The organism is Amycolatopsis sp. NPDC114503, from assembly GCF_055633655.1.
Genome location: NZ_JBVKDT010000006.1, coordinates 1 through 57,671, shown reverse-complemented (window position 1 = coordinate 57,671; position 57,671 = coordinate 1). Strand labels below are relative to the sequence as shown.

48 protein-coding genes, 1 tRNA gene and 1 rRNA gene (1 of these 50 running past the window's edge) are annotated in these 57,671 nt (G+C 69.2%); 26 read left to right on the top strand and 24 right to left on the bottom strand.

All coding sequences use genetic code 11. The annotated features are described in order from the left end of the window. Positions 1–707, top strand: the 3' portion of a protein-coding gene (locus tag ACZ7OI_RS25670; protein WP_470266729.1) for a GNAT family N-acetyltransferase. The gene continues 259 nt to the left of window position 1, outside the view; 707 of the gene's 966 nt are visible here — the last part of the coding sequence; the start codon falls outside the window, past its left edge; its stop codon occupies positions 705–707. A gap of 402 nt (positions 708–1,109) precedes the next feature. Here ACZ7OI_RS25670 and ACZ7OI_RS25665 read toward each other — a convergent pair whose 3' ends face one another. Continuing rightward, positions 1,110–1,466 carry a VOC family protein gene (locus ACZ7OI_RS25665; protein ID WP_470266728.1) on the bottom strand — a complete coding sequence of 119 codons (357 nt, stop codon included), beginning with the start codon at positions 1,464–1,466 and terminating at the stop codon, positions 1,110–1,112. 124 nt (positions 1,467–1,590) lie between these two features. Between ACZ7OI_RS25665 and ACZ7OI_RS25660 the strand changes: the two genes are divergently transcribed. Continuing rightward, the gene (locus tag ACZ7OI_RS25660) at positions 1,591–3,339 is read left to right on the top strand and encodes a proline--tRNA ligase (protein WP_470266727.1); all 1,749 of its coding nucleotides are present in this window, start codon (positions 1,591–1,593) and stop codon (positions 3,337–3,339) included. A gap of 5 nt (positions 3,340–3,344) precedes the next feature. Continuing rightward, a complete protein-coding gene (locus tag ACZ7OI_RS25655) occupies positions 3,345–4,355 on the top strand; it encodes a DUF8017 domain-containing protein (RefSeq protein WP_470266726.1) in 1,011 nt (336 codons plus the stop codon). Here the strand turns inward: ACZ7OI_RS25655 and ACZ7OI_RS25650 are convergent. From ACZ7OI_RS25650 to ACZ7OI_RS25615, 8 genes are all read right to left on the bottom strand, one after another. Next, positions 4,295–6,466 (bottom strand): bifunctional lysylphosphatidylglycerol flippase/synthetase MprF, encoded by a 2,172-nt coding sequence (locus tag ACZ7OI_RS25650; protein ID WP_470266725.1) that lies wholly within the window; start codon positions 6,464–6,466, stop codon positions 4,295–4,297. The genes ACZ7OI_RS25655 and ACZ7OI_RS25650 overlap by 61 nt on opposite strands. A gap of 233 nt (positions 6,467–6,699) precedes the next feature. Further along, positions 6,700–7,401 (bottom strand): haloacid dehalogenase-like hydrolase, encoded by a 702-nt coding sequence (locus ACZ7OI_RS25645; protein WP_470267151.1) that lies wholly within the window; start codon positions 7,399–7,401, stop codon positions 6,700–6,702. A 30-nt stretch (positions 7,402–7,431) separates the two neighbouring features. Next, positions 7,432–7,842, bottom strand: coding sequence for a YjbQ family protein (locus ACZ7OI_RS25640; RefSeq protein ID WP_470266724.1), 411 nt, complete (start codon positions 7,840–7,842; stop codon positions 7,432–7,434). A 16-nt stretch (positions 7,843–7,858) separates the two neighbouring features. Beyond that, on the bottom strand, positions 7,859–8,503 hold the full coding sequence (locus ACZ7OI_RS25635) for a response regulator transcription factor (protein ID WP_470266723.1): 645 nt from the start codon (positions 8,501–8,503) through the stop codon (positions 7,859–7,861). Positions 8,504–8,527: 24 nt separating this feature from the next. Next, a complete protein-coding gene (locus ACZ7OI_RS25630; protein ID WP_470266722.1) occupies positions 8,528–9,856 on the bottom strand; it encodes a sensor histidine kinase in 1,329 nt (442 codons plus the stop codon). A gap of 669 nt (positions 9,857–10,525) precedes the next feature. Continuing rightward, a complete protein-coding gene (locus tag ACZ7OI_RS25625; RefSeq protein ID WP_470266721.1) occupies positions 10,526–10,744 on the bottom strand; it encodes a hypothetical protein in 219 nt (72 codons plus the stop codon). An 8-nt stretch (positions 10,745–10,752) separates the two neighbouring features. Further along, positions 10,753–11,862, bottom strand: coding sequence for a fatty acid desaturase family protein (locus tag ACZ7OI_RS25620; RefSeq protein ID WP_470266720.1), 1,110 nt, complete (start codon positions 11,860–11,862; stop codon positions 10,753–10,755). Between the two features lie 17 nt (positions 11,863–11,879). Further along, on the bottom strand, positions 11,880–12,968 hold the full coding sequence (locus ACZ7OI_RS25615) for a ferredoxin reductase (RefSeq protein WP_470266719.1): 1,089 nt from the start codon (positions 12,966–12,968) through the stop codon (positions 11,880–11,882). A 92-nt stretch (positions 12,969–13,060) separates the two neighbouring features. Here ACZ7OI_RS25615 and ACZ7OI_RS25610 point away from each other — a divergent pair, with 92 nt between their 5' ends. From ACZ7OI_RS25610 to ACZ7OI_RS25600, 3 genes are read left to right on the top strand one after another with little or no spacing between them, the layout of a single operon-like run. Continuing rightward, a complete protein-coding gene (locus ACZ7OI_RS25610) occupies positions 13,061–13,738 on the top strand; it encodes a TetR family transcriptional regulator (RefSeq protein WP_470266718.1) in 678 nt (225 codons plus the stop codon). Positions 13,739–13,742: 4 nt separating this feature from the next. Continuing rightward, positions 13,743–14,144 (top strand): VOC family protein, encoded by a 402-nt coding sequence (locus ACZ7OI_RS25605; protein ID WP_470266717.1) that lies wholly within the window; start codon positions 13,743–13,745, stop codon positions 14,142–14,144. Positions 14,145–14,189: 45 nt separating this feature from the next. Next, the gene (locus ACZ7OI_RS25600) at positions 14,190–14,918 is read left to right on the top strand and encodes a lipoate--protein ligase family protein (protein ID WP_470266716.1); all 729 of its coding nucleotides are present in this window, start codon (positions 14,190–14,192) and stop codon (positions 14,916–14,918) included. 90 nt (positions 14,919–15,008) lie between these two features. Here ACZ7OI_RS25600 and ACZ7OI_RS25595 read toward each other — a convergent pair whose 3' ends face one another. Then, entirely contained in the window at positions 15,009–15,860 is an 852-nt protein-coding gene (locus ACZ7OI_RS25595; protein ID WP_470266715.1) for an Lsr2 dimerization domain-containing protein, read from the bottom strand. A gap of 146 nt (positions 15,861–16,006) precedes the next feature. Here ACZ7OI_RS25595 and ACZ7OI_RS25590 point away from each other — a divergent pair, with 146 nt between their 5' ends. Continuing rightward, positions 16,007–17,401: a dihydrolipoyl dehydrogenase family protein gene (locus tag ACZ7OI_RS25590; protein WP_470266714.1), complete on the top strand. Its 1,395-nt coding sequence runs from the start codon at positions 16,007–16,009 to the stop codon at positions 17,399–17,401. Positions 17,402–17,456: 55 nt separating this feature from the next. Continuing rightward, positions 17,457–18,026: a TetR/AcrR family transcriptional regulator gene (locus ACZ7OI_RS25585; protein WP_470266713.1), complete on the top strand. Its 570-nt coding sequence runs from the start codon at positions 17,457–17,459 to the stop codon at positions 18,024–18,026. An 87-nt stretch (positions 18,027–18,113) separates the two neighbouring features. Here ACZ7OI_RS25585 and ACZ7OI_RS25580 read toward each other — a convergent pair whose 3' ends face one another. Further along, complete coding sequence (locus ACZ7OI_RS25580) at positions 18,114–20,657, bottom strand: hypothetical protein (RefSeq protein ID WP_470266712.1); 2,544 nt, start codon at positions 20,655–20,657, stop codon at positions 18,114–18,116. Between the two features lie 268 nt (positions 20,658–20,925). On the opposite strand from ACZ7OI_RS25580, the gene ACZ7OI_RS25575 reads away from it, so the two are divergent. Continuing rightward, a complete protein-coding gene (locus ACZ7OI_RS25575; RefSeq protein ID WP_093576929.1) occupies positions 20,926–21,429 on the top strand; it encodes a DUF3145 domain-containing protein in 504 nt (167 codons plus the stop codon). 23 nt (positions 21,430–21,452) lie between these two features. After that, positions 21,453–22,052: a hypothetical protein gene (locus ACZ7OI_RS25570; protein ID WP_470266711.1), complete on the top strand. Its 600-nt coding sequence runs from the start codon at positions 21,453–21,455 to the stop codon at positions 22,050–22,052. A 63-nt stretch (positions 22,053–22,115) separates the two neighbouring features. Here ACZ7OI_RS25570 and ACZ7OI_RS25565 read toward each other — a convergent pair whose 3' ends face one another. From ACZ7OI_RS25565 to ACZ7OI_RS25545, 5 genes are all read right to left on the bottom strand, one after another. After that, positions 22,116–23,366, bottom strand: coding sequence for a beta-ketoacyl-[acyl-carrier-protein] synthase family protein (locus ACZ7OI_RS25565; protein WP_470266710.1), 1,251 nt, complete (start codon positions 23,364–23,366; stop codon positions 22,116–22,118). A gap of 52 nt (positions 23,367–23,418) precedes the next feature. Beyond that, the gene (locus ACZ7OI_RS25560; protein ID WP_037820481.1) at positions 23,419–23,664 is read right to left on the bottom strand and encodes an acyl carrier protein; all 246 of its coding nucleotides are present in this window, start codon (positions 23,662–23,664) and stop codon (positions 23,419–23,421) included. A 70-nt stretch (positions 23,665–23,734) separates the two neighbouring features. Continuing rightward, entirely contained in the window at positions 23,735–24,700 is a 966-nt protein-coding gene (locus ACZ7OI_RS25555; protein ID WP_470267150.1) for a beta-ketoacyl-ACP synthase III, read from the bottom strand. 14 nt (positions 24,701–24,714) lie between these two features. Next, positions 24,715–25,626: an ACP S-malonyltransferase gene (locus tag ACZ7OI_RS25550; RefSeq protein ID WP_470266709.1), complete on the bottom strand. Its 912-nt coding sequence runs from the start codon at positions 25,624–25,626 to the stop codon at positions 24,715–24,717. 437 nt (positions 25,627–26,063) lie between these two features. Next, entirely contained in the window at positions 26,064–27,275 is a 1,212-nt protein-coding gene (locus ACZ7OI_RS25545) for a PucR family transcriptional regulator (protein ID WP_470266708.1), read from the bottom strand. 156 nt (positions 27,276–27,431) lie between these two features. On the opposite strand from ACZ7OI_RS25545, the gene ACZ7OI_RS25540 reads away from it, so the two are divergent. The 4 genes from ACZ7OI_RS25540 to ACZ7OI_RS25525 all read left to right on the top strand — a co-directional run bounded on the left by ACZ7OI_RS25540 (position 27,432) and on the right by ACZ7OI_RS25525 (position 32,092). Next, complete coding sequence (locus ACZ7OI_RS25540) at positions 27,432–28,349, top strand: ABC transporter ATP-binding protein (RefSeq protein WP_470266707.1); 918 nt, start codon at positions 27,432–27,434, stop codon at positions 28,347–28,349. After that, positions 28,346–29,560, top strand: coding sequence for an ABC transporter permease (locus ACZ7OI_RS25535; protein ID WP_470266706.1), 1,215 nt, complete (start codon positions 28,346–28,348; stop codon positions 29,558–29,560). The genes ACZ7OI_RS25540 and ACZ7OI_RS25535 overlap by 4 nt, the downstream gene beginning before the upstream one ends. Before the next feature lie 745 nt (positions 29,561–30,305). After that, a complete protein-coding gene (locus ACZ7OI_RS25530; protein WP_470266705.1) occupies positions 30,306–31,175 on the top strand; it encodes a mechanosensitive ion channel family protein in 870 nt (289 codons plus the stop codon). 278 nt (positions 31,176–31,453) lie between these two features. Beyond that, entirely contained in the window at positions 31,454–32,092 is a 639-nt protein-coding gene (locus tag ACZ7OI_RS25525) for a nicotinamide mononucleotide transporter family protein (RefSeq protein WP_470266704.1), read from the top strand. Between the two features lie 2 nt (positions 32,093–32,094). Here the strand turns inward: ACZ7OI_RS25525 and ACZ7OI_RS25520 are convergent, their stop codons facing one another. From ACZ7OI_RS25520 to aceE, 3 genes are all read right to left on the bottom strand, one after another. Then, on the bottom strand, positions 32,095–32,340 hold the full coding sequence (locus ACZ7OI_RS25520) for a hypothetical protein (RefSeq protein WP_470266703.1): 246 nt from the start codon (positions 32,338–32,340) through the stop codon (positions 32,095–32,097). Between the two features lie 133 nt (positions 32,341–32,473). Beyond that, the gene (locus tag ACZ7OI_RS25515; protein WP_470266702.1) at positions 32,474–33,685 is read right to left on the bottom strand and encodes an alpha-hydroxy acid oxidase; all 1,212 of its coding nucleotides are present in this window, start codon (positions 33,683–33,685) and stop codon (positions 32,474–32,476) included. Between the two features lie 206 nt (positions 33,686–33,891). After that, the gene (gene aceE / locus ACZ7OI_RS25510; RefSeq protein ID WP_470266701.1) at positions 33,892–36,687 is read right to left on the bottom strand and encodes a pyruvate dehydrogenase (acetyl-transferring), homodimeric type; all 2,796 of its coding nucleotides are present in this window, start codon (positions 36,685–36,687) and stop codon (positions 33,892–33,894) included. Positions 36,688–37,086: 399 nt separating this feature from the next. Here aceE and ACZ7OI_RS25505 point away from each other — a divergent pair, with 399 nt between their 5' ends. The 5 genes from ACZ7OI_RS25505 (at position 37,087) to ACZ7OI_RS25485 (ending at position 40,712) form a co-directional block, all read left to right on the top strand. Continuing rightward, positions 37,087–37,521 (top strand): DUF3052 domain-containing protein, encoded by a 435-nt coding sequence (locus ACZ7OI_RS25505; RefSeq protein WP_067591158.1) that lies wholly within the window; start codon positions 37,087–37,089, stop codon positions 37,519–37,521. A gap of 55 nt (positions 37,522–37,576) precedes the next feature. Next, the gene (locus ACZ7OI_RS25500; RefSeq protein ID WP_020657595.1) at positions 37,577–38,041 is read left to right on the top strand and encodes a peroxiredoxin; all 465 of its coding nucleotides are present in this window, start codon (positions 37,577–37,579) and stop codon (positions 38,039–38,041) included. A 47-nt stretch (positions 38,042–38,088) separates the two neighbouring features. After that, positions 38,089–38,160: transfer RNA gene (locus ACZ7OI_RS25495), tRNA-Val, on the top strand. Positions 38,161–38,536: 376 nt separating this feature from the next. Then, on the top strand, positions 38,537–40,423 hold the full coding sequence (locus tag ACZ7OI_RS25490; RefSeq protein ID WP_470266700.1) for a hypothetical protein: 1,887 nt from the start codon (positions 38,537–38,539) through the stop codon (positions 40,421–40,423). Beyond that, a complete protein-coding gene (locus tag ACZ7OI_RS25485; protein ID WP_470266699.1) occupies positions 40,416–40,712 on the top strand; it encodes a hypothetical protein in 297 nt (98 codons plus the stop codon). The genes ACZ7OI_RS25490 and ACZ7OI_RS25485 overlap by 8 nt, the downstream gene beginning before the upstream one ends. A 311-nt stretch (positions 40,713–41,023) precedes the next feature. Here ACZ7OI_RS25485 and ACZ7OI_RS25480 read toward each other — a convergent pair whose 3' ends face one another. Further along, the gene (locus tag ACZ7OI_RS25480; RefSeq protein WP_470266698.1) at positions 41,024–42,208 is read right to left on the bottom strand and encodes an aminotransferase class V-fold PLP-dependent enzyme; all 1,185 of its coding nucleotides are present in this window, start codon (positions 42,206–42,208) and stop codon (positions 41,024–41,026) included. A 45-nt stretch (positions 42,209–42,253) separates the two neighbouring features. On the opposite strand from ACZ7OI_RS25480, the gene ACZ7OI_RS25475 reads away from it, so the two are divergent. Both ACZ7OI_RS25475 and ACZ7OI_RS25470 read left to right on the top strand, forming a co-directional pair. Continuing rightward, entirely contained in the window at positions 42,254–42,868 is a 615-nt protein-coding gene (locus tag ACZ7OI_RS25475; protein WP_470266697.1) for a GntR family transcriptional regulator, read from the top strand. A gap of 4 nt (positions 42,869–42,872) precedes the next feature. Next, the gene (locus tag ACZ7OI_RS25470; protein WP_470266696.1) at positions 42,873–43,634 is read left to right on the top strand and encodes a metallophosphoesterase; all 762 of its coding nucleotides are present in this window, start codon (positions 42,873–42,875) and stop codon (positions 43,632–43,634) included. Positions 43,635–43,637: 3 nt separating this feature from the next. Here ACZ7OI_RS25470 and ACZ7OI_RS25465 read toward each other — a convergent pair whose 3' ends face one another. The 4 genes from ACZ7OI_RS25465 to ACZ7OI_RS25450 form a co-directional block, all read right to left on the bottom strand. Next, positions 43,638–45,263, bottom strand: coding sequence for a CocE/NonD family hydrolase (locus ACZ7OI_RS25465; protein WP_470266695.1), 1,626 nt, complete (start codon positions 45,261–45,263; stop codon positions 43,638–43,640). Positions 45,264–45,478: 215 nt separating this feature from the next. Then, positions 45,479–46,423 (bottom strand): asparaginase, encoded by a 945-nt coding sequence (locus ACZ7OI_RS25460; RefSeq protein WP_470266694.1) that lies wholly within the window; start codon positions 46,421–46,423, stop codon positions 45,479–45,481. Beyond that, positions 46,420–47,856 carry an amino acid permease gene (locus ACZ7OI_RS25455; RefSeq protein ID WP_470266693.1) on the bottom strand — a complete coding sequence of 479 codons (1,437 nt, stop codon included), beginning with the start codon at positions 47,854–47,856 and terminating at the stop codon, positions 46,420–46,422. The genes ACZ7OI_RS25460 and ACZ7OI_RS25455 overlap by 4 nt, the downstream gene beginning before the upstream one ends. Then, positions 47,853–48,530 carry a FadR/GntR family transcriptional regulator gene (locus ACZ7OI_RS25450; protein WP_470267149.1) on the bottom strand — a complete coding sequence of 226 codons (678 nt, stop codon included), beginning with the start codon at positions 48,528–48,530 and terminating at the stop codon, positions 47,853–47,855. Before ACZ7OI_RS25450 ends, ACZ7OI_RS25455 begins: the two co-directional genes overlap by 4 nt. A 412-nt stretch (positions 48,531–48,942) precedes the next feature. On the opposite strand from ACZ7OI_RS25450, the gene dnaE reads away from it, so the two are divergent. From dnaE to ACZ7OI_RS25425, 5 genes are all read left to right on the top strand, one after another. Then, on the top strand, positions 48,943–52,533 hold the full coding sequence (dnaE, locus tag ACZ7OI_RS25445) for a DNA polymerase III subunit alpha (RefSeq protein ID WP_470266692.1): 3,591 nt from the start codon (positions 48,943–48,945) through the stop codon (positions 52,531–52,533). Then, positions 52,533–54,002 carry an MFS transporter gene (locus ACZ7OI_RS25440; RefSeq protein WP_470266691.1) on the top strand — a complete coding sequence of 490 codons (1,470 nt, stop codon included), beginning with the start codon at positions 52,533–52,535 and terminating at the stop codon, positions 54,000–54,002. Before dnaE ends, ACZ7OI_RS25440 begins: the two co-directional genes overlap by 1 nt. An 848-nt stretch (positions 54,003–54,850) precedes the next feature. Further along, a complete protein-coding gene (locus ACZ7OI_RS25435) occupies positions 54,851–55,660 on the top strand; it encodes a MerR family transcriptional regulator (RefSeq protein ID WP_470266690.1) in 810 nt (269 codons plus the stop codon). 102 nt (positions 55,661–55,762) lie between these two features. Continuing rightward, complete coding sequence (locus ACZ7OI_RS25430; protein WP_470266689.1) at positions 55,763–56,953, top strand: low temperature requirement protein A; 1,191 nt, start codon at positions 55,763–55,765, stop codon at positions 56,951–56,953. A 428-nt stretch (positions 56,954–57,381) separates the two neighbouring features. Further along, positions 57,382–57,671: ribosomal RNA gene (locus tag ACZ7OI_RS25425) — 16S ribosomal RNA — on the top strand; the annotation flags it as partial.

The following is a 57,671-nucleotide window of genomic DNA, read 5'->3' as shown; positions in this document are numbered from 1 at the left end:
ACCCGGAGTATCGGACCGACGAGGTCGCGTCGGTGTTGACGGAATGGCTTGTGCGCACGGCCCGGAGCGTCCACGCGCAGCACTTCCCGGACGCGAAGCTGGAACTTCACGCCGGCGCGCACGAGAACGAGCATTGGTACGTGTCGCTGCTGGAGCGCGGCGGGTTCAAGCAGGAACGGACTTTCGTCGAGATGCGCGCGGACCTGACCGCGCTGCCCCCGGCCCCGCCGCTTCCCGACGATCTCCCGCTGGTCGCCTGCGAGGAGCGCTACGACGCCCTGGCGCTCGACGCGCGCAACGCCGCATTCGCCGGTCACTGGGGCAGCACGTGGCTCTCCGCGGACGAGTGGCGACACCGGTTCCGCGGCAACAAGGACTTCCAGCCTGACCTCTCGTTCCTCCTCCTTTCCCCGGACCGCGACCGGGCCGTGGCATTCGTGATGTCGTCGTTCTACGAGGCGGACGCGGTGGCGACCGGCGTGCGGGAACTGCACGTCAACTACGTCGGCACCCTGGCGGAGGCCCGCGGGCGAGGCCTGGCGTCGGCACTGCTGGCCCACACCCTCGAAGCCGGCCGCGCGGCCGGCTTCGAGAGGTCGTCGCTGTCGGTGGACGTGGACAACACCCACCGCGCGCTCGCGGTGTACGAGCGGTGCGGGTATCGGACGGCTGAGCGGAATTACGGGTACGTTTTGCCGCTCAGCTGACAGTTCGGGTGCGGCTGCTGCGCCAGGCGACCGGGTTGGCTCAGCGAGTTGCTCGCCCTGCGGACCGGGCTCGGCGAGCAGGCTGACGCCGATGCCGGTTGGCCTGTCGCCCGCGCGCGCCGGTGGACGCGCTTGCCCGTGGGTACGTCAGAGCGTGGGCATGTCAGAGACTGCGTGCGGTGCACGTAATCGCGTCCACGACTAGCCTCGCTCGACTGCAGGTGGGCTTGGACGCGACTGCGGTGGGGTCGTGCAACCAACCAACCAACCAGCCAGCCTCGCCGCTGCGTGCTTTGAGCTGCGTGCTTTGGCCGGTGGCGGCACTCGCCCTAGTCGCCGCCAGCCCGCGTCATCCGGTCCCCAACTCCAGCGAGCTCAACCCCATCCGCCCTCACCTCATCCTCAATGCGCCCCCTTCGCAGACACGCAAAACACATTCCCCTCCGGATCCTCCAGCACCGTCCACTCCAACCCGGGCGCCTGATGCCGCCCCAGCTCCACCGCTCCCAGCCCCACCAGCCGCCGGACCTCGGCCTCCCGGTCGTCCGCGCCGAAGTCCACGTGCACGCGGTTCTTCCCGCTCCGCGGCTCCGGCACCCGCTGCAATCCCAGCCGGGGCCCGCCCGAAGCAGGACCCTCCAGCATCACGAACTCGCCGTAGTCCGCCGCCACCACTACGCCCAGCGCCGCCGTCCAGAACTCCGCCAGGCGCTGCGGCTGCGCGCAGTCGACGGTGATCATGCCCATCTCCAAACCCATGCCCGCACGCTAACCGCGACCACCGACAAAAACGGCGTCCGCCGATAACCCGCATGCGTCGAGGCCCGGGGGTTGACTACTCTGTGCGAAACGTCTAAGGCCCGCTCAGCGCAGGGAGTTCCCAGTGATCACCAGGATGTCGTCGTTGTTCCTCCGCACGCTGCGCGAGGATCCGGCGGACGCCGAAGTGCCCAGCCACCGGCTGCTGGTGCGCGCCGGCTACGTCCGCCGGGTCGCCCCGGGTGGTTACTCGTGGCTGCCGCTCGGGCTGCGCGTGCTGCGCCGGGTCGAGGAGACCGTGCGCGAGGAGATGAACGCGATCGGCGCGCAGGAGATCCAGTTCCCCGCGCTGCTGCCCCGCGAACCCTACGAGGCCACCAACCGCTGGACCGAGTACGGCGACAACCTCTTCCGCCTCAAGGACCGCAAGGGGGCCGACTACCTCCTCGGCCCGACCCACGAGGAGCTGTTCGCGCTCACCGTGAAGGGCGAGTACAGCTCCTACAAGGACTTCCCGGTCACGCTGTACCAAATCCAGACCAAGTACCGCGACGAGGCGCGCCCCCGCGCGGGCATCCTGCGCGGCCGCGAGTTCGTCATGAAGGACTCCTACTCCTTCGACCTCGACGACGAAGGCCTGGAGAACTCCTACCAGGCGCACCGCGACGCCTACATCAAGCTGTTCGACCGCCTGGGCCTCGAGTACGTCATCGTGGCCGCCACGTCCGGCGCGATGGGCGGCTCGGCGTCCGAGGAGTTCCTCGCGGTCGCGGAGAACGGCGAGGACACTTTCGTCCGCAGCACCGAATCCGGCTACGCGGCGAACGTCGAGGCCGTGGTCACGCCCGTGCCGTCCGCCCGGCCGCTCGAAGGCCTGCCCGAGGCTCAGGTCCACCACACTCCGGACACGCCGACCATCGAGACCCTCGTCGCGTTCTTCAACGCCGCCGGGCTCGGCCGCGAGTTCACCGCGGCGGACACGCTGAAGAACGTCCTGGTCAAGACGCGCCAGCCGGGCGCGAAGGAGTGGGAGCTGCTCGGCATCGGCGTCCCGGGCGACCGCGAGGTGGACTTCAAGCGCCTCGAAGCGGCGCTCGAACCCGCCGAGGTGGAGCTGCTTGAGGAAGCCGACTTCGCGAAGAACCCGTTCCTCGTCAAGGGTTACATCGGCCCGAAGGGGCTGCAGGAGAACGGCGTCCGCTACCTCGTCGACCCGCGCGTGGTCGAGGGCACGGCCTGGCTGACCGGCGCCGACAAGCGCGACCACCACGTGCTCGACCTGGTCGTCGGCCGCGACTTCACGCCGGACGGCACCATCGAGGCGGCCGAGGTCCGCGAGGGCGACGCGTCGCCGGACGGACAGGGCACGCTCGTCGCCGCGCGCGGCATCGAGATCGGGCACATCTTCCAGCTCGGCCGCAAGTACACCGACGCTTTCGAGGTCGACGCGCTCGGCCCGGACTCCAAGCCGGTCCGGATCACCATGGGCTCCTACGGCGTCGGCGTCTCGCGCCTGGTCGGCGTGCTCGCCGAGCAGAACCACGACGAGCAGGGCCTCGTGTGGCCGCGCGAGGTGGCGCCGTTCGACGTGCACGTGGTCATCGCGGGCAAGGACGAGACGGTGCGCGAGGGCGCGGAGAAGATCGCCGCCGAACTCGACGCCGCCGGTCTCGAAATCATCCTCGACGACCGCAAGGCCACCCCGGGCGTGAAGTTCGCCGACGCGGAACTGGTCGGCGTCCCGACGATCCTCGTCGTCGGCCGCGGCCTCGCGAACGGCCTGGTCGAGGTCAAGGACCGGCGCACCGGCGAACGCGAGGAGATCGCCGTCGACTCGGTCGTCGACCACCTCGCGAAGCTCGTCCGCGGCTGAAGCCCGTGGGCTGGTTCGGACGCAAACGCCGCGACGACGGCGGGTACCAGGACAACGCCGCGTTGAGCGGCTTCGGCGGGTACCAGCCGTCTGACGCGCCGAAGTTCCCGAGCGCCGGGTACGAGAAAACGGCGCCGCGGCCGTCCGAACCAGCCCCGCAGCCGTCCGAACCAGCCCCGCAGCCGCGGGACACTCCGCCGCAGGACCCCCTGCGGCAGACCCTCACCCCGGCACAGCTCCGCCGATCCACGCCCCGCACAACCAACCTCCGCCTGGTGAAGGCGGTCCCGATCCTCATCATGATCGGGGTGTTCGGCTACAACGTTTTCTCCTCCAAGAGTCACCATTCCGCCAGCACGGACGACACTCCGCGCGCCCCGCGCACCTACCAGCCCGACCCCAGGGTCGTCGTGCCGCCGGTGGTCGCGGGATGGCAGTCAGTGGCGGGCAAAGACGGCAGCTACGCCTACGACGTGCCGCCGTCCTGGGAACCGGCGCCGACCACGCTGCACGGCTGGGACCCGGTCGCCGGATCGTCCGGGATCAACCTGACCACCAGCGCGTTCCTCGGCAAGGGGAGCTGCAAGGAAGACGCCGTGGGCCAGGTCGGCGGCGCGGGCTTCACCACCGAGAAGACCGGTGACGCCGCCGAAGCCGCCCGCAAAGCCGTCACTGATCTGGGCATCAGCGCGTACACCGGCGAAGGCGCTCCGGCCGCGAAGGTGACGCCTGGTGCGCCGGAGAAGACTGAAGTCAAGATCGAGAACGAAAGCCGCGAAGGCACGCTCGTAGTCGCCGAGGTGACTCCGAGCAACGCGCCGTGCCAGCCGCCGAGCGTGCTGGCCGGGGCGCTCGCGCTCAAAGCCGGCGACAAGTCGGCCGTGCTGGTCGCGTACTCCGAACAAGGCCGCCCGGGTTCCGCGACCCGGGACGACCTCGTCCGGATTCTGCACAGTTACCGCGGCGTCGCGGCCGCGGACCGGTCGACGACCACGCCGCCGCCGACCACGCGCTGACGTCGCAGCGCCAGCTTCGCGAAGTCCATCAGCCCGGCGTTCGGCAGATACGCGCGGCTCAGCGCGATCCCGATCCGCGGCAGATCGGCCTCGTCGCGGTAAGCGAGGTACAGCGGCTCGTGCCGCGGCTGGAACTTCGCCTTGAACGCGTGCAGGGAACGGAATCCGTAGTACGGCTCCATCATCGAGCCCAGTGCGTCCAGCATCCGGTCGACCATCTGCCGCGGCGTGCTGTCGTTGCTGCGGACCAGCGGCGCGCCCGAGAGCGACACGAACTTCGCGCCCTCCTCGCGGAACGCCAGGCAGGTCGAGGCGATCAGGAACTCCATCACCGGCCGGAATCCGCCCGCGCGGCGGCGCATCACGTCGAGCGTCCAGCCGCCGACCTCGCCGTCGCCGGTGTGCACCGGCAGCCACGACGTCACGCCGTGCACCGTGCCGTCTGCGTCGACCGCGAGGCCGACCCGCGTCGCGGGGTCCATCGCCTGGTCGACGCCGCCGAGCGTGAAGCCCATCTCCGGAAGGCCCTTGTCGCAGATCCATTCCTCGGACAGCGCCCGCACCTGTTCGCGGATCGACCACGGCTGTTCGGCCAGCCGCACCAGCCGGAACTCGATCCCGTCCTTCTTCGCGCGGTTCAGCGCGGTCCGCACGTCCTGCCAGGCCTTGCCGCGGAATTCGAGATTTTCCAAGTCCACCAAGGTGTCCTCGGCGACCTGGACCTGCTGCCAGCCCAGTTTCGCGGTCTGCGCGACGGTTCCCGTGGTCGCCGAGAACACGCACGGGACGAGCCCGGTGTTCTCGCACATCGCGGAGAACTCCCGCAGCGTGCGGTCGCTCGTCCCGTCCGGCGCGACCGGGTCGCCGAGCGCCACCGCCACGCCGGCGTGCCGCTGATACGCCAGGTACGACGTGCCGTCGGAGGCGACGAAGTAGGTGTTCTGCGGCCAGGTCGTCATCCACGAGATGGTGCTGCCGCCGTTGCGGCCCAGCAGAAGCCGGGCGAAGGCCGGGTCCGGCCCGCCGCGGAACAGCTTGCGCCGCCTGCGCCGCGAGGGCACGCGGAACGCGCGCCGCGCCGAGATCAGCAACACCAGCTCGACTGTCCACAAGAGATTGTCCACGATGAACAGCGGCGGGCTGCTGAGGTCGTAGTCCTCGCGGATCAGCTGCGTGATCGCGACGAGGCCGGCCAGCACCGCCATCTGCGACGCGGCGAGCACGCACAGCGCGATCGCGCACCGCCAGGCGAACCGCGAACCGCGGCGAAGCCCGTTGAGGATCGGCACCGCGACGATGCACAGCGGGAGAAGTTCGTTGCCGGACAAGGAGATCGAGTCGGACGAGCCGAACGGGCCGTCGCCGGGGACCAGCCACATCACCACTTCGGCGACGACCAGGAGCACCAATCCGGCCGACGCGAGCAGCCGCCATTCGCGCAGCGACGGCTTGTTGGCGTTGCGGGCGGCGGGCCCGGCGAGCCGCCGGCCCAGCGGCAGCGCGAGCACGAGCGCGAAGAAATGCACGAGATCGGCGAGCGTGCCGACATAGACGATCGCTACTCCGGCGTACACGCAGAGCCCGGCTCGCAGCCGCAGCCGCCACGGGGTGCGCAGGGTCGCACTGGTGATGGCGATCGCGGCGAGCGCACCGCCGGAGAAGCCGACGTCGAGCGTGCCGGAGATCCGGTCGGCCCAGGCCCAGCCGGAGTTGCGGGAGAGTTCGAGGAACTGCACCGCGACGACCGTCGACACCAGTTGCCCGCCGATGGTCACCGCCATCGCGCGCCGGGTGCCCAGGTGCCATTCGGCGAACCCGGCCATCAGTGCGAAACTTCCCGCCATCGGAAGGTAGAACCACGGGCGCAGGGCGTAGAACGGTCCGGTGAACAGCGTCCACCAGCGGCCGTGCTCAAGCGACGGGAGGCCGTAGGCGTAGTAGTGGAAAGCGTGCTGGTGCTCGGCGGCGTGCCAGAGCGAGCCAGTCGCGACCCCGACGATCATGATCGCGAGCACGACGGTCGTCGTGAACGGAATCCGGTTCCACAGCACCGCTAGCCGTCCGCGTGCCTCTCCGGCCACGAGGCCGGTTCCCCCCTGTGCGATCGTCATGGGAGAAGTCTGGCGCGGCGATCTTAAGCGGTCATCGGCCGTCGGACCTACTTCTCCCCCTAAGGGACTGCTACCCCAGGGGGACCCGACCCTGGTCCCAAGACTGACCTTCGGCCTAGAGCAACGCGCTGATCAGGGAAAATAGGCTGGCATTCGGCCAATGAGAGGCGTAGCCGGCCCAGAACAGGGGTTGACGGCAAAGTCGTCCGAACGAGTGATCCCGGTCGCTTGCCTCAGGGCAGTCCGAGCACCGCCGCGCGGACCGCGGACAGATCGGCGAGGTCCGGCAAAACCAGATGCGCGCCGGCTTCGGCCAGCTGTCCGGCGGAAAACCGGCCAGTGGCAACGCCGATCGCCATCGCGCCGTAATCGAGCGCTGCCTCGATGTCATTCGGAGTATCGCCGAGAATCACCACGGATTCAGCGGGAAATTCCCTGCCGTGCTTCGCTTCCGCGGCTTTGACGGCGTGCGGGACGAGGTCCGCGCGGTTCGGCGACAGCGAGCCGTAGCCGCCGATCTCCAGATCGAGGTGCTCGTCGAGACCGAGCGCGGCGAGCTTGTGCCGCGAGATCTCCGGCAGGTTTCCGGTGACGAGGGTCTGCACGACCCCGTCGGTCCCGGCGAGATCGGCGAGCACGGCCGCCGCGCCCTCGAGAGCCCGGCCTTCCTCGGGCAGCGTTTCGCGGGCGCGTTCGACGGCCGCGGTCAGCTCCCGCCACATCCGCTGGATGGTTTCCTCGTCCGGTTCGATCCCGTGCATCCTCAGCACGTCGGCGGTGATCGCGCGTTCGGTCCGGCCGCCGAAATCCGGGTAGGCACGGAACTCCGCGCCGGTCGCCGCGGCCAGCGCCGAGCCGTACCAGCCGATGCCGAGCCCGGTGTAGTCGACGAGCGTGTGGTCGATGTCCCAGAGCACCAGCCGGTGCGCGCGAATGGCTGTCACGTCCGCGATGCTACGGCGGGATCAGCCGGTGAGGTAGCTGAAGCGGACCCGGCGGACGGGGTTGTCGACGTTGGTGTCCACCAGGCAGACCGACTGCCAGGTGCCGAGCAGCAGCACGCCGCCGAGCACCGGCACGGTCGCGTACGGCGGGAGGAACGCCGGGAGCACGTGGTCGCGGCCGTGTCCGCCGGTGCCGTGCTGGTGGCGCCAGCGGTTGTCGCGGGGGAGCAGGTCGTCGAGCGCGGAGAGGAGGTCGTCGTCGCTGCCCGCGCCGGTTTCCAGCACCGCGAGCCCGGCCGTCGCGTGCGGCACCCACACGTGCAGCAGGCCGTCGGTGGCGTCGGCGTCGCGCAGGAACCTCTCGGCCTCCCGGGTCAGGTTGTGCACGACGGCGGTGTTGCCGGTGTGCACCTCGATCTCGGTGGAGTACATGCCGTCAGGGTAGGCGTCAGGAATCGAGATAGCGGAGCACGGCGAGGACGCGCCGGTTGTGCCCGTCCGACGGCGGCAGGCCGAGTTTGCCGAAGATGCTCGTCACGTACTTCTCGACCGAGCCCGCCGACAGGAACGCCTCGGCCGCGATCGCGGAGTTCGACCGGCCTTGCGCCATCAGCCCGAGGATCTCGCGTTCGCGGGGCGTCAGCTCGGCGAGCGGACCGGATTGGCCGGTGGTCGCGAACAGCTGGCGGACGACTTCCGGATCGAGCACCGTCTCTCCGTCGGCGACACGTTCCAGCGCGGTGAGGAAGTCCGACACCTCGGCGACTCGGTCCTTCAGCAGGTAGCCGACCGCGCCTGCTTCTCCGGCGAGGAGCTGCTTGGCGTAGTTGGTTTCGACGTACTGCGAGAACACGAGGATCGCGCAGCCGGGCCGTTCGGCGCGGAGGTCTATCGCCGCGCGCAGGCCTTCGTCGGTGTGGGTCGGCGGCATCCGTATGTCCACAATGGACACATCGGGCCGGTGCTCGCGGACGGCTGTCCGGAGGTCGTCGGCGTTCTTCACCGCCGCGACTACCTCGTGGCCGCGCAAGCCCAGGAGTTCGGCCAGGCCCTGGCGCAGGATTGCCGAGTCCTCCGCGATCACGATCCGCACGATTTCCCCCTCATTTCACCGAGCTTAGCGGGGCAGCGGGAGCGTCGCGGTGACTACGGTCGGGCCGCCGTCCGGGCTCGACACGGTCAGCTCGCCGTCGACAGGCCGGAGTCGTTCGGCGATTCCGGACAGGCCGCCTCCGGGGATGATCGCGGCACCGCCGGGGCCGTGGTCGCTGACAGTCAGCCGGAGTACGTCTTCGTGGTCTTCGACCAAGACGGTGCATCGTCCGGTGCCGTGTTTTGACGCGTTGGTCATGAGTTCGGCGGCGGCGAAGTAGACGATTGTCTCCAGCGAAGGGGGCGGGCGGCGGCTCAGTTCCACTGAGACTGTCGCGGAAAAGTCGGCTGAGCTGGCCAATGTGGACAGTGCGAGGCTCAGGCCTTTGTCCAGCGCTGCGGGGTGGATGCCGCGGGCCAGGTCGCGGAGTTCGATGAGGGCTTGTTTGGCGTTGCTGTGGGCGGTGTCGACCAGGGTGCGGATCTGGTCGAGGTTGACGGTGTCGGCGGCTAGTTCTTCTTTTGCCAGACCGAGTTTCATCGCCATGGCGACCAGCTGGGCTTGGGCGCCGTCGTGGAGATCGCGTTCGATGCGGCGGAGTTGTTCCGCTGCTTCGTCCAGGGCGGTGGCGCGGGTTTCTTCGAGGAAGCGGACTCGTTCGAGGAGGCCTGGGTCGCCTGCCAGGGTGCGGAGGAGGAGGCGGTCGACTTCGGTGAGGACGTGGACGACGGCGGGCCAGACGGTCAGGACGGCGATGCCGAGGAGGCACCAGCCGAGGGAGCCCAGCCATTCGAAGCTCTGGATGTTGAAGACCGGCAGGCCGTGGCCGCGGCCGGGGCTGGTCGCGAGGAGCCAGGTGAGCGGGTAGGTGAAGGAGGCCAGGCCGAAGAAGCCGAGTGCTCCGGCGCCGATCAGGGCCAGGAGGCCGAAGGGGAGGCGGACCAGGAGGTAGGCGACGGATCGCCAGGCTGTCCGGTCGCCGAGGCGGGCGGTGAGCCAGTTCCAGAGGCCGGGGTCGAGGTCGGTTCTGGGCGGGGGTGGGAGGGGGAGGTTCAGGAATCTCGCGGCGAGTCTTTTGTGCAGGCTGCCGAGGAGTCTCGCGGTGCGGAGGACGCCGGTGAGGATGAGGAGTCCGGCTAGGACGGGGGTGAGGGCGATGCCTATCGCTGTTCCGGCGAGGAGGAGGACTACGGAGAGCAGGGGGAGAGGGCCGGTGATGGCCAGCCAGGCGGCTTCGGAGAGGCCTTGGCGGGTGGTGGCGGGCCATAGGCGGCGGAGGAGGGTGGGGGTTAGGCGGGTGACCTGGGGGGTGGGGCCGCTGAGGGGGTGGCGGCGGTGTGGCTGGGGGGTCACTTGGTTGAGTTTGCCGGGGTTGGGGGCGCGGGGCTACGGGGGTGGCCTGTGGGGTGGGGCGGGGGGTAGCCCTACCTCGTCGCCTGGCGGCGACATTGCGCGTGGGTGGGCTGGGGCACCCCGAAGCTCATTGTGATGACGGACGGCGGGTGCTTGTCAAGGCGGGAAAGATGCCTTGACAAGCACCCGCCGTCCGCATTTTTGGCTTCGTATCGGGGTGCGGGGGTGGTGTGGGTGCGTTGGTGGGTTTGTGTGCGCGGGTTGCGGTTGGGCAGGTGGGGGCGCGGGCTCTGGTGGGTTGGTGAGCTGGGTGCGCGGGCTGCGGTTGGGCAAGTGGGGGCGCGGGGCTGGGTGCCCTGGTGAGTTGGGTGCGCGGGCTGCGGTTGGGCAGGTGGGTGCGCGGGGGTCTGGTGGGGTGGCGAGTTGGGTGCGCGAGGTGCGGTTGGGTGGTGGGGGCGTGGCTTGGGTGCCTGGGTCGCGGCGGGTTTGCGGTGGCGGCTGGCATCCGATGTGGCGATGGCGCAGGTCGTGAAGGGGGCCTGACAAAAACAAAGTCCCTCAGGGTTCCCCTCACGGACTTGCGTTGGTCGTGAGGGGAACCCTGAGGGACTCAGCGTCTGTGAGGGTGGCCCTCACAGATCGCCCGGTCAGGGCAAGACGAGGCGTGGGTCAGTCTGCCTCGGGGGTCTTGTCCAGACGGGCTTCGTCTTCCTTCGCGCGTTGGGCCGCTTCGCGCATTTCGATTACGTCCGTGAACCAGTCGCCCGTTTCGCGGGCTATGTCGCGGACCGCGCCGGTGATGATCGTGGCGATTTTGCCGATGTGGTTGGCTGCGGACTCCGTCAGCTCCTGCACGGTGTCCTTGCCACTTTCGAATGGGCCGACCATGGGCTTCCTCAGGCTGCTCGGAGTTGCCGTTCGGGGTCCACGGTAGCGGCCGGGCCCGGTTTTCCGGGAAGGGCCAGCCGTGCGATTTTCTTCGCTACCGACCACAGCTGCTTGTGCAGGGGGCCGGTGTTGTAGGGCAGGCCGTAGCGTTCGCAGATTTCGCGCACTTCTCCGGCGATCTGCGGGTAGCGGCGCGCGGGCAGGTCCGGGAACAGGTGGTGCTCGATCTGGTGCGACAGGTTGCCCGAGAGAATGTGGAACAGCGGGCCGCCGGTGATGTTCGCGGAGCCCAGGATTTGGCGCAGGTACCACTGGCCGCGCGTTTCGTTCTCGGTCTCTTCCTCGGTGAAGCTCTCGACGTCCGCCGGGAAGTGGCCGCAGAAGATGATCGAGAACGCCCACAGGTTGCGGACCAGGTTGGCGCTCGCGTTGCCCAGCAGCGTCAGCGGCGCGAGCGGGCCGGTGAGCAGCGGGAACAGGACGTAGTCCTTGCCGATCTGGCGCGAGGCCTTGCGGACGATCCGGCGCAGCACCGGCACGTTCTCCGCCCAGGTTCGCTCGCCCTTCACGACCCGCTCGACCTCCAGGTCGTGCAGCATGACGCCCCACTGGAACAGCAGCGCGAGCAGCGTCGCGTACACCGGGTTGCCCAGGTAGTACGGATGCCACTTCTGCGCCGGGTCCATTCGCAGGATTCCGTAGCCGACGTCGCGGTCCTTGTCGACGATGTTCGTGTACGTGTGGTGGATGTAGTTGTGCGAATGCCGCCAGTTCTCCGCCGGCGCGACGGTGTCCCATTCGAAACGCTGCGAGCTCAGCTCCGGGATGCGCGTCCAGTCGTACTGGCCGTGCATCACGTTGTGGCCGATCTCCATGTTGTCGAGGATTTTCGCCGCCGACAGCGCCGCGACGCCCGCCAGCCACGCGGGCGGCAGGAAGCCGGCGAACAGCAGGCCGCGGCCGGTCACCTCCAGCGCGCGCTGGGTTTTGATGATCTTGCGGATGTACTCGACGTCTTCCTCGCCGAGATCGTCGACGATCCGCTGGCGCAGTGCGTCGAGTTCGCGGCCGAATTCCTCGACCTGGGCGGGGGTGAGGCGGTCCTGCAGACCCGTCATGATGCTTCCTCCGGTGGTCAGGCGTCGATTTCGACGTCCCCGACGGGGACGCTGACGCAGAGCTGGATTTCTTCGTTCTCCTCGCCGGAGACCTCGCCGGTGCGGGCGTTGCGGACGCGTCCGGCGGTTTTGAGCTGGGTGCAGGAGAAGCAGATGCCCATCCGGCACCCGTGTTCCGGCGTCAGGCCCGCGTCCTCGGCCTGTTCGAGCAGCGGCTTGCCGGAGTTGTCGCACTCCCGGCCGCTGCGGGCGAAGCGCACCCGGCCCTCGGCGGCCGAGGTGTCGAAGGTCAACGGCGCTGCCGTGAACTCTTCGGTGTGCAGTTGTGCACTCAATCCCTCGTTCTCGAAGAGTTCACGTGCGGCCGCCATCAGCGGAGCCGGGCCGCAGAGGAACGTCTCGGCCTCGCGGAACCACGGTGCGGCCTTCTCCAGGTGGGTGACGGAGAACAGACCGTGCAGGTCGCCGCCGCGGCGGGCGTGGGTGTGTGCGTTGACCACTCGGAACGCCGGGTGCCGGGCGGCGAGTTCGGCCAGTTCGGCGCGGTAAAGGGCGTCCGCGGGGGTGTTCGAGTAGTGCAGGAACACGATCTCGCCGGGGTGGCCCTCGGCGACGAGCGTGCGGGCCATCGCGAGCACCGGCGTGATCCCGCTGCCGCCGCTCATCAGCACGATCCGGTCCGGGCGCGGCGACGGCAGGGTGAATTCGCCATCCGCAGGCGAAAGCCCGACCACCGCGCCGACGGCGGTGTCCTGCAGATGCCGCGACACCAGCCCGTTCGGGTCGGCCTTCACGGTGAACTCCAGGTCGTCGCTGCCCTGCGTGCCGCACGGCGAGTAGCAGCGGGTCCGGCGGACGCCGTCGATCTCCACCTGCATCCGCACGTACTGCCCGGCGCGGAAGCCCTGCCACGCCCGGCTCGGCCGCACCGTGAAGGTGACGGTGTCCGGCGTCTGATGCCGCACGGCGGTGACGCGGCCGCGGATCTCGCGGCGCACCAGCATCGGGTCGACCAGTTCGAGGTACCGGTCCGCGCCGTGCGGGGTGAGCAGCGCCTCGGCGAGCGAGACGAGTCCGCGCACGCGGCGCGGGAGCAGTGCGGTCATCACCCCTCCAGAAGTTGAGTGCACAGTCGTACACTGACTAGTGTGGGGGCAAGGCCGGGGGGCCTGTCAACGCGGAAGCGAGGTGATGTGACGTGGGCCATGCGGCGATCGCCAGTACGCTGCTCGACGTGTCAGCAGCCGAGGAGCCGGCCGGCCCGGTGAGCCGGCAGGAGCGCAAACAGCGCACCCGTCAGGCGCTGCTCGACGCGGCGCTCGACCTGCTTGCCGACCGGAGTTTCGCCAGCCTTTCGCTGCGCGAGGTCGCGAAGGGCGCGGGCATCGTGCCGACGGCGTTCTACCGGCATTTCTCGTCGATGGAGGAGCTGGGCGTCGCGCTCGTCGAGGAGACCACGCGCACGCTGCGCGGCATGCTTCGCGGCGCGCGCACCGAGCAGCGCGGTTACGGCGGCATGATCCGGGCTTCGGTTCACACGCTGCACCGGCACGTCCGCGAGCACGAGGACCACTTCCGGTTCGTCACGCGCGAGCGCTACGCCGGCGCCGGCGCGGTGTCCCGGGCGATCGCGGTCGAGATGCGGATGTTCTCCAGCGACCTGGCTCTGGACCTGGTGCGTTTCGATCCTCTGCGCACCTGGCCCACCGAGGACCTGCACCTGCTGGCCGACCTCATCGTCACCGCGATGCTCGGCACGGTCGCGGAGCTGCTGGACATCCGCCCCGGCGACACCGCCGCCGACGAGCGGACCTTGGTCGCGGCGGAAAAACGGCTCCGGATGATCCTGCTCGGCGTGCCGCACTGGCAGCCTTAGCGGCATGGCCTTCCTGCAGCTGACCGCGATCATCGTCGACGACTACGACGAGGCAATCGACTTCTTCACCCGCGCCCTCGGCTTCGACCTCGCCGAGGATTCGCCGTCGCTCACCAACGACGGCCGCCCCAAGCGATGGGTCGTCGTCCGCCCGCCCGGCGGCGAGACCGGCATCCTGCTCGCCAAGGCCGACGGCGACCGGCAGTCCCGCGCGGTCGGCGACCAGCACGCCGGCCGCGTCGGGTTTTTCCTGCGCGCGGACGACTTCCTGGCCAGCTACCAGCGGATGCGCGACGCCGGGGTCGAGTTCCTCGGCGAACCGCGGACCGAGCCGTACGGCCAGGTCGTCGTGTTTCGCGACATCGCGGGCAACCGCTGGGACCTGCTCGGCCCGGCCGCGTCCTGAGCCTGCTCTACGATCCCGAAGTCCAGCAGATCGTGGAGGAACGCTATGCCGAGCGGGTCGGAAGTCCGAGCCGAATTCACCGACCCAGCCGAAAACCTGGCGTTCGACGAGGCACTGCTGCGCGAGGGTCCGGCGGGGCCGGTGGTGTGGCTGTGGCGGAACCCGGTGTGCGTCGTGGTCGGCCGCGGTCAGCGGATCGCCCGCGAAGTCCGCGTCGACGAATGCGCTCGCGACGGCGTCCCGGTGCTGCGACGAGCCAGCGGCGGCGGCACGGTGTTCCACGACCCGGGCAATCTCAACGTGACGCTCGTGCTTCCCGGCCCCGCGCCCCGTCCGCTGGAAATGCTCGGCCTGGTGATGTCCGCCGCGGTGGAGAAACTCGGTCTCCCGGCCCGAATCGGCGACCGCGGGATCTTCGTCGGCGACGCGAAGCTGTGCGGCTTCGCGGTGTTCCGGACCAAAGACGTGCTGCTGGCGCATTCGACGCTGCTGGTCGACACCGACGCCGCCCGCGTCGGCGCGTACCTCACCGGTCCGCCGCCGGATCCGAAGCCGCTGGATTCGCACCGGAGCAAGGTCGCGTCCCTGGCCGACCACGGCGTGCGGCTGCCGCTGCCGGAAGTGGAAGACACCGTCCGCGCGGCCGCGGCGGGACTGCTCGGCCCGCTTCCGCCGCGCGAACCGACGGCGGGGGAGCTGGAGCGGCAGCGGTCATTGCTGTGGAGCCGCTACGAATTCCCGGACTGGCATGCCGAGGGACGCCAGCGTTCGTAATCGCCTTGCGCGGCAGCCAGTTCTGGGCCGGATGCCGTGAAGGGCTCCTTGAGGGAATCAGATTCCCTCAAGGAGCCCTTCACGGACGGATCAGTTGGCGGAGGAGGAGAACAGCACCGGCGGCACTTCGCTGGCCGTACGGCGGCGCGGCTTGGCGGCTGCCTTGACCGGTGCCGGAGCGGCGGTCTTTGCCGGGGCTGCCTTCGCGGGTGCCGGAGCGGCGGTCTTTGCCGGGGTCGCCTTCGCGGGCGCGGTTGTCTTGACCGTCGCGGACTTGGCCGGGGCGGCGGTTTTCGCCGGGGCTGCCTGCGCGGGCGCCGTCTTCGCGGGTGCGGATGCCTTGACCGTCGCGGTCTTCGCCGTCTTGCTGGCCGGGGCCTTGACCGCAGTGGCCTTCGTCGTCTTGGCAGCGGACGTCTTGGCCGCGGCAGGCTTCGCGGTCTTGGCAGCGGGCGTCTTGACTGCGGCAGCCTTCGCGGTCTTGGCAGGCGTCTTGGCTGCGGCGGCCTCAGCCGACTTGGTCGCGGCGGCCTTCGTCGGCTTGGCCGCCGCGGCCTTGGCCGGAGCCTTGCGCGCGGTCCGGCTTACCGTCCCGGTCGCGCCACCCGTTCGGGCAGTCTTCGCCGTGGTCTTCGCGGCACCGGCGGCCGCGGTCTTCTTGCCAGCAACGGCTTTCGGACCCTTGCCCGCCGCGGCGGTCTTCTCCGCCACCGGCTTCGCTCCAGCCTTCGCCGCCTCCGCGATCAGCCGCGGCCGAAGCTTCCGTCCGCCCGTGCGGCGACCGGCCTTCGCGTACTTCTCCAGCAATCGCCGCAGCGCGGCCGCGTTGCGGGTGCCGAGGTCGATGTCGTATTCGGTGCCGTCCAGTGCGAACGCGACGGTTTCCGCCGCGCGTCCGCCGGTCAGGTCGTCCAGAGTGCGGACAGCGGTGTTCCTCGCCATGGGAGCCTCCCGTGCTCGATCGTGGTCGTGCGTGCAACCGGCACGGCGACGACCCAGAATTCCGCGGTGCCGCCGGTTTCTTGCAGCTCTCTCACGAGAATACCGGCAGGCTTGCGCGAACCTGCGCGGTGGTGTGCGCTGTGCGCATGGCAGCAGAGACTTTCGACGTCGTGGTCATCGGGGCGGGTCCGGTCGGGGAAGTGGCCGCCGAACGGGCCGCCATGTGCGGGCTGAAGGTGGCGCTCGTCGAACACGAACGGTTCGGCGGGGAGTGTTCGTACTGGGCGTGCATCCCGAGCAAGGCGTTGCTGCGCCCGGGAAATCTGCTCGCCGCGGCCAAACGGATGCCCGGCGTGCCGATCGGCGGCGCGCTGGATCCGGAGAAGGTGCTCGCGCGCCGCGACTGGTTCACCGGCAAGGGCGACGACTCCGGCCAGGTCGAATGGGCGCGCGGCGCGGGCATCGAACCCGTGCGCGGCTACGGCCGGATCACCGGTGAGCGCGAAGTCACTCTCGACGACGGCCGTGTTTTCTCCGCCCGGCACGCGGTGATCGTGTGCACCGGCAGCGTCCCGCGCACGCCGCGGATTCTGGGACTGGACACCATCAAACCGTGGGGTTCGCGGGAAGCGACGTCGGCGACCGAGGTGCCCGGACGGCTCGGCGTGCTCGGCGGCGGCGTGGTCGGCGTCGAGATGGCGCAGGCGTGGGCCCGGCTCGGCGCGCAGGTCGACCTCGTGATCACTGGCGACCGCCCGTTGCCGCGGCTGCCGGAGTTCGCCGGCGACCTCGTGCTGGACGGGTTGCGCGAGGCAGGCGTCCGCGTGCACCAGAACTCCGGGCTGAGCGAAGTGTCCGTTGTGGACGGTGGGACGCGGCTGAAACTGGCTGGCGGCGACGAGATCGTGGTCGACGAACTGCTGGTCGCCACCGGTCGTGCGCCCGCGACCAGCACCATCGGTCTGGACGTGCTCGGCCTGCCCGCTAACGGTCCGCTCCAGGTCGACGAAAGCGGCCGGGTGTCCGCTGTGGAGGGTGGCTGGCTGTACGCCGCGGGCGACGTCACCGGCCGCGCTTTGCTGACCCACCAGGGGAAATACGCCGCCCGCGTCGTCGGCGACTCAGTCGCCGCCCGTGCTCGCGGCGAGGAGATCTCGACCGAACCGTGGAGCCGCTACAGCGCGACCGCCGACCATCACGCGGTGCCGCAGGTGGTGTTCACCGATCCGGAGGTGACGTCGGTCGGCCTCACCGAGGCGCGCGACGGATCCGCGGACCGGGTCGTGGACATCGACATCGCGGTCGCCGGTTCCTCCCTGCACGCCGATGGGTACCAGGGCAAAGCGCGGATGGTCGTGGACACCGAACGCGGCGTCGTGCTGGGTGTCACGTTCGTCGGCCAGGACGTGGCGGAACTGCTGCACTCGGCGACGATCGCCGTCGTAGGCGAGGTGCCGCTGGACCGTCTGTGGCACGCCGTCCCCGCGTTCCCGACGATCAGCGAGGTGTGGCTGCGGCTGCTGGAGGCTTACGGGCTCTGATTCGGGCGGTGTCGTGTCGCTTAAGCGGTTGCGGCGCTTCGGGTAGCGTCGGGGCATGACCAGTGCCCCCGTTCCCGGCCGTCGTGAACGCAAGAAGGCGGCGACCCGCCAGGCGCTGGCCGACGCCGCCCTGCGGATGTTCCTGGAGCGCGGCTACGACCAGGTGACCGTTCGCGAGATCGCCGACGCCGCCGACGTGTCCACCACCACACTGATGAAGCATTTCCCGACCAAGGAAGCTCTTGTCTTCGACCGGGAGCCGGAGATCGACGAGGCGCTGGTCTCGGCGGTGCGGGACCGCCCGGAGGGCATGTCGGTGCTGGAGGCGCTCCGTGCGCACATGCACGTCCGGGCGACCTCCGGCATCCGCGCGGAGGCCGAACCGCTGCTGCGGATGGTGCGGGAGACGCCCGCGCTCGCCGAGTACTGGCACAAGATGTGGATGGGCCACGAGCACACGCTGAGCCGGGTGATCGCGACGGAAACCGGTGCGCCGGAGGGGGATCCGCGGTGTGCGGTGCTGGCGCATTTCGCGCTGGAGACGGCTTCGCTGGCCGACCGGTCGGACGACCCGCCCCAGGTGGTGGATGTGGCGTTCGACCTGTTGGAGAACGGGTGGCAGTGAGGGTTTCGGGGGACGGCGGTTGTCGCTGGGTCGTGCGTGGCGAATGGCGGGCCTGGCTGACGGAGGGCTAGTCGCGGAGCCGTCTGCTCAGGACGGCAGCTGCAAGTCGAGCGCACCCTTCGCGGCGCGGGCCAGGCCGGGATCGTCCGCAGTGGACGGTCCCGGTTGCCAGACCGCCTGCACGATCCGCACGCCGTTCCCGTCGACCTTGCTGGCGTAGGCGGCACCGTCGAACTGCGGCGGGCCTGACGGCCATTTGCCGGTCTCCGTGGCGACGTCCAGGATTCCGCCGCCGCCCGGGTTGTCGGCGATCTGCTTGAGGTGATTGGCCTGTCCGGCATCGGGGAACTCGACCACCGCGACCGTGACCGCGGCCGGACGCCCGTCCACGAGCGCGGTGTAGCTCGCGCGGCGGACCGCGGAGCAGCTGGTCTGCTGAAGACTCGCCTGGACGTCCCCGAAAGCGTGCGAGGCGCACTTCTGGTCGGCGCTGTTCGCCCGGGGCTCGAAGGTGAGAGTCGGCGCCGGCGGGGCGCTCGGCTTGGCGCTGCTCGGCACCGGGCTCGGCGCGCTGCTGGGCGGCGCACTGCTGGCAGGCGGTGCGGCGGCAGTGTCGTCGCCGCCGCTGGTCGCCACGACGATCGCCGACACCACCAGTGCGACCAGCAAGACGATCGCCGCGATGGGCACCCACTTGACGGTCCGGGAGCCCGGTTTTCCCGGCGCGGGCGGGGTGTTCGGCCCGGCTCCAGAGGCCGCGCCCGCACCTGCTGCGGTGGGAACCTCTGCCCCAGCTCCGACTGCAGCCCCGGCTGTCCCCGTTGCTCCGACGGCTGGAGCCGGTCGCACAGGTTGAGGCGCACCTCGCGGCGGACTCTCCGGCACGACCGGCGGAACGGCCCCGAGCGGACGCCCGGCACCCTGCGGCTTAGCCGGAGACGGCATCTTCTCGGTCGGAGCCTCGGGCGGGTCAGTCGATTCGGTGGGCGCCTCGGACAGCGATGCCAGCTCGATCGACGGAATCTCCGGCCGGGGCGGCCGCACCGCGATGATCTTCGGCCGCAGCACCGGGGGAGGGCCGGATTTCGGTGCGGCGGAAGGGTTGCTGGGGGAAGCAGCACCCTTCGACGGCATGGAGTCAGCGGATCCCGAAGCGGCGCCGGGGAAGACGGGAAGCCCCTGGGCGTTCCCCGGGCTTTGCGGTCCCGGACTGGTCGCGGGGGCTGCACCCGCGGCGGTTTTTCCAGCCGCGGCCTTGGAGTCAACAGCGTTGGATCCAGCCACGCCGAGACCGGCGGCGCTCGATCCGGCCGGACCGGATTCGGAGGTGTCTGGCGGGGTTGCAGTGGGAGTGACGGTGCCGGACTCCGCTCCGCCCGACCCGACAGAGTCGGCTTGGGTCGCGTCGGAGCTGGCGGGGGCCGGTTGAACGGTGCGGGTTTGGGTCGCACCGGAGCTAGCGGCGGAACCGGCCACCGGTTTGACAGTACGGGTTTGAGTCGCGCCGGAGCTGGCGGCGGAACCGGCCACCGGTTCGACGGTGCGGGTTTGGGCCGTAGTGGAGCTGGCGGCGGAATCGGCGGCCGATTGAACGGTGCCGGTTGGGGCCGCGTCGGAGCTGGCGGTGCCAGAGTCGGCAGTGCTGGCCCGGACCGAGCCAGGAACGGCGTTGCCCGAACCCGGTGCGCCGGAACCGGCGGCGACGGACCCAGCCGGATCGGGCACAGCGGCCGCACCGGACATCGCCGCGCCTGCCGCACCAGCGCCGAGCCCGGCAGCCGCGGTCCCCGCGGAGATCCCAGTCGGGCTGTTCGACGCCCCCATCGCGGCACTCGAGCCAGCCTTGGCTCCAGCGCCTGCGGGAACAGCAGGGCTTGCCGTGCTTGGCGAGGCAACGGAGTTCGTCGCGGCAGCGCCGGGCGAGGAGACGCTCGGTGCCCCAGACCCGGAGTTCGCAGCAACCCCGCCGCCAGCAGCAGCGGGACCGCCGAAGCCCGCCGGAGATCGAGGTCCAGGAGGAACCGGAACATCATCCGCGAACCGAACGAACCCTTCCCCCCGCAAAACCTCGTCCGAAAGCTCCGGCGCGTCCGGTGCCAGCGCCGAGATCAACGCCCGGGCCTGGTCCACCGAGCGCGGATGCCGGGCCGTGGCCAGGGAGACTGTTGCCGCCAGCATGGTCGTCGGCGTCGGGTGCAGGACCCGGACCGGGCCCGCGAGGTCGCCCGGCGGCTGGTCGACCGTCTCGACATACGGGCCGACTGCCACGATCGTGCCGACCGGGCCTCCGCCGAGTTCCGCTATGCGGCGTTCGCATTCCTGGGAAAGGTCGAGTGCCTCGGTCGCGGGGTTGACGTCGTCGCCGTGGACGAGGGGCCAGCCGTCCGCTTTCCACGGTCCGCTCAGCGGGGCTTCGAGGCGCAGGGCCGGGTCGGGCAGGTCCACGCCGATCACCACGAGCACGCCCGCGGGAAGCACCACGACCGCCTCGACCGGACGGTCCCCGGTCGGGCGGGCCCCGACGAGCGCGACGCCGCCGATCACCGTGCTCCCCCGGCCGAGGGAGGCCAGTGCGGCCCGCACGTCTTCCGCGACGCGCGAGGGCTGTTGCCCGAGACGGACCAGTCGCACCGAAACTCTCCTGTCGAATCCGCAGCGTTTCCGGTGCACCACGCTAGCGTGCCGGGCCGCCGGAACCGTGCTCCGCGCCCTCGCGTCGGCGTGGCTCACCACAATGGGTCGTCCGCTGCGACTTGTGGTGTTCGTGTGGCCAAACGGCACGGTTGGGGTGCAGAATGTGCTACACAGGTCGGGAGTTGCCGTGGAGGCTACGCAACCTGCGCAGGGTTCGAGAGGTCGTAGGGGAAGACGTCCCTCGTCGAACAAGCGGAGGTCAGCAGTGAGCACCCGTGGCAGCACCCGAGGCGTGGTGTACGTCCACTCGTCGCCGTCTGCGGTATGTCCGCACGTCGAGTGGGCTATTTCGGGCACCCTTGGTGCCCGGGTCGAGCTGAAGTGGACGGCCCAGCCGGCCAGTCCGGGTCAGCTCCGGGCCGAATGCAGCTGGAGCGCGCCCGCGGGCACCGCGGGCAAACTCGCCGGCGCGCTCAAGGCGTGGCCGATGGTGCGCTTCGAGATCACCGAGGAGCCCAGCGCGGGCGTCGACGGCGAGCGGTTCTGCTTCGCGCCCGGCCTCGGGCTCTGGCACGGCCGCACCAGCGCCAACGGCGACATCGTCGTGGGCGAGGACCAGCTGCGCGCGCTCGTCAGCATGACCCGCGGCGGCGAAACCCTCGCGCACAAACTGGACGAGCTCCTCGCCGCGGCCTGGGACGAGGCGCTCGAGCCGTACCGGCACGCGGGCGACGGCGCCCCGGTCACCTGGCTGCACCAGGTCGGGTGACCGAACGCGGTACCCTCACCCGGGTGAGCGTTCCTTCGGCCCCGCCCTCCCGTCAGCGGTGGTTGATCCCCGTGCTCGTGGTGGTGCTGTCCATCACCGTCGCCGGGGGTCTGCTCGCCCGCGAGCTGTACCGCCGCCCCGATTCCCCTCGTGCGACCGACGGTCAGGTCATGATGCCGTCCGCCACGACCAGCGGCGGTCCGGCCGACAAGTCCGGCTCGGTCCAGGTCGCGGTCACGCCGGACGCCGAGAACCACCCGCAGGACGACGCCGTCCGCACCGTGCTGCAGGCCTACTTCACCGCGCTCAACAAAAAAGACTACGACGCCTGGACCGAGACGGTCAGCGACGCGCGCCGCAGCAAGACCCCGGAAGTCGACTGGCACCGCAACTTCCAGTCGACGAAGGACGTCAACATCCTGTTGTACCGCATCGAACCGGGCGCGCAGGGCACGCTGCGGGCGCTGGTCGGGTTCACCAGCACGCAGTCGCTCAACGAGGCCCCGGTCGACTTCCCGCACGAGTGCATCAACTGGCGGCTGGTGCTGCCGATGAAGTTCGAGCACGGCTCGTACCGGATCGATACGGTCGACGGCACCGCCACCGAACACGACCAGTGCTGACCGCCGGAAAACGGTGAAGGGCCCCCGCGGGAATTCCGCGGGGGCCCTTCACCGTAAAGGGACTCAGTTCGCCGGCGTGAACAGCAGCGCGGTGTTGTGCCCGCCGAAACCGAACGAGTTGGACAGCGCCGCGGCGAGTTCGACCTTGCGGTTCTCCCCGGACACGACGTCGAGCTGCACCTTCGGGTCCTGCTCGGTGAGGTTCAGCGTCGCGGGCACGATGCCCTCGTACAGCGCGAGAATCGTCGCGATGCCCTCGACCGCGCCCGCCCCGCCGACGAGGTGGCCGAGCGCGCCCTTCGGCGCGGTGACCACCGGGTGCTCGCCGACCGCCGACCGGATCGCCGCCGCCTCGCCGATGTCTCCGACCACAGTGGACGTCGCGTGCGCGTTCACGTGGCCGATGTCCGAAGGGGACAGTCCGGCCATCGCCATCGCCGCGCGCATCGCCGCGATCTGCCCGATGCCCTCCGGGTGGTTGCCCGTGATGTGGTAGGCGTCGGACGTCAGGCCGTAGCCGGCCAGCTTCGCGTAGATCCGCGCGCCGCGGGCCTTCGCGCGGTCGGCCCGCTCGAGCACGACGACGCCGGAGCCCTCGCCGAGCACGAAGCCGTCGCGGCTCACGTCGAACGGACGCGACGCCGCGGCCGGGTCGTCGTTGCGCGTCGACACCGTGCGCGCCTGGGCGAACCCGGCGACGGTGATCGGGTGGATGCACGCCTCGGAACCGCCCGCGACCACGACATCGGCCCGTCCGGACCGGATCATCTCGTAGCCGTTCGCGATGCCCTCGGCCCCGGACGCGCACGCCGACGCGGGCGAATGCACCCCCGCGCGGGCTTTCAGGTCGATGCCCACGTGCGCGGCCGGGCCGTTCGGCATCAGCATCGGCACGGTCAGCGGCGACACCTTGCGAAGACCCTGCTTGTGCAACAGATCGTTCTGGGTCAGCAGGGTCACCGGCCCGCCGACCCCGGTGCCGATCGAAACGCCGAGGCGTTCCGGTTCGACATCGGTGTGCTCGTCGGTCTGCTCGGCGAACCCCGCGTCGGCCCAGGCCTGGCGGGCGGCGATGATCGCCACCTGCTCGCACCGGTCGAGCCGCCGGGCCTGCACCCGGGGCAGGATGTCGGTCGGCTCGACGGCGAGCTGCGCCGCGATCCGCACCGGCAAGTCCAGCTCCTCCGCCCAGTCCGCCGCGATCGTGCTGATCCCGCTGCGGCCGGCCAGCAGACCGTCCCAGGTGGACGCGACGTCCCCGCCCAGCGGCGTCGTCGCGCCCATGCCGGTGATCACGACGTCGATGTTGCTCATGGGAGTCTCCCCAAGGGTCGGCTCCGGACCGGGGCCCGGGTACGAAGAGGACTTACTTCGAGTTGGCGGACACGTAGTTCACCGCGTCGCCGACGGTCTTCAGGTTGGCCAGCTCGTCGTCCGGGATCTTGACGCCGAACTTGTCCTCTGCCTGCACGGCGATCTCGACCATCGACAGCGAGTCGATGTCCAGGTCGTCCACGAACGACTTCTCGGCGGTGACGTCGTCCTGAGCCACGCCGGCGACCTCTTCGACGATCTCGGCGAGGCCGGCGAGAATCTCAGTGTTGTCAGCCATCGGTGTTGTTCCCTTCTCGGTTCTTCTGCGGGTCCGCTCGCGGGCACGGCGCCCGCGGGGGAAGTATCGCTCAGGGCAGGACGAACGCCTGCGCGGCATAGGAAAGCCCGGCTCCGAAGCCGACCGCCAGCACCACGTCGCCGCTTTTCGCCGTTCCCGCCTTGCGCATGTGGTCCAGCGCCATCGGGATCGAGGCGGACGAGGTGTTGCCCGAGTACTTGATGTCGTCGGCCACCACGATGTCCTCGCGCGCCCCCTTGGCGCGCAGCTTCTTGGCGATCGACTCGACGATCCGGAGGTTCGCCTGGTGCGGGGCCAGCACGTCCACATCGGACGGTTGCAGCCCGGCGGCTTCCAGCGCGCGCAGGGCGATCGGCGCGATCTGCGTGGTCGCCCAGCGGAAGACCGACTGGCCCTCCTGGTAGATCCACTGGTGGTCGCGCATGTAGATCAGGTCGACGAGGTCGCCCGCGCTGCCCCACACCACCGGGCCGATGCCCGGTTCGTCGGACCCGCCGACCACCGCGGCTCCCGCGCCGTCGGCGAAGATGATCGCGTTCGCGCGGTCGGTCGGGTCCACCACGTCGGTGAGCTTCTCCGCGCCGATCACGAGGACCTTCTTCGCCGAGCCCGCGCGCACGAGGTCGGAGGCGACGCCGAGGCCGTAGCAGAATCCGGCGCACGCGGCGTTGAGGTCGAACGCGCCGGGGCTCGGCACGCCGATCCGCGCGGCGACCTGTGCGGCGGCGTTCGGGATCTGGGACGGCATGGTGCAGTTGGGCACGATGACCGTGTCCACTTCGGACGGATCGACGCCCGCGTCGGAGAGGGCGTCGGCCCCGGCGGCGACGGCGTAGTCGACCAGCACGTCGTCCTTCTCGCCGAACCGCCGCTCGATGATGCCGACGCGGTCGCGGATCCACTGGTCGTTGGTGTCCATGACCTGCGACAGATCGTCGTTCGTGACGATCCGGTCCGGCTGGTAGCTGCCGAATCCGAGGATGCGGGCGGCGGGCGCGCCGTGGGCCAGGCGCATGGTGGGACGGGCGGTCACTGGGCGTCCTCCTCGCGCAGCGCCGCCAGCTCGGCGGGCGACTTCAGCGCGGTGGTAGTGGTGACGACGCCCTTGAGCTGCCGCTTGACCAGTCCGGTCAGGGTGCCCGCGGGCGCCAGTTCGACGGTGCGGTCCACGCCGAGCGAGACGAGCCCGTCCATGGTGAGGTCCCAGCGGACCGGGCGGGTCACCTGGGCGACGAGCCTGCGCAGGTATTCCGCGCCGCTCGTGACGACCTGGCCGTCGGCGTTGGACAGCAGCGGGCGCGTCGGATCGGCCGGGGAGAGACCGGCGGCGTGCTCGCGCAGGGCGTCTTCCGCGGAGGCCATGTAGGGCGTGTGGAAGGCGCCGGCGACCTTGAGCGCACGGATCTTCGTGCCCTCCATCGGCTCGGCGACGATCTTCTCGATCGCGGCGGCGGACCCGGACGCGACGATCTGCCCGGCCCCGTTGCGGTTCGCGGCGGCGAGGCCCTGGCTTTCCAGCCACGCGGCGACTTCCTCGGGGTCGCCGAGCATCACCGCGGCCATCGACGTCGGTTCGAGCGCGCACGCCTTGGCCATCTCCGCGCCGCGGACCGCGGCCAGCGCGACCGCGTCGGCGGGGGTGAGCACGCCGGCGATCGCGGCCGCGGCCAATTCGCCGACGGAGTGCCCGGCGACCGGAGCGTCCGCCGGAACCGGCAGGTGCTCGAAGGACAGCAGGGACAGCGCGACGATCAGCGGCTGCGCGACAGCGGTGTCCTGGATCTCCTCGGCTCCGGCCTCGGTGCCGAGCCGGATCAGGTCGAGCCCGGACCGGGCGGACCACTCTTCGACGCGCGCGCGGGCGCCGTCGAGCTCGAGCCACGGGGCGAGCATGCCGGGGGCTTGGGAACCCTGGCCGGGGGAGAGGACTGCAACTGTCACGCTGTCTATGAGACCACGGGACGGGTCGGTGCTTCAGATGCGGGCGGTCACCAAGTCCGTGCGGCGTAATTGGAGGAAACCTCCAAAGACCCGCCGGAGAACCCCGCCCTTAACCCATCCGCCTTGTGGGATTCAACCAGCGCTTGCCGTGAAGTCTGTCACCCGACACGCCCCGGCGAGGAGGGTGCCGGGGGCCGGGGGTTCGCGGGGCTTCCGCCGATCGCGGGAAGAGCCGGGCGCGGACGGTGCCGATGCCGCATTCGACGCGCGATGGCCTCCAAGCGACATTGGGTGCGTTGCGGTGAACGCCGCGTTGAGGCTCCTCAGCAGCGCCGGGTGCGGCTCCTCGCTCCCGGCGAGTCCGTGAGGGCCACCCTGAGGGAATCAGATTCCCTCAGGGCGGCCCTCACGGACGTCGGCGTCGCGTATCGAACGGGTTACCAAAGCCCGCGGGCGCGGGCGAGCCTGCCGACGGTGAGCGCGACCCGCAGCACCAGCGCGTCGCGGGCGTCGGTCGGGTTGCGGCCGGTGAGTTCGGCGGCTTTGCGCAGCCGGTACCGGACCGTGTTCGGGTGCACGAACAGCGTTTGCGCGCAGCGTTCCAGCACCCCGCCAGTGTCCAGATAGGTCTCGACCGTGCGCTGCAGCGCCGCTCCGGCCTCCTCGAGCGGACGGGCCACCGAATCGACCAGCAGCCGCTCCGCCCCCGGGTCGCCGGACAACGCGCGTTCGGGCAGCAGATCGTCGGACCGCACCGGACGCGGCGCGCCGGGCCAGCCGACCACCGCGCGCAATCCGGACAGCGCCTCGGCCGCGCTGTGGTGTGCCTCGGCCAGCGTCGGCATGGTCGGGCCCGCCACGACCGGGCCGTCGGCGAACACCGTCGACATCCGGGCGAGGATCTCGCGTTCCTTCGGCCCGCCTTCGGTGGGGCCGCCGATCACGATCACCAGCCGCGAGCCCTGCACGGACAGCAGCACCGCGCGGCCGACGCGTGCGGCGCGGGCGCGGACGTCGAAAACCACTGTCGGCGGGTCGTCCGAGGGCGGATTTCCCACCATTACAGTCGCCGCCGCGGCCGGGTCCCAGCCGAGTGCCGCAGCACGCGACAGGACGGATTCCTCGGCGTCGCCGCGGACGATTCCGTCGACTACGAGAGCTTCGAGGCGCGCGTCCCACGCACCGCGCGCTTCCGCCGCGGCGGCATAGGAATTGGCCGCGGCGAAGGCGATTTCCCTGCCGTAGCGCAGAATTCCTTCGATCAGCGCGGCGCGTTCGGCTTCCGAGGCGGCGAATTCCGGGAGCTGTTCTTCGAAGACCTCGATCGCGAGCCGCACCATCGCGACGGCCTGGCGCAGGCTGATCCAGCGCGACACTTCGGTCGGCGCGTCGCGGAACGCTTCGGTGGTGAGCTTCAGCGCTTCCTTCGAATCGCGCAGCCACGCGACGAATCCGCTGGCTCCGGTCTGCGTGATCAGCAGCACGCTGGCGCGCTGGTCGGCGGGCAGCCGCGCGAACCAGACCAGCCGGCGTTCCATTTCCGCGACGCTCGCGCTCGCCAGCCGCCCGGAGGCGTGCTCCAGGCTGCGCAGGGTTTTGGCGGACAGCCCGTGGTGCTTGCGCGCGGGACGTCCCGTGGTGTCGGCCATGTCGGATCCGATCCTACGTGCCGCGCGCCGCCCGCAACTTCAGGCGGATGCGGCGGCGACCATGGGAGGTGGGCGGCGTCGTGCCGAAGTGCCTAGGATCCTCAAGCGGGGTGGTAGGGGATCACCCCGGGTGAAAAAAGAACAGGGGGACGGGCCATGCCAGAGCCCGGACTGGAGATCGACGGGATCTCCAAACGCTACGGCGCCGTGGTGGCGCTCGAGAAAATGACGTTCGACGTGCGGCCGGGGGAACTTTTCGGATTCGTCGGCAGCAACGGGGCGGGCAAAACGACCACGATGCGCATCGCGCTCGGCGTGCTGAGCGCCGACGCGGGCCAGGTGCGCTACGCGGGCGAGCCCGTCACGCACGAAACGCGTCGCCAGATCGGCTACATGCCCGAGGAACGCGGTCTTTACCCGAAAATGAAGGTCGGCGAACAGCTCACGTATCTGGCCCGGTTGCACGGAATGCCCGCGGCCGCGGCGAAGGCGTCGAGCGAGCGGTGGACCGAACGCCTCGGCGTTGCCGGACGCCGCGACGACGAGGTGCAGAAGCTCAGCCTCGGCAACCAGCAGCGCGTGCAGCTCGCCGCCGCGCTGGTGCACGAACCGCGGATTCTTGTGCTGGACGAACCGTTCTCCGGGCTCGACCCGGTGGCCGTCGACGTGATGAGCGACGTGCTGAAGGAGAAGGCGGCCGAGGGCGTTCCGGTCGTGTTTTCCAGTCACCAGCTGGATTTGGTGGAACGGCTGTGCGACCGGATCGGGATTGTCCGGAGTGGACGGATGGAAGCGTGCGGCACGGTGGCGGAACTGCGCGCGGGCGGGACGACCCGGCTGCTCGTGGACGCGCCTGAGGCTCCGGAAAACTGGGCGGCCGGGCTGTCCGGCGTGACGGTGATCGGCCGCAAGGGATCGGTGACCGAGCTGGAACTGGCCGACGGCGCGGACGACCAGGCCGTGCTGCGCGCCGCGCTGGCGACCGGCCCGGTGCGGGAATTCGCCCGGAAACTGCCGTCGCTGACCGAGTTGTTCCGTTCTGTCGTGTCCGAGCACCAGGAGGCCGCGGCATGACCGGGTCCGACGTCCAGATGAGCCCGCTCTCCGCGGTCGGCCTCGTGGCCGGGCGGGAGATCAGCACGCGGGTCAATTCCAAGGCCTATCGCGTCACCACGCTGGTGATGGTCCTGATCGTCGTCGGGCTGGCGCTGGTCTGCAAGCTCTTCAACGGCGGCGGGAGCGCCGACGCGACGGTCGGCTACGTCCCGGCCGCCTCGCAGCTGGCCGAGCCGCTGACCGCGACGGCGAAGACGATCGGCCAGACCGTCGCGACGCAGCAGGTGCCCAACGAGAAGGCGGGTCAGGACAAGCTGCGGGACGGCTCGATCGACGCGCTGCTGGTGCAGGACGCGAAGCGAGTCCATGTCCAGGTGAAGAAGGACTTGGACGCGAAGCTGAAGAACACGTTCACCGTGCTCGAGGGGCAGCTGGCGCTCAACCAGCAGATCGAGTCCCTCGGCGGCGATCCGGCGAAGGTGCGCCAGGCGACCGCCGAGGCGACGATCGACGAGCTGCCGCCGCTCGAGAAACCGTACGACTACAACGGGCAGCAGCTGGTGCTCGGCATCATCGCGGGCATCCTGATCTACATGTCGCTGATGCTCAACGGCCAGGGCGTGGCACAGGGCGTCGTCGAGGAGAAGACGTCGCGGGTGGTCGAACTGCTGCTGTCGACGATCAAACCGTGGCAGCTGATGGCCGGGAAGGTGCTCGGCATCGGCACCGTCGGGCTGATCCAGATGCTGGCGATCGGCGTGGCAGGCGTCGCGGCCGGGCTCGGGTTCGGGGTGCTGACGATCTCGGTGAACGCGGCGGTCGGCACCGTGATCTGGCTGATCGTCTGGTACCTGCTCGGGTTCTTCATGTATTCGATCGTGTTCGCCGCGCTGGGCGCGCTGGTGTCGCGGCAGGAGGACGTGGCCGGCGCGACCATGCCCGCGCTGATGTTCGTGATCGCCGGGTACGTGGTGGGGATTTCGATCCTGCCGTCGAACCCGGGGAGCCCGCTGGCCGAGGTGCTGTCGCTGATCCCAGTGTTCGCGCCGACGTTGATGCCGATGCGGCTGGCGATGGGCGGCGTGCCGGTGTGGGAGGCGGTGCTGTCGATGGGCCTGGTGGTCGCGCTCATCCCGGCGCTGATCTGGCTGGCCGCGCGGATCTACCGCAACGCGGTGATGCGCACCGGCGCGAAGGTGAAGCTGCGGGACGCGCTGAGCGCTGCCTGACAGAGGAGTTCCCTACGGCGGGCCGCGGCGGATGCTGCGGCCCGCCGTTCTGTCCCGGGAGCCTCTACTCTCGGTGGACGCTCCGACCGGGTGAGGGACCTGGGAAGCGGAGCCCCTAACCCACGTGGGTTAGCGGCAACGGGTGAGTTGCGTGAACTCCGCCCTCGCGATTGCTCCGCCCGCATTGCTGTCCCGCCCGGTCGCCGTGCCCGGCGTTAATGACCTTCGCGCCGCTTCCCGCGCCTCGGCGCCGGTGCGCTATTGCCGCTTCACCGTTATCCGACGGTCCGCCGGAAGATCCGCAATTCGCCGTCGCCGACCGTCGAGCCGCGCGAATTCGCACCGCACAGACCGCGCCCCGCCGGGATTCCCGTCCGGACATCTCCGCGACCGCGCCCAGGCCGGGACGCAAATCCGTCGGCGTTCCGCCATTCGCCCGAACATGAAGGCCAGATGAACGCCGGAGAAAACCCGAACCCTATTCGTCTCGGAAGCGGCGCCGCGCGGCAATAAAGAGCGGAAAATGTTCGAGGCCGCTCGGCGCTTGCGGTTTTCGCTGCGCCGAGCGGCCTCGTCTCCCCGGTCCCCACCGGTAGGACAAGTATGGCGGTGCTTGATCTTCCCGCGCCAGTCGTCTCACTCGATCGTGGTGCACAGCACTCGGGTGCAGTGGGTACCTGTCCTGCGACCCGGTGCGACAGGACGGTGCCGGAATCCACGTCGAACCGCGGCGAAGGGAGCCAGCGTGGGTGAACAACTCAAGGACGGACTCGGACAGGCCTGGAATCTGGTGGCCACGTTCGTCCCGAAACTCGTGGGCTTTCTGATCATCCTCTTGATCGGCTGGCTGATCGCGAAAGCCGTGTCCAAAGCCCTCGGGCTCGTTCTCGGAAAACTCGGTTTCACGCGGCTGGTGGAGAAGACCGGCCTGACCGGAATGGTGAAGGGCGCGAATCTCGACGCCACCACGGTGCTCGTGAAACTCGTCTACTACTTCATTCTGCTGATCGCGCTGCAGCTCGCGTTCGGGGTGTTCGGGCAGTCGAACCCGGTGAGCCAGCTGCTGAACGACATCATCGCGTTCCTGCCGAGGATCCTGGTCGCGGTGGTGCTGATCATCGTGGCCGCGGCGATCGCGAAGGTCGTGCGGGACGTCGTGTCCGGAGCGCTGGCGGGCCGTCCGGCGGGACGGCTGCTCAGCACGGTCGCGTACTGGCTCGTGATGGCGTTCGGCATCATCGCGGCGCTGGGCCAGGTTAACATCGCGACGTCGGTGACCGGTCCGGTGCTCATCGCGGTGCTGGCGACCGCGGGCGGCGTGATCGTGGTCGGCTTCGGCGGCGGCCTGATCAAGCCCGCCCAGGAGCGGTGGGGCGGCTGGCTGGCCAACCTGCAGGGCCAGGTCGGCTCGGGCCCCGGCAACGGCTCCCGGGAGCCGGGCCAGATGAGCGGACAGCACGCGCAGGCCGGGCAGGCCCGGACGCAGGGCTACCCGCAGTCCCAGTCGGGCAGCCTTCCGCAGCCGAGCGAGCAGACCCGGCAGATGCCCGCGGACGGCGGCCGCCCGCCGGAGCCGCCGACCCCGCCGGCCGGTTTCGGGCGCGTGGAGCACTGAGCCGGTGCCAGTCGGGAGGGTGAGGCCGGTGAGGTCCGCGGACACTCGCTGGCGTCAGGCCGTGCCGAGGGCCGGATTCGAGTCCGTCCCGCGGCTTCGCTGACGGCCGTTCCCCGGTCCGCGGACCGGGTTTGACCAAGGGGCCGCGCTGCTTCGGCAGCGCGGCCCCTCGGTCTGTCCGGCGTCCACTCAGCGGGACTGTCTGCAGTCTCACATCGGCACGGGAATGGAGGCTCCGTGTTGCATGTTGGGAGGCGTAGATCGGAAGGGGTGCCGACGTGGACTTCCTGTTGCACCACGGCGTGACCGTGTTCGGCCAGTGGATCTCGATCGCGGAGCTGGCCGGGCAAGTGTTCGCGCTCGCGGTCGTGTTCCTCGCGCAGCGGCGGACGCTGTGGACCTGGCCAGTGCAGGTCGGCGCGACCGTCCTGCTGTTCTCCGTTTACGCGTCCGCGCACCTCGGGGGCCTCGCCGGGCGGCAGGTCGCGATCCTGCTCATCTCGCTTTACGGCTGGTGGGCCTGGAATCGCCGGACGGATCCGGTGTACGGCGTCGTCGTGCGCAAGGGCCGGTGGACCGAGCGGGCCGTGATGCTCGGCGCGTTCGGGCTGGGCACGGTTGCGATGGCGCTGACGCTCCAAGCGCTCGACGCCTCGTGGGCGCCGTGGCCGGACGCCGCGATTTTCGTCGGGACGCTCGTCGCGTTCGCCGCGCAGGGTGTCGGGCTCGTGGAGTTCTGGGGCGTGTGGCTGGTGGTCGACGCGATCGGCGTGCCGCTGCAGATCCGCTCCGGCCTGTACTTCTCGGCCGCGATCTACCTCGTCTTCGCCGCGCTGGTGGTCCACGGCTGGGTCACCTGGAACCGCTCGGCGCGCACCGCGGTGGCCGGCGGGAAAACCGTCGCCGCGGCGCGCTGACCTCAAGCGCCGAGCGCGAGCTGCCCGTCCGGGGTCAGTTCGGCCTCCGTCCACTGCCCGACCGCGCCGCCGAGGGCGGACACCGGGCGGACCAGGCCTTCGCGCACCAGGTCGTGCGCGGTCGTCTGGTCACAGCAGGGCAGGCCGTCGACCCTCAGGTCCGGTTCGCAGCTGCGGGTGAGTTCGGCTCGGCCGGCGGCGATCGCGCGCAGCATCGCCAGCGCGCGGCGGTTCAGCGTGACGGACATGGTCTTCTCCCTCGGATGATCCGAAGGCAAGAGACGTGATGTCCGTCACTGGATACCGGATTACGCCGACTGCGCCACCGTGGGCTGAAAGGTCCGTGAGGGGAACCCTGAGTTCCCTTCACGGACTTTGGGCTCAGCGGAGCGTCGCGTGGGTGGGGCGCAGGTCGTCCACCCGCCGGACCCCGAGCAGCTGCATCGTGCGGATCATCTCCGTGCGCAGGATGTCCACGCAGCGCTGCACGCCGCGCTCGCCGCCGGCCATCAGGCCGTACAGGAACGCGCGGCCGATCAGCACCGCGTTCGCGCCGCGGGCGAGCGCGGCCACGATGTCGCCGCCGGACAGGATGCCGGTGTCGACCCAGACTTCGGCGCTGTCCTGGACCGCGTCCAGCGTCGCGGGCAGCAGCTCGATCGGCGTCGGGGCGCGGTCGAGCTGACGGCCGCCGTGGTTGGACAGCAGCACCGCGTCCGCGCCGTGTTTCACCACCTCACGGGCGTCGTCGACGTTCTGCACGCCCTTGATCACGAGCTTCCCCGGCCAGGTCTGGCGCACCCAGTCGAGGTCGTCGAAGTTCAGCGTCGGGTCGAAGAGCTTGTCCAGCAGTTCCGCGACGGTGCCGCCGAACCGGTTGAGCGACGCGAAGCTCAGCGGCTCGGTGGTCAGCATGTTGAACCACCACGCCGGGTGCATCGCGCCGTCCACGAACGTCTTCAGCGTGATCGCGGGAGGGATGGTGAGCCCGTTGCGGACGTCGCGCAGCCGCTGGCCCGCGACCGGGGTGTCGACGGTCAGCAGGAGCGTGTCGTAGCCGCTCTCCCACGCGCGATTCATCAGATCTTCGCCCGCGCCGTGGTCGCGCCACACATACAGCTGGAACCACTTGCGCGCGTCCGGAGCCGCCGCCGCGAGGTCCTCGATCGACGTGGTGCCCATCGTCGAGAGCGCCATCGGCATGTCGTTGCGCTGCGCCACGCGAGCCACCGCGCGCTCGCCCTCGGTCTGCATCATCCGCGTGAACCCGGTGGGTGCGAACGCGAACGGCAGTGCCGAGCGCTTCCCGAGGATCTCCCTGCTGGTGTCCACATCGGACACTCCGCGCAGCACGTTGGGCTGGAATTCCACGCGGCGGTAAGCCTGTCGGGCGCGGCGGAGGCTGTCCTCGAGCTCGGCCGCGCCGTCGGTGTAGTCGAACGCCGCGCGCGGGGTGCGCTTGCGCGCGAGCATCCGCAGGTCGGCGATCGTGTGCGCGCTGGCCAGGCGCCGATCGGTCGGGTTCAGCACGATCGGCTTCGGCCGCAGGATCTCTTTGAGCTCGCTGGGCCGGGGCAGGCGACGCTGGGTCACGCTCGACCACCTTTCGTCAGGCATCCGGATACATCCGATGTCTACCTTACTGTGCCGATCGTTGCTGATCCGACCACAGCCACGGCCGAATGACTTCGCCGCAACGGTCGCGTGCCGCTGCGGGGTCGGCCTGCTTGTGGCCGGATCAGCAAAGCAGGGACCCCTCCAGGACACTGTCCTGGAGGGGTCCCGGAATCAAGCAGCGGTCACGCGCTGCCGGAGTCGGACGTCTGCGGCCCCGCGGCCGCCACGTCGTCGAGCCGGTAGCGGCGCGCCGCCTCGGCGACCTTCGCCTGGTCGAACTCGCCGCGCTTGGCGAGCGCGGACAGCGCGCCGACGGTGATCGACTCGGCGTCCACCAGGAACTTGCGCCGCGCGGCCGGGCGGGTGTCGGAGAAACCGAACCCGTCGGTGCCGAGCGTGAGCATGTCGGTGGGCACCCACGGGCGGATCATGTCCGGCACCGCGCGCATCCAGTCCGACACCGCCACGACGGGGCCGGAAACCTCCGCCAGCTTCTGCGTGACGTACGGAACCCGCGGCGTCGCGTCCGGGTGCAGCAGGTTCTCGTGGTCGATCTCGACCGCTTCGCGGCGCAGCTCGCCCCACGACGTCGCCGACCACACCGCGGCCCGCACGCCCCACTCCTCGGCCAGCATCTTCTGGGCCTTCAGCGCGTCCGGCATCGTGACGCCGGAGACCAGCACCTGGACCTCCGGGCCGTCGCCCTCGGGCGCGTCGGCGTACCGGTAGAGGCCCTTGAGCACGCCGTCGACGTCCAGGTTCTCCGGCTCGGCCGGCTGCTGGTACGGCTCGTTGTAGATGGTGATGTAGTAGAAAATGTTCTCGCCGTTGCCGTCCGGGCCGGTCTCGCCGTACATCCGGCGCAGGCCGTCCTTGACGATGTGGGCGATCTCGAACGAGTAAGCCGGGTCGTAGGCCACCACGGCCGGGTTCGTCGCCGCCAGCAGCAGCGAGTGCCCGTCCGCGTGCTGCAGGCCCTCGCCGGTCAGCGTGGTGCGGCCGGCGGTGGCTCCGAGCACGAAGCCGCGGGCCATCTGGTCCGCCGCCGCGTACAGGCCGTCGCCGGTGCGCTGGAACCCGAACATCGAGTAGAAGATGTAGATCGGGATCATCGGCTCGCCGTGCGTCGCGTACGACGTGCCGACGGCGGTGAACGACGCGGTGGAACCCGCCTCGTTGATGCCCTCGTGCAGCAGCTGGCCCTTCTCAGACTCCTTGTACGCCAGCATCAGGCTCGCGTCGACCGAGGTGTAGGTCTGGCCGTGCGGGTTGTAGATCTTGGCGGTCGGGAACATCGAGTCGAGGCCGAACGTGCGCGCCTCGTCCGGGATGATCGGGACGATCCGCTTGCCGATCTCCGAGTCCTTCGCCAGCTCGCGGATGAGCCGGACGATCGCCATCGTGGTGGCGACCTCCTGCTTGCCCGAGCCCTTGCGGACGCCCTCGTAGACCTTGTCGCCGGGCAGCACGAGCGCCTTGGCGGTCTTCGGGCGGCGCTCCGGCAGGAACCCGCCGAGCGCCTTGCGGCGGCCGCGCATGTACTCGATCTCCGGCGAGTCCGGGCCGGGGTGGAAGTACGGCGGCAGCTTCGGGTTCTTCTCGAGTTCCTCGTCGCTGATCGGGATGCGCTGCGCGTCCCGGAACAGCTTCAGGTCGTCGAGGGTGAGCTTCTTCATCTGGTGCGTGGCGTTGCGGCCCTCGAACGACGGGCCGAGGCCGTAGCCCTTGATGGTGTGGGCCAGGATCACCGTCGGCTGGCCGTGGTGCTCCATGGCCGCCTTGTACGCCGCGTACACCTTGCGGTAGTCGTGGCCGCCGCGCTTGAGGTTCCAGACGTCCGCGTCGGACAGGTCCTTGACCAGCTCCTTCGTCCGCGGGTCACGGCCGAAGAAGTGCTCGCGGACGAAGGCGCCGTCGTTGGCCTTGTACGTCTGGTAGTCGCCGTCCGGCGTGACGTTCATCAGGTTGACCAGCGCGCCGTCGCGGTCGGCCGAGAGCAGCGAATCCCATTCGCGGCCCCAGATGACCTTGATCACGTTCCAGCCCGCGCCGCGGAAGTAGGACTCCAGCTCCTGGATGATCTTGCCGTTGCCGCGCACCGGGCCGTCGAGCCGCTGCAGGTTGCAGTTGATCACGAAGGTCAGGTTGTCCAGGCCCTCGCCCGCGGCCACGTGGATCAGGCCGCGCGATTCGGCCTCGTCCATCTCGCCGTCGCCGAGGAACGCCCAGACGTGCTGGTCGGAGGTGTCCTTGATGCCGCGGTCGCGCAGGTAGCGGTTGAACCGCGCCTGGTAGATCGCGTTCATCGGGCCGAGGCCCATCGACACCGTCGGGTTCTCCCAGAACTCCGGCATCAGCCGCGGATGCGGGTACGACGGCAGGCCGCCGCCCCCGCCCGCGTGGCTGAATTCCTGGCGGAATCCGTCGAGCTGCTGCTCGGAAAGCCTGCCCTCGAGGAACGCGCGGGCGTACATGCCGGGGGAGGCGTGGCCCTGGAAGAAGACCTGGTCGCCGCCGCCGGAGTGGTCCTTGCCGCGGAAGAAGTGGTTGAAGCCGACCTCGTACAGCGCCGCCGACGAGGCGTAGGTGGAGATGTGGCCGCCGACGCCGACGCCCGGCCGCTGCGCGCGGTGCACCATGATCGCCGCGTTCCAGCGGATGTAGCGGCGGTAGCGGCGCTCGATCTCCTCGTCGCCGGGGAACCACGGCTCGTTCTCGGTGGGGATCGTGTTCACGTAGTCGGTCGACGTGAGCGCCGGAACGCCGACGTTGCGTTCCCGGGCGCGCTCGAGGATGCGCAGCATCAGGTACCTGGCCCGCTGCTGGCCCCCTCGGGCCAGCGCCTCGTCGAAGGAGTCCAGCCATTCGCTGGTCTCTTCCGGGTCGATGTCGGGAAGGTGCGCCGCGAGTCCGTCACGGATGACGCGTACGCGAGCCGGGGTCTCCTTGCCGGAGGCGCCGTCGTTCTGCGGGGCCAAGGGGTCTCCTTGTAGCTGGTTGTAGCCGTTGTAGCTGGTGGGCGGGAGTGCTCGCCGACGTCCATGGTCGTCCCGGTTGGGGTTCCCGTCACCTGTACTGCCCGGTAACATCGGCCGCCCGAGTGTCGCCACTCCCCGCGCACGGTGTATCGCGCGCGCGTTTTCTCTCCTCCACCCTAAAGGAGGCTCCCCGGGAGAGCTGCGGAGTGGTGGGGTACTGAGTGCCACCCGCCGTCGGGCAGGGGGGTGGTGGGCCCCTACGCTGCAGACACGACTTGCCAAAGATCCGGTGTGGACGGTTGCGCGCAGCGCCGCGTCAGTGTTCGCTGTTCGACAACCGTGTATCCGAGTGCGGCGGACCTACTGCCGCGCTCCGTCGTAGTTGGAGGAGTGGAAGCAGTGGTCGCCGCGGGAGACGCAGGCAGTGCCGGCGTCGCCGAAAGCCTTGGCATCAAGCCGGACATGGTGGTCCAGGAGATCGGCTGGGACGAGGACGTCGACGACGACGTTCGCGCGGCGATCGAGGAAACGATCGGCGGTGAGCTCCTCGACGAGGACGCCCAGGAGGTCATCGACGTCGTGCTGCTGTGGTGGCGCGACAACGACGGAGACCTCGGAGACGCGCTGGTCGACGCGCGCGGTCCGCTGGAGGAAGACGGCGTGATCTGGGTGCTGACCCCGAAGACCGGGCAGCCCGGGCACGTAGAGCCCAGCGACATCGCGGAGGCGGTGCCCCAGGTCGGGCTGGCCCAGACGGCCAACATCAGCGTGGGCCCGGGCTGGCTGGGCACCCGGCTGGTGTCGCCGAAGTCCTCGAAGGCCAAGCAGCGCTGAGGCCGCGATAGGGTGGGCGGCACGCTCGTGTTCGCTCTGGAGAGGAATCGCCGGTATGGCCGTCGAGGTCGGTTCGCAGGCCCCTGACTTCACGCTCAACGACTACAACAAGCAGCCGGTCACGCTGTCGCAGTTCAAGGGCGACAAGCCGGTCCTGCTGGTGTTCTACCCGTTCGCTTTCAGCGGAATCTGCACCGGCGAGCTGTGCCAGCTGCGCGACGAGTTCGGCGACTACGACGGCAAGGGCGTCCAGGTCCTGGGCGTCTCGGTCGACACGCCGTTCTCGCTCAAGGCGTGGGCCGAGGTCGAGGGCTACCAGTTCCCGCTGCTGTCGGACTTCTGGCCGCACGGAGAGGTGGCGCAGAAGTACGGCGTCTTCAACGACCAGGCCGGGCTCGCCGTTCGCGGCACCTTCCTGATCGACACCGAAGGCGTGGTCCGCTTCGCCGAGGTCAACGCGCCGGGCGAGGCGCGCGACCAGGCCGGGTGGAAGAAGGCCGTCGAGGAACTGACTGCCTGATCGTTGTCTTTCGCTCGCCGGGGCGGGGTCTCCCCGTTCCGGCGCGCGGGCGCATAGCTCAGCGGGAGAGCACTCGGTTTACACCCGAGCGGTCGCAGGTTCGAACCCTGCTGCGCCCACCGTTCTCGATCTGACCCCATCCGGTGAAGACTTCACCGGATGGGGTTTGTCGTTTCGCCTCGGTCGTTGTCCGCCGATTGCCCGCGTGATCTTGTCTTGTGCCGAGCTACGGTGGAGTTGGGAGGCTGAGCTAGGGAGGCGGGCATGACGCCGCGATCCGCTCTGGCTGACGCAGCCCTCGCGCGACCTTCGGACGGTGCCGCCGGGCAAATGCTCGGATTTGCGACAGATCCGGCACGCGAAGCGCCTTCGCCGGTATCGGCCGAGCAACGATTGCCGCGAGAACGGCTGGGCTCGCACGCCGCTCGTAACACTTCGCATGATCGGGCAGACCCTGCTCCTGGAACTGGCCACAGGCCGGAGAGGGAGGTTGTCGTGAACGACAGCATCGGGGACAAAGCGAGACGTGCCTGGAGCTCCTGGATCGGGTTGCTGGCAGCCGCGCTCGTCGTCGCTTTTTGCTCCTTCCTCCCGCTGCCCCGCGTTTCCCCTTGGTCCAATTTCGTCTGCTTGGCCGGTGCCTTCTCGCTGATCGCGTTCTTCATGCTGAAGAAGAACGATCCCGGCAAAGCGGTCCGGGAGAACAAGCTGGGGAAGCCGAAGCCTCGCGAGTTGTCCATCGTCGACCTGATGCGAGCCGAATCGTATGTGACCAAGAACTACGATCTCTTCGCGATCAACTACTTCACCAAACTCCTCGCCGCGCTTCCCGACTACTTGAGCCGGGTCGAAGACCAGGCGACGCTCGAGGGGAGGACGCTTCTCTCGTCCACCACCCTGACCTTCCGGGGCATTCGGCAGAATTCGCCGATCGAGCCGGGCCAGGGGACGGAGGCCGCCCCCGAGGCCGCAGCGACCGGTCAGGAACGCGGGAAAGACCCGGCACCGCGAGAGCAAGCGGGCGAGCCGTGTTCACCCTTGATCGTTCCGGTGGTTCGTGCTGAGAAGGGCAGGCTTTTCGACCGGCTCTGCGTGACCGACGGCGGCAAGCGCGAGCTTGCCATGCTTCCGCAGTGGCAGGTCTACGGTCTCGTCGCCTTGGTCCTCCGCGGCCTGTTCGAGCAGGAAGCCTTTGCCGGCAAGCGGGAGGGAGCCGCGGTGCCGGCCGGCCTGACCCCGGCGGAATCCCTGATCATTCTGCAACTGGTGAAAAACAGCATCGCGAGCGTCGTGGATCGAGACCAGAACGGCGGGCGGGTCAAGGACAGATTCGAGCTGCTCGACCATCTGGACGAAAATCGGTTCTCGGCGAGCTGGAAGGCGAGAATCCGATCCCTGTGCCGATCGCTGGTCGAGACCTATTTGGTCGTGGTCGAGGTGCCGCGCGCGGGAGGCGACAGCATCGTTTTGCGGTACTCGAACATCGCGGCCTTCGAGCGTTATGCGAGTGTTCGCGGAAGTACCCTGCGGCGCAAGCACGGGTTGCTGCCGACCCGCATCGACATCCATCACCCCTGGGCGGTGAGCGCCGACAGCTATCACTTCGAGATGAGCGCCTACCAAGACACGTATGTGTACGACCATCATCTCGAAAAGATGAAGGACAAAAAACCTCTGCGGCAGCGAAGCTTCGCGAAACGGCAGGGTCGCTGGTATGTGCGCCTTTACCACGAGGAGGCGCGAACGCTCGCGCACCTCTACATACGCCGCCAGGGCACGGGGATCGTTCCCGGCGTCGGGCGGAGCGAGCGGCAGTCGGCGGAAGTCAGCGACTTCAAGTCGGTAGTGGAGTTCCGGGAGATTCCGCCCGGCGCGCTCGCCAACGCCGTCACGGTAGCGCTGGTCACTTCTATCGTGATCGCCTACTTCGCTCTGTTCCGCATCGGCATCGACCCGGATTCGGTGCGCTCGGGCGGCCACGCCAACCAGGGCGTCCCCGCACTCCTGTTGACCCTGCCCGCTTTCCTGGCCGCGACGGTGGGGCGCGGGCTGACTGCCGAACGAATGCTGATCTCTTCGCTCACCGCGTTCTGCGGGCTCTGGGCGCTGGCTGTCACTGCCTTGGCAGCCGTGCTGCTGTACATCGTCAGCGCGACGAACGTCTTGATTTTCGAAGTTTCTGTCCCCATCGGCCCAGCCGTCCTGAAGTTCAACCTGCTGTGGATTTTTCTCACGCTGATCAGCGTCGGCGAACTTCTCTACTTGCGCAAGAAGAAGAACGAGGAGAGGGCTTACTTTCTCGGTCTGCTGGAAGCGCAAGCACTTGACGGGGAACCAAAATCATCTGCTCGCGAACCAGGGAAAGGCGGTCGAAATGCCTGACGCCACTGTGGGTGCCGGAGCACGGGAAAAGAAAGGCCGGAAGGCGGCGAAGAAGGACGCCGACCCTCGTCGCAAGGCGGCGGAGTGGAAAGACGGCCGTCTCGTGGTCATCCGTCCCGAGATACGAAACAGCATCCTTGAGCAGAGTTATATTCTTCGCACGGAAGAGCAGAAGCAAGACCTGGAGCGGACCATGGAGGAGACGGTCGAGAGGCGTCGCGCCATGACTCCCGAGCAGAAAATGGAGGAGCTTCGGGGCATCGCGTTTTTGGCGGGCGAAGAGGTTTAGCTCGCTGCTCGCGCTGCCGCTGGCGAGGTCCCGCAGTGCTCCGAAGCACGCGGCACGAAACCCTTGTCGAGAGTCCGGCAGGGGCTCTCGGTGCGTCCTGTCCGCGGTCAGTGCTCGGTTCGTGAACGAGAGAAAGCCCCCTGGACCGGGTTCCCCCACCATCCCGGCCCAGGGGGCCTTCCCTTTTCCTCCCCCGGCCTCGCCGGGCCTGCCCCCTCGACAGGCCCGGCCGCAGCGCACTCCGCGGGTGTACGCGAGACAAGAGGCGGCTTCGGCGGTGCTGGATACTGCGCCAACCGGGTGATCTCCAGTTATCGCGCGAGCGCGGCGACCTCACCGGTCAGCCGGTCGATTTCCTCCTCGGTGTTGTAGTAGTGCACCGACGCGCGCACCAGGTCCGGCAGGCGGCGGGCGGTGAAGTCGTACTGCGCCGACGGCGGGTGCGCGACGCTCGTGTTGATCTTCGCCGCGTTCAGGCGGTCCTTGATCTCGTCGGAGGGCAGTCCGTCGACGCTGAACGTCACGAGGCCGCACTTGCGCGCGCCGGCGTCGTGCACGGTGACTCGGTCCAGTTCGGCCAGGCGGGAGCGCAGGGTCGCGGCCAGCGCGGAGACCCGCTCTTCGATCGCCGGCAGGCCCCATTCCATCGCGTAGTCCACGGCCGCGCCGAGGCCGAGTACGGCGGCGTAATCGCGTTCCCATACTTCGAAGCGCTTCGCGGTCGGGTCGAGGACGTACTCCTCGGGGGAGGTCCACTTGGCCGAGCGCAGGTCGAGCATCGCCGGTTCGAGGCGGTCGCGCAGGCGCGGGTGCACGTACAGGAAGCCGGTGCCGCGCGGGCCGCGCAGGTATTTGCGGCCGGTGGAGGTCAGGGCGTCGCAGCCGATTCGTTCGACGTCGAGGTCCAGTTGGCCGGCTGACTGGCACGCGTCGAGCAGGAACGGGATGCCCGCCTCGCGGGCGACGGCTCCGATTTCCTCGGCGGGGTTCACCAAACCGCCCTGGGTCGGCACGTGGGTCACCGCGATGAGCTTCACGTCGGAGTCGATCCGGCGGCGCAGGTCGTCGACGTCCAGCTGGCCGGTTTCGTCGTCGTCCACGACCTCCACGGTCGCGCCGGTACGGCGGGCGATCTGCAGGTAGGCGATGGCGTTGCTGGCGTATTCGGCGCTCGCGGTGAGGATCCGGTCGCCCGGTCCGAACGGCAGCGAGTAGAAGATCGATTGCCACGAGCGGGTCGCGTTGTCGCTGAGCGCGATGTCTTCGGGAGCGGCGTTGAGCAGTCGCGCGACTGAGGTGTAGACGCCCTCGATGCGGTCCTTGGCCTCGTCGGCCGCTTCGTAGCCGCCGAGGAGGGATTCGGTGCGCAGATAGTCGATCACGGTGTCGGTGACGCGGGCGGGCGGGAGGGCGGAGCCGGCGTTGTTGAAGTGCGTGACTCCGACACATCCGGGCGTTTCGTACCTTGCGCGGTCGACATCGAAAGAGCTGGCCATATGAACTGAATACAGTACGGGCGATCTGTGTGCAATACTCAGCGCATGGTCAAGAGACTCATGCGCGGTGAACTTATCGAGGAGATCACCGCGCGCGTCCTCGACGGACGGTTTCCCGCGGACACCCGGATCAACGAAGTCCGCCTGGCGAACGAGCTCGGCGTGTCCCGGACGCCGTTGCGCGAGGCGCTGATCGGCCTCGCCGACCGCGGGCTCCTGGTCGCCGCGCCGGGTCGCGGATTCCTCGTCGCGCCGTTCGATCCGCAGGAGGCGCGCCGGCTGTACCCGCTGGTCGCCGAGCTGGAGGCGCTCGCGCTGCGCTGGACGTCGCCGCTCGAACTCGCCTCGCTCCCGGACGCGCTCGACCGGATTTCCGACGAGATAGCCGATTCCTGCGATCTGCCCGCGGCGGACGACCGCTGGCACGCGGTGCTCACGTCCCGCTGCGACAACCCGCATCTGCTGCGCTTGATCGAGCAGACAAAGCCGTTGCTGAAACGCTACGAGACGGCATACTTCGGCGGTCGGGACCGAGCGGCGGAGAGCGTGGCCGAGCACCGTGAGATCGCGGCGGCACTGCGGGCGGACGACCTGCCCGGAGCGTCGGCGCTGCTCGTCCGGAACTGGGTGAAAGCGTTGGCGTACTTGAAAGGGAGCTGATCCGGTGCGGGTTTTCGCGCATCTGTCCGACATCCACCTCGACGGCGGCGAGCGCGCCGACGCACGAGCCGCCGCGGTGACGCGGTATCTGCGAACCCTCGAACATCCGGTGGACGCCGTAATCGTCACCGGAGACATCGCCGATCACGGCTTGCCCGAGGAGTACCGGCGCGCGGCGGAATTGCTCGATCTCCCGGTGCCCGTGGTGGTCTGTCCCGGCAACCACGACGTACGCGCGCCGTTTCGCGAGGCGCTGCTGGGAGAACCGGCCAGCGACGCCCCGGTGAACACTGCGACCAAGGTGGCCGAAGTGCTGCTCGTGTCGTGCGATTCGACGATCCCGGGCAAGGGTGCCGGCTACCTCGCCGACGAGACACTGGCCTGGTTGGACGACACGCTCGCCGGGCACGACGGCCCGTCGTTCGTCGCCTTCCACCACCCGCCGCTCGACGTCGGGGTGCCGCTGGTGGACGCGATCCGCCAGACCGGCGAAGACCGGCTTGCCGCCGTGCTGAAGCGGCATCCCGACGTCGCGGCGTTGCTCTGCGGACACGTGCACACCGGCGCGGCGACCGAGTTCGCGGGCGTTCCGGTGCGGGTCGCGCCGGGTGTGGTGTCCGGGTCGCTGCTGCCGGTGGAACCCGGCGCGGGGCGCGGCTGGGACGAGGGCGGGCCGCTGGACTTCGACGGCCCGCCGTCGCTTCTGCTGCACGTGCTGCACGACGACGGCAGGCTGACGACGCATCAGCGCGCGGTCATTCAGTAAAGGTCACCGAGTGAAGACCGGCACCGTGACCCGGGACGGCCGGGTCACGTCGTGGAACACCTCGAACCGGTTCGGTGTGCTGCGCACCGCGGACGAAACCCGTTCTCCCGTACCGTGATTGCGCGCGAAGCGGGGGAACGCGCCGCCCGCGACCTGAACGCGCAACCGGTGCCCGCGGCGGAAGCGGTACGCGGTCGGGTCGAGTTCCACCTCGGCCCGCACCACCCCGTCGGCATCGGGTTCCGGCGAGCCGGGACGGAGCCGCAGGATGCCGTCGGTGACGTTGCGCGAGATGCCGCCGGGGTCGACGTCGCACAGCCGCACGTACACGTCGGCGTCGGGAAGTTCGGTCCGCACGAACACGGTGGCGGACACGTCGCCGATCACGTCGACGTCGTGCACCAGCGGTTCGCCGGTGAACACCAGCACGTCGTCGCGCGCCTCGGTCGCGGAATTGTCGCGCTGCTTGGTCTTTCCCGTCAGCAACGGCCCGCCGACGGCTGGGGTCGGGTCCGCCGGGTCGTAAGTGAACGACGTGGGCAGGGCCTCGCCGGGCACCGTTTCGCCGAGACCGCCGACCGGTCGCAGATGGGCGTGCGTGGGCTCGGAAGGAGGCGGCCAGTGGTCGAAATCGAGCCAGGCGGACGCCTGCTGCAGGAAGATCCGCACGGGGGAGCGCTGCAACTGGGTGCGGTCGTTGGCGAGATGCGCGCGCAGGAAACCGAGCTGGTCCTGGATCAGCACGCGGAGACTCGCCGGCTCGCCGTGCGACCACGGCCCGACGGTGATCCGCGGCGACCTTCCGGCGTCCTGCAGCGTGCGGAAGTCCCGCAGCTGCGCGCGGATGAACAGGTCGTACCAGCCGGTGACCATGCTGACCGGCACCTCGAGCTTCGCGACTTCGTCGCTGTGGTCCGACATTCGCCAGAAGTCGTCCTCCGGATCCGCGTGCTCGGTGACGTCCTGCAGGAACTGCACCGGCTTGCCGATCGCCGCCACGTCCGCGCCCGCGAGCGGCAGGTACGCCATCGCGGTGCGCGTGCGCCGCGTCTGCAGCGGGTTCGGCAGCGCGGCGAACCGCTCCTCCTGCCTCCCGATCGTGGCTGACCAGGACACCATGTTGTCCGCCGCGAGCACCCCGCCCGGATAGAACGTGCTGACGAATTCCGACGCGGTGATCCCCAGGCACATCGCGGACAGCGGCGGGTCCAGGTACGGGCCGATCGCCCATTGCGTGTGACCGAGATAGCTGGCGCCCGCCATCGCGATCCGTCCGTCGCACCAAGGCTGCGCGCGCAGCCATTCGGCGGTGGCGATTCCGTCTTCGCGTTCGTGGTGGAACGGGCGGAACCGGCCTTCTGAGCCGAAAGTGCCCCGGATGCTCTGGAGGACTGTTTGCAAGCCGTGGCGGGCGAAGGTTTCGCCGAAGAGTTTGGCCAGAAGGCCGGTGCGGCCGTAGGGGGTGCGGAGCAGGACGACGGGGCCGGAGGTCAGGCCGGGCGGGGCGTAGCGGTCGGCCAGGAGGTGCGCGCCGTCGGGCATGGGGATGCGGAGGTCTTTGTCGGCGATCGGAGCCGGGCCTTCGGCGGCGGGGAGACCGAGCAGTCGGTCGACGATTCGGTTCAGCACGTTGTCGAACGTACGCGGATTGTGACTGGTTCGCTTCTGCTGGAAATGGGCGCGTGGGGCACCCCGAAGCTTGATTGTGCTGACGGTTCGGGGGTGCTTGTCAAGGCGGGAAAGATGCCTTGACAAGCACCCCCGAACCGCAGGGAGGCTTCGTATCGGGGTGCGGGGGAGGGGCTGGGTGCCTCGATAGCGGGTGCGCGGGCTGCGGATGGGATTCAGGCGGCCAGTGCGTTCGTCACCCGAAGGGCTGGATCGCTGAAGGGGGCGAGCAGATCCGGGTCGACGCCTGCCCGTGCCAGCGCGGCCGCGAGAACTGCTGGGCGGGCTCGGTCGCCGCCGTCTGCGATCTTCAGCGCTACCGCGGTTCCGTCTGGCAATGCGGCGAGTTGCACGGCCTCGAAACCGTCCTTCGCGATGAGCCCGGGCAGGGTTTGCATGAGCCGGGTGACGTCGCGACGGCTGCCCGCCACCAGATCCGGATGCTGCCGAATCCCGTTGGCCACCAACGCTTCCGGCGAACCGTCGGGCGCGGTCGCGATCCGCGAAGCAGCTCGCGCCAAGCCCCGCAGGGAGAGCGCGAACAGGGGCGCACCGCAGCCGTCCGTGGCCACTCGTGGCACGGTCTGCCCGGTCAGTTCCTCGACGGTTTCCCGGATCGCGCGCTGCAACGGATGCGTCGGATCGAGGTAGCCCTCGACGTCCCACGCCTGCTCCCGGCAGACCGCCAGCATCGCCGCGTGCTTGCCGGAGCAGTTGTGCGCCAGCCGCGACGGCTTCCGGCCGGCTGCGATCCAGGCGTCCCGTTCGATCGGGTCGTACGGCAGGTCGGCGGGGTTGCCCAGGTCGGTTTCAGCGAAGCCGCGGCTCGTCAGCACGGCGGACGCTGCTTCGAGGTGCCGTGGTTCGCCGGAGTGGCTGGCCGCGGCGATCGCGAAGCCGGACGGATCCAGGCGCAGCCCGAGCCGGGCCATCGCGGCGGCTTGCAGCGGTTTCGCGGTTGAGCGCGGGTACATCGCGACGTCCGGGTCGCCCGCCTCGAACAGCGTCGAACCGTCAGGGGAGAGCACGACGACCGAACCGTGGTGCACGCCCTCGACCATGCCGTCGCGCAGGAGATGGACCAGCGGGACGTGCCGCGGTTCGCGTTCCTGCGGGGTCACGACGCTTCTGCCTTGTCGAACGCGCTCATGTCGATCCGCTTGCGCACGCCGAACCAGCCGACGACCAGCGCGACGACGATCACCGGCAGCGCCATCAGGGTGATCCGGCCGGTTTTGTCGAAGCCCATCAGCACGACGACCGCGGCGAGGAACACGAGCGTCGCGATCTCGGTGTAGGGCGAGAACGGCAGCCGGAAGTGCGGACGGGTCACCTCGCCGCGTTTGGCCTTCCGCACGAACAGAAGGTGGCTGAGCACGATGATCGCCCAGGTGCCGAGGATGCCCACGGCGGCGAAGTTCAGCACGATCTCGAACGCGTCCTTCGGCACCACGTAGTTCAGCCCGACGCCGATGACGCAGACCGACGACGTGAGCAGGATCCCGCCGTAGGGCACCTGGTTGCGGTTCATCACGCCGGTGAATTTCGGCGCGGACCCGGCCAGCGACATCGAGCGCAGGATTCGCCCGGTCGAGTACAAGCCCGAGTTGAGGCTGGACAGCGCGGCGGTCAGCACGACCAGGTTCATGATGCTGTCCGCGTAGGGCACGCCCAGCTTCGCCAGCACCGTGACGAACGGGCTTTGATCGGCCGAGTAGGCGTTCCACGGCAGCAGCATCGCCAGCAGCACGACCGAGCCGACGTAGAACAGCGCGATCCGCCACATGATCGAGTTGATCGCCTTGGGCACGACCGCCTTCGGGTTCTCCGTTTCGCCGGCCGCGACGCCGACCAGCTCGCACGACGCGTAGGCGAACACGACGCCCTGCACGATCAGGATCATCGGCACGATGCCCGCCGGGAAAACGCCGCCGTGGTCGGCGATCAGCTGCGGGCCGGGCGCGTGGCCGTCGATCGGGTGCTGCGTCACCAGCAGGAAGATGCCCACGAGCAGGAACAGCACCAGCGCGGCGACCTTGACGATCGAGAACCAGAACTCCATCTCGCCGAACAGCTTCACCGAGACGAGGTTCAGCGACAGCACGACCGCCAGCGCGATCAGCGCCAGCACCCACTGCGGGATCGGCGTGAAGAACGACCAGAAGTGCGCGTACAGCGCGATGGCGGTGATGTCCGCGATGCCGGTGGTCGACCAGTTGAGGAAGTGCATCCAGCCCGCGATGTACGCGCCCTTCTCGCCCATGAACTCGCGCGCGTAGGACACGAACGCGCCGGACGACGGGCGGTGCAGGATCAGTTCGCCGAGCGAGCGCACCACGAAGAACGCGAAGAGCCCGCACACCGCGTACACGATCGCGAGCGCCGGACCGGCCTGTGCGAGCCGTCCGCCCGCGCCGAGGAACAGGCCGGTGCCGATCGCGCCGCCGATGGCGATCATGTTGATGTGCCGGGATTTCAGCGCCTTGCGGTATCCGGCGTCGCCCGCGTCGGCGGTGTCCGCCTCGGCAGTCGCGGGCAGGGTTTCTTCAGTCACGCGGTGGTACCTGTTTCTGCTTCGCCGGCGCGCGCCGGTCGTACGATCGTGGTCAGGGTCTTCTCGACGTGATCGAGATGCTCGGTCATCGCGGCCGCGGCCGCATCTTCTTCGCCTTCGGCGATCGCCGTGACGATGCGCCGGTGCTCGACGTTCGACTGCGTCCGCCGTCCGCCGAGCTGGTTCAGGAACGCCGACTGGCGGGCCAGCGCGTCGCGGATCTCTTCGATCACCTTCGCGAACACCGGATTGCCTGATGCCCGTGCGATCGTGACGTGAAACTGTGAGTCGAGCGCCACCCACGCGGCGTCGCCGGTCTCGGTGTCCATCCGATCGACGAGATCGGCGAGCCGGGCGAGCTGGTCGGCGTCGCGGCGGCGCGCGGCGAACGCGGCCACCGGGACCTCGACGTGCCTGCGCACCTCGACCAGGTCGCGGGCCGAGTAGTCGCCGAACGTAGGGTTCTCCGGCGGGCCGCTCGCGGTGACGAACGTGCCGCGGCCGGTGCGCGACACGGTCAGCCCGAGCGCCTGCAGCCCGCGCAGCGCCTCGCGCACGACCGAGCGGCTGACCTCGAACTCCCTGCTCAGCGCGGCCTCCGACGGCAGCTGGTCGCCGACCGCGTACTCCCCGCGCTCGATCGCCTCGCGCAGATAGCCGAGCACGGCCTCCATCGCGCTGACGCGCCGGGGGAGCGGTCCGGCTGCCCGGCTGTCAGACAGGTTCACGCGTCGGATCGTCGGTTCCGGCCCGGCCGCTGTCAAGCGGTGCCCCGGCCCCTTTCTGGGCCGTTGTGGCTTGGTTCACGCATTCACGCTGCCGGGTGACTCTCGGCGGCCCGGCTCCGCGAGGCCCCGGTTTTGTCGGTGCCGAGTGCGACGGTGTCCGGGTACGGGAGAGCGCACCGGTGATCACCACCGGGAACGCGTTCGGCGCGCCGCCCGGCGCGTCGGGGCCCGCGCCCGGCCGGTTCGGAGGGAGGATGCCGGGGCGCTCACCGAACTCGCGGCGGACTAGGGTGGGCAGCCCGGGCCCGCCGCGTCGACCGGAGCCGGGAAGCCGTCTGCCTAGGGGAGGTTTTCGCTGGTGTCGAACGATTCTTTCGTCCACCTGCACGTCCACACCGAGTATTCGATGCTGGACGGTGCGGCGAAGATCGGTCCTCTGTTCGCGGAGGCGGCTCGGTTGGGCATGCCGGCGGTCGGGATGACTGATCACGGGAACATGTACGGCGGGGACGAGTTTTTTCAGACGTCGAAGAAGCACGGGATCAAGCCGATCATCGGTATCGAGGCGTACGTCGCGCCGGAGAGCCGGTTTCACAAGAAGCCGGTGTTCTGGGGGCAGTCGAACCAGCGGGGCGCGGACGAGCTGGGCGAGGGCGGCGACGTCTCGGGTGCGGGTGCGTATACGCACATGACGATGCTGGCGGGCAACGCCACCGGGTTGCGGAATCTGTTCAAGTTGTCGTCGTTGGCGTCGATTCAGGGGTATTACCGGAAGCCGCGGATGGATCGTGAGCTGATCGCGGAGAACGCGTCGGGGATCATCGCGACGACGGGGTGTCCGTCGGGCGAGGTGCAGACGCGGTTGCGGCTGGGCCAGCGCGAGGCGGCGATCCAGGCGGCGTCGGACTACAAGGACATCTTCGGCGCGGGGAATTTCTTCCTGGAGTTGATGGACCACGGCCTGCCGATCGAGCGGTCGGTGCGGGAGGGTCTGCTGGAGATCGGGAAGCTGCTGGACCTTCCGCCGCTGGCGACGAACGACTCGCACTATGTGACGAAGGACCAGGCGGACACCCACTCCGCGTTGCTGTGCGTGCAGGCCGGGAAGACGCTGAACGATCCGACGCGATTCAAGTTCGACGGGGACGGTTACTTCCTGAAGTCGGCGGACGAGATGCGCGAGTACTGGGACAAGGAAGTCCCGGGGGCGGCGGACAACACGCTGCTGATCGCGGAGCGCGTGGAGTCGTATGAGGACGTGTACACGCACAAGGACCGGATGCCGGTCTTCGACGTCCCCGAAGGCCACACCGACGCTTCCTGGCTGCGCCACCAGGTGGCCGAGGGCCTCAAGTGGCGGTTCCCCGAAGGCATCCCGGACGGCTATGAGGAGCGCTGCGACTACGAACTCGGCGTGATCGAGGGCAAGGGCTTCCCGTCCTACTTCCTCATCACCGCCGACCTCATCCAGCACGCGCGCGAGGTCGGCATCCTGGTCGGCCCGGGCCGTGGTTCCGCGGCGGGCGCGCTCGTCGCGTACGCGCTCGGCATCACGAACCTCGACCCGATCCCGCAGAAGCTGCTGTTCGAGCGGTTCCTGAACCCGGAGCGCATGTCGATGCCCGACATCGACATCGACTTCGACGACCGCCGCCGCGGCGAGATGATCCGCTACGCCACCGACAAGTACGGCGCGGACCGGGTCGCGCAGGTGATCACCTTCGGCACGATTAAGACCAAGGCGGCGATCAAGGACTCCGCCCGCGTGCACTTCGGCCAGCCGGGCTACTCGATCGCGGACCGGATTTCGAAGGCGCTGCCGCCGCCGATCATGGCGAAGGACATCCCGCTGTCGGGCATCGTCGACTCGAAGCACGAGCGCTACGCCGAGGCCGCCGAGGTCCGCACGCTCGTCGAGACCGACGAAGAGTGCAAGACGATCTTCGACACCGCCCGCGGCCTCGAAGGCCTGATCCGCAACGCGGGCGTGCACGCCTGCGCGGTGATCATGTCGAGCGAACCGCTCACCGACGCGATCCCGGTGTGGCAGCGCGACGACGGTTCGATCATCACCGGCTGGGACTATCCGTCGTGCGAGGCCATCGGCCTGCTGAAGATGGACTTCCTGGGCCTGCGCAACCTCACCGTCATCGGCGACGCGCTGGAGAACATCAAGGCCAACCGCGGCGAGGAGATCGACCTCGACCGGCTCGGCTTCGACGACCCCGAGTCGTACAAGCTCCTCGGCCGCGGCGACACGCTCGGCGTGTTCCAGCTCGACGGCGGCGCGATGCGCGACCTGCTGCGGCGCATGCTGCCGACCGGGTTCGAGGACATCATCGCGGTGCTCGCGCTGTACCGCCCCGGCCCGATGGGCATGAACGCGCACAACGACTACGCCGACCGCAAGAACAACCGGCAGCAGATCAAGCCCATCCACCCGCAGCTGGAGGAACCGCTGCGGGAGATCCTGTCCGAGACCTACGGCCTGATCGTCTACCAAGAGCAGATCATGCAGATCGCGCAGAAGGTCGCGGGCTACACGATGGGCCGAGCGGACACGCTGCGGCGCGCGATGGGCAAGAAGAAGAAGGAAGTCCTCGAAAAGGAGTACGAGGGCTTCGAAGAGGGCATGAAGTCCAGCCCGCTGGTCGAGGGCGGCTTCTCGCCGGAAGCGGTCAAGGCGCTGTGGGACACGATTCTCCCGTTCGCCGGGTACGCATTCAACAAATCGCACGCCGCCGCGTACGGCCTGATCGCGTACTGGACCGCGTACCTCAAGGCGAACTACACCGCGGAGTACATGGCCGCGTTGTTGACGTCGGTGGGTGACAACAAGGACAAGTCGGCGATCTATCTGTCGGAGTGCCGTCGGCTGGGGATCAAGGTGTTGCCGCCGGATGTGAACGAGTCGGCTTTGCGGTTCGCGGCCGTCGGGAGCGACATCCGGTTTGGTTTGGGCGCGGTGCGCAACGTGGGCGCGAACGTGGTGGAGTCGATCATCAAGACGCGCGAGGAGAAGGGGAAGTACTCCTCGTTCACCGAGTTCCTGGACAAGTCGGAGCTGGTGGCCTGCAACAAGCGGGTCATCGAGTCGCTGATCAAGGCGGGCGCGTTCGATTCGATGGGCCACACGCGGCTGTCGATGATCCAGGTGCACGAGGACGCGGTGGAAGCCGTGGTGCCGCTCAAGCGCCAGGAAGCGATGGGCCAGTTCGACCTGTTCGGCTCGTTCGGAGCCGACGACGGCGACGCGGCCGAGGCAGCGCCGTCGTCCTCGCCGCTCGCGCACCTCAAGTTCGGCGAAGAGGAGTACCCGCGCAAGCAGCTCCTCGCCTACGAGCGCGAAATGCTGGGCCTGTACGTCTCGGCGCACCCGCTCGACGGGGCCGAGCGCATCCTGCGCAAACACGCGCCGAAGCCGATCGCCGCGCTGCTCGCCGACCCGCCGAAGGAGGGCGAGGTCGTCATCTCCGGCCTGCTCACCTCGCTCGAACGCCGGGTCAACAAAAAGGGCGAGCCCTGGGCGATCTGCACCGTCGAGGACATGGACGCCGCGCTCGAGGTGCTGTTCTTCGCCAAGGCGTACTCGATGTTCGCCGCGGACCTGGTCGAGGACAACGCGGTGCTGGTGAAGGGCCGGGTCAACTGGCGCGAGGACAAGATGTCGGTGTTCGGCGGCGGGCTCGTGCCGCTGGACCTGTCCGAGATCGGCAACGGCGACGAGGAACCGCCGCTGGTGCTGCTGGCCGCCGCGGAGAAAATCGACCAGGCGGTGGTCAGCGAACTGAAGTCGACGCTGCTGGCGCACAAGGGCGATACGCCGGTGCACCTCAAGCTCGTCGGCAAGAACCAGACGGTCTTCGCGCTTTACGATTACCCGGTGAAGGTCAGTTCGATGCTCATCGGTGAGCTCAAGGGCATCCCTGGGATCACCGCGAACACCTGATGACCGAGGCGGAGCCGGACCCCCGCCGCTGGCGGGCGCTCGCGGTCACCCTCGCCGCCGGGTTCATGACGTTGCTGGACGTCAGCATCGTCAACACGGCTCTGCCCTCGATCCAGCGCGACCTGAACACCGGCGCGGGCACCATCCAATGGGTGGTCTCGGGCTACGCGCTCACCTTCGGCCTGGTCCTGGTCACCGGCGGCAGGCTCGGCGACGCGCTGGGCCGCCGCCGGATGTTCCTGATCGCGCTGGCCGCGTTCGTCGCGACGAGCGCGCTGGCCGGAGCGGCCTCCGACCCGGCGACGCTCGTCGCCGCCCGCCTTGCCCAGGGCTGTGCCGCGGGCATGCTGACGCCGCAGAACAGCGGCCTGATCCAGGATCTGTTCCGCGGCGCCGAACGCGGCCGGGCGTTCGGCATGTTCGGCGCGGTCGTCGGCATCTCCACCGCGGTCGGACCAGTGCTCGGCGGCGTGATCCTCGCGCTGTTCGGCGATCCGGACGGCTGGCGGTGGGTGTTCTACGTGAACGTGCCGATCGGCGTCGTCGCATTCGGGCTCGCGATGAAGCTGCTGCCGCGCACGGACCGGCGGAAGTTCCGGCTGCGCACGGAAATCGACTTCGTCGGGATCGTCTTGCTGGCCGTCGCGGTGCTCGGCGTGCTGCTGCCGCTGGTGCAGTCCGAACGGGGCGGGCTCGGCCGGTTCTGGTGGCTGTTCGGGGTGGCGATCGTCTTCGGCGTGGCGTTCGTGTGGTGGGAACGGCGCGTCACGCGAAGGAACCGGCCGCCGCTGCTGGACATCCGCCTCTTCACCGGCACTCCGGGCTACGCCAGCGGCGCGGCGGTCGGGGCGTTGTACTTCTGCGGGTTCGCCGGGATCTGGCTGGTGTTCGCCCTTTTCTTCCAGCAGGGCCTCGGGTACACGCCGCTGCAGTCGGGGCTGGCAGTTACGCCGTTCGCGTTGAGTTCCGCCGTGACCGCAGCCGTCGCCGGGCGGCTCGTGCCCCGGTTCGGCCGGAGGCTGACCGTCACCGGGCTGAGCATCGTCGCGCTCTCGCTGCTGTCCGTGGCATTGGTCGTGCAATGGGTGCCGCCGTCGGCCGCCGGGTTCGCGGTGGCCGGTCCGCTGCTGATCGGCGGGATCGGCGGCGGGATGGTGATCTCGCCGAACACGACGCTCACTCTCGAATGCGTGCCGAACCGCCTCGCCGGCGTCGCCGGGGGAGCGCTGCAGACCGGCCAGCGGATCGGCACCGCGATCGGCACGGCCGTGCTGGCGTCGGTCTTCGAATCGGTGGTCCCGGCGGCCGGGCACCAGACCGCGCTCACCGCGGCGATGTGCTGCGCCGCCGGCCTCACACTGGTCGCACTGGCTTTCGCGACCCTCGAACTTCGCGCCCGCCGACGGCGTGCCATCCTGACGGAGGACCGCCAAGCTGCGCAGTCCGCAGCGAATATTCACCGTCCGTGATCTGGCAACTCTTATCTTGCCTGTTCGGTGAGCTACTTACCGCCACCAGGTGATACTCCATCCGGGTGACAGGTGACCTTCGACCCTAGTGCTACTCAGAGCAACCGAGTAGACCTTATGGAGCCTTCAGAACGACACTTTGGCTACCTACAGTGGCAATTCGTTCGATCGACCGGGGATGGGTCGATCGGCCGAGCGGCCTGGGAGTCCGAAGTTCCGGGGAATGGACACCCGGAGTCGCATTCCGGTACGAAATTCGTCGGCGTCCGCGGGGGACCGTACGGCGAATCGCCGGGGCACTGCCCGGAGTGGCCGGCCGAGTGCGCTCGAAGGCAACGGGGCGGGCCCGGGTGAGGGGGAACCGGGCCCGCCCGTCCTCACTCTTCCCGGCTCGACTTGCTTCAGGCCGCCTGCGGATGTTTCGAGCGAGAGGTCGGGACTTGTCCGTTGCCGCTTGACGCTGCCTTCGGGTTCGCCCGCACGGCTTCGGGCGCGTCGAACGCTGTCGGTGCCGCTTGACGCTGTCTTCGGGTCTGGCCGCGTGACTCCGGACCCGTCGGACGCTGTCCGTACCGCTTGACGCTGTCTTCGGGTCTGACCGCGCAACCCCGGGCACATCGAACGCTGTCCGTGCCGCTTGCCCGTTCTCCTCGGGTCCGATCGCGCGACTCTGGGCGCGTCGAACTCTGTCCGCGGTCGTCGGTCCGCGCGCGTGCCGAATGCTGTAGACACCGCTCGACCTTGCCCTCGGGACGCGCGGCTGGGGTGTTCCGAACGATGCTCCCCGCCTCTTGACCTTCCCCTCGGGGCCGGCCCCACGCTCAGAGCGTTCCGAACGAGGGAGACCCATGACGGACCTGCTCGCCATCGGCGCGTTCGCGCGCCTGGCCCGCCTTTCGCCCAAAGCGCTGCGGCTCTACGACGAGACGAACCTGCTGCCGCCCGCCCGCGTCGACCCGGACACCGGCTACCGCTGGTACTCGCCGGATCAGCTCGACCGGGCCCGCCGCGTCGTCCAGCTGCGCGGGCTCGAGATGCCGCTGCCGCGGATCCGGGCCGTCCTCGACCTGCCGCCGGACGCCGCGGCAGCCGAGGTCCGCGCCTATTGGGAGGAGCAGGAGCGGGCGTGGCACGCGAAGCGGGAACTCGCCGGGTTCTTCCTCGACCAGCTGGCAGGGAAGGAAACCCCGATGTACGACGTCTCCGTTCGCGAAATGCCCGCCCGCACGCTGCTCGTCACCTCCGAGCACCTGACCGCCGACCGCGTCAGCGAGTTCGCCGCCCCGCTGTTCGCCTTCTTCGGCGGCCCGGCGGTCCCGCGCCCGGAAGGCAGCGCCGGACGGCCGTTCCTGCGCTATCACGGAGAAATCGGCAATGACAGCGACGGCCTGGTCGAATTCTGCTGCCCGATCGACCCCGAAGGCGGGGAAATCGCCTTTCCGGAGATGACGCTCAGCACCGACGACGCGGGCCGCGAGGCTTACGTCACCGTGCCGAAGGCGAACATGATGACCGCGCTCGGCGCCGAGTCACTGCACCGCTGGCTGGTTGACCATGAGGTCGAGGCCGATTGGAAGCCGCGCCAGATCTTCCTGTGCGATCCCGGGACGGCCGCCCTCGACGATCCGGTCTTCGAACTGGCGGTCCGGCTGCGCTGAGACGTCCGGTTTCACCCGGTTCCGGCTGCTCGGGGATGTCGCGCTCGCGCGGGGCCGTCGATCATGTTGGGATGGCCGCGTTCTGCGAAGAGGGGAGCGCTCATGGCCCAGGAGGCAACGCCGGGCAACCGGATCCGGGTGTGGTACCGGCCGATGCGGGCGCGCGACACCAATGAGGGACACCGCGCGTCGACGCCGCTGGAATTGCTGTTCGACCTGTGTTTCGTGGTCGCCGTCGGCCAGGCTGCCGCGCAACTGCACCACGCGCTTTCCGAAGGCCATGTCGGGCACGGCGTGCTCAGCTTCGGGATGGTGTTCTTCGCGATCTGGTGGGGCTGGCTGAACTTCAGCTGGTTCGCGTCGGCGTTCGACACCGACGACGTGCCCTACCGGCTCGCCACTCTCGTCCAGATCGCCGGCGGCCTGACCGTCGCGGCCGGCGTGGACAAAGCCTTCGAAGGCGACTTCACGATCGTGGTCATCGGGTACGTCCTGATGCGGCTCGCGGCGGTCGCGCAATGGTTGCGCGCGGCGCGGCAGTCGCCGGGATTGCGGACGACCGCGTACCGCTACGCGGCGGGCATCACGGCCTGCCAGATCCTGTGGATCGTCCGGCTCGCGATTCCCGGCACCGCGGGGTTCATCGGCTTCTTCGTCATCCTGGTTCTGGAACTCGCGGTGCCGGCGGTGGCGGAGTCGAAGACCACCACGCCGTGGCACTCGCATCACATCGCCGAGCGCTACGGGCTTTTCACGCTGATCGTGCTCGGCGAAACCGTGCTCAGCGCCACCAACGCGGTGAAAGAGGGGATCGCGGAGGGCGAGCACACCGGGGAGCTGGTGTCGCTGGCCGTCGCGGGCCTGGTCCTGGTGTTCTCGATGTGGTGGCTGTATTTCGACCAGCCGGGGCACGCCCGCCTCGAACGCGGCAACTCCCGGTGGACCGCGCTGAGCTGGGGATACGGGCACTACCTGATTTTCGCCTCGGCCGCGGCGGTCGGCGCCGGGCTGGAACTGGCGGTCGGCTTCGACAGCGGGCAGGTGCACGTCAGCGGCATCGTGACCGCGCTGGCCGTGACGATCCCGGTCGCGATCTTCTTGCTCAGCGTGTGGCTGCTGCACATCGGCCCGACCAACGAATGCCGTCCGATCGCGATCGGCTTCCCGGCGGCGGCCGTGCTCGTGCTCGCGGCGTCGTTCGGCCCGGCGCCGATCCACGTGACGGCGGCTGTCGCGGCGATCCTCGTCGGGGTCACGGTGATCGCGACGCACGGGGAGCGCGAGCCGGGCTGACCGCCCTCGAGCCTCGGTCGCCGGATCGACGCAGGTCAGGGGCTTGGCGCGAAAAAAGGGACCCCCCTGTTCGAGGGCTGTTTCGGGCCGTGTAATGTTCTCTTCGTCGCCAGGGAGACCGGGCGGCCGCCGGGAACACGAACCAAGCTCCCACAGTAGTGGTAGAGTGGGTGGTCCCAAACCTCCGGAGCTGAACCAGCCCCCGACGAAGCCTTGAGCTTCCCAGGGTGTAGAGTCGGACTCCGGAAAAACAAAAGCTTGAAATAACGCATCGAGCTTGGCCTGGTTGATTCCGGGGCTGGTTCGGGGTGTGTTGCTTGAGAACTCAACAGTGTGCTAGTGAACTAAGCCAGTAGAGCTTATATGAAACCCCCTCGTCGGGGTTTCCTTTGAGAATGATTGAGAAATAGTCTCGATCGAACTGTTCATTGTTGGAGAGTTTGATCCTGGCTCAGGACGAACGCTGGCGGCGTGCTTAACACATGCAAGTCGAACGCTGAACCGGTTTCGGCCGGGGATGAGTGGCGAACGGGTGAGTAACACGTGGGTAATCTGCCCTGTACTCTGGGATAAGCCTGGGAAACTGGGTCTAATACCGGATATGACTCTCGGAGGCATCTTCGAGGGTGGAAAGTTCCGGCGGTACAGGATGAACCCGCGGCCTATCAGCTTGTTGGTGGGGTAATGGCCTACCAAGGCGACGACGGGTAGCCGGCCT

Coding starts and splice junctions, on each gene's coding strand:
- ACZ7OI_RS25665 (WP_470266728.1), bottom strand. CDS start 1,466: ATGGGTTTGGAGATGGGCATGATCACCGTCGACTGCGCGCAGCCGCAG.
- ACZ7OI_RS25650 (WP_470266725.1), bottom strand. CDS start 6,466: ATGACGATCGCACAGGGGGGAACCGGCCTCGTGGCCGGAGAGGCACGC.
- ACZ7OI_RS25640 (WP_470266724.1), bottom strand. CDS start 7,842: ATGTACTCCACCGAGATCGAGGTGCACACCGGCAACACCGCCGTCGTG.
- ACZ7OI_RS25625 (WP_470266721.1), bottom strand. CDS start 10,744: ATGGTCGGCCCATTCGAAAGTGGCAAGGACACCGTGCAGGAGCTGACG.
- ACZ7OI_RS25620 (WP_470266720.1), bottom strand. CDS start 11,862: ATGACGGGTCTGCAGGACCGCCTCACCCCCGCCCAGGTCGAGGAATTC.
- ACZ7OI_RS25615 (WP_470266719.1), bottom strand. CDS start 12,968: ATGACCGCACTGCTCCCGCGCCGCGTGCGCGGACTCGTCTCGCTCGCC.
- ACZ7OI_RS25605 (WP_470266717.1), top strand. CDS start 13,743: ATGGCCTTCCTGCAGCTGACCGCGATCATCGTCGACGACTACGACGAG.
- ACZ7OI_RS25600 (WP_470266716.1), top strand. CDS start 14,190: ATGCCGAGCGGGTCGGAAGTCCGAGCCGAATTCACCGACCCAGCCGAA.
- ACZ7OI_RS25595 (WP_470266715.1), bottom strand. CDS start 15,860: ATGGCGAGGAACACCGCTGTCCGCACTCTGGACGACCTGACCGGCGGA.
- ACZ7OI_RS25590 (WP_470266714.1), top strand. CDS start 16,007: ATGGCAGCAGAGACTTTCGACGTCGTGGTCATCGGGGCGGGTCCGGTC.
- ACZ7OI_RS25585 (WP_470266713.1), top strand. CDS start 17,457: ATGACCAGTGCCCCCGTTCCCGGCCGTCGTGAACGCAAGAAGGCGGCG.
- ACZ7OI_RS25565 (WP_470266710.1), bottom strand. CDS start 23,366: ATGAGCAACATCGACGTCGTGATCACCGGCATGGGCGCGACGACGCCG.
- ACZ7OI_RS25560 (WP_037820481.1), bottom strand. CDS start 23,664: ATGGCTGACAACACTGAGATTCTCGCCGGCCTCGCCGAGATCGTCGAA.
- ACZ7OI_RS25555 (WP_470267150.1), bottom strand. CDS start 24,700: ATGCGCCTGGCCCACGGCGCGCCCGCCGCCCGCATCCTCGGATTCGGC.
- ACZ7OI_RS25545 (WP_470266708.1), bottom strand. CDS start 27,275: ATGGCCGACACCACGGGACGTCCCGCGCGCAAGCACCACGGGCTGTCC.
- ACZ7OI_RS25540 (WP_470266707.1), top strand. CDS start 27,432: ATGCCAGAGCCCGGACTGGAGATCGACGGGATCTCCAAACGCTACGGC.
- ACZ7OI_RS25535 (WP_470266706.1), top strand. CDS start 28,346: ATGACCGGGTCCGACGTCCAGATGAGCCCGCTCTCCGCGGTCGGCCTC.
- ACZ7OI_RS25520 (WP_470266703.1), bottom strand. CDS start 32,340: ATGTCCGTCACGCTGAACCGCCGCGCGCTGGCGATGCTGCGCGCGATC.
- ACZ7OI_RS25500 (WP_020657595.1), top strand. CDS start 37,577: ATGGCCGTCGAGGTCGGTTCGCAGGCCCCTGACTTCACGCTCAACGAC.
- ACZ7OI_RS25485 (WP_470266699.1), top strand. CDS start 40,416: ATGCCTGACGCCACTGTGGGTGCCGGAGCACGGGAAAAGAAAGGCCGG.
- ACZ7OI_RS25480 (WP_470266698.1), bottom strand. CDS start 42,208: ATGGCCAGCTCTTTCGATGTCGACCGCGCAAGGTACGAAACGCCCGGA.
- ACZ7OI_RS25475 (WP_470266697.1), top strand. CDS start 42,254: ATGGTCAAGAGACTCATGCGCGGTGAACTTATCGAGGAGATCACCGCG.
- ACZ7OI_RS25450 (WP_470267149.1), bottom strand. CDS start 48,530: ATGGAGGCCGTGCTCGGCTATCTGCGCGAGGCGATCGAGCGCGGGGAG.
- ACZ7OI_RS25440 (WP_470266691.1), top strand. CDS start 52,533: ATGACCGAGGCGGAGCCGGACCCCCGCCGCTGGCGGGCGCTCGCGGTC.
- ACZ7OI_RS25435 (WP_470266690.1), top strand. CDS start 54,851: ATGACGGACCTGCTCGCCATCGGCGCGTTCGCGCGCCTGGCCCGCCTT.
- ACZ7OI_RS25430 (WP_470266689.1), top strand. CDS start 55,763: ATGGCCCAGGAGGCAACGCCGGGCAACCGGATCCGGGTGTGGTACCGG.